Annotated in this window: 51 protein-coding genes (2 of these 51 cut by a window edge); 6 read left to right on the forward strand and 45 right to left on the reverse strand. The window is 38.6% G+C overall.

What is annotated here, in order from left to right; genetic code table 11:
- The 8 genes from R2Q66_RS04900 to R2Q66_RS04935 all read right to left on the reverse strand — a co-directional run.
- Positions 1-108 carry the start of a serine acetyltransferase gene (locus tag R2Q66_RS04900; protein ID WP_316746880.1) on the reverse strand. 474 nt of this gene lie to the left of the window's left edge, so the window shows 108 of its 582 coding nt (coding positions 1-108); the start codon lies at positions 106-108; its stop codon lies off the left edge, out of view.
- A gap of 95 nt (positions 109-203) precedes the next feature.
- Positions 204-3,605 carry an ATP-binding protein gene (locus R2Q66_RS04905; RefSeq protein ID WP_316746881.1) on the reverse strand — a complete coding sequence of 1,134 codons (3,402 nt, stop codon included), beginning with the start codon at positions 3,603-3,605 and terminating at the stop codon, positions 204-206.
- On the reverse strand, positions 3,598-4,170 hold the full coding sequence (locus tag R2Q66_RS04910; protein ID WP_316746882.1) for a DUF4194 domain-containing protein: 573 nt from the start codon (positions 4,168-4,170) through the stop codon (positions 3,598-3,600). Before R2Q66_RS04910 ends, R2Q66_RS04905 begins: the two co-directional genes overlap by 8 nt.
- Complete coding sequence (locus tag R2Q66_RS04915; protein ID WP_316746883.1) at positions 4,163-5,629, reverse strand: DUF3375 domain-containing protein; 1,467 nt, start codon at positions 5,627-5,629, stop codon at positions 4,163-4,165. Before R2Q66_RS04915 ends, R2Q66_RS04910 begins: the two co-directional genes overlap by 8 nt.
- Before the next feature lie 231 nt (positions 5,630-5,860).
- Entirely contained in the window at positions 5,861-6,982 is a 1,122-nt protein-coding gene (locus R2Q66_RS04920) for a cytochrome-c peroxidase (protein WP_316746884.1), read from the reverse strand.
- A 9-nt stretch (positions 6,983-6,991) separates the two neighbouring features.
- Positions 6,992-8,530, reverse strand: coding sequence for a DUF6850 family outer membrane beta-barrel protein (locus R2Q66_RS04925; RefSeq protein ID WP_316746885.1), 1,539 nt, complete (start codon positions 8,528-8,530; stop codon positions 6,992-6,994).
- A gap of 9 nt (positions 8,531-8,539) precedes the next feature.
- Positions 8,540-9,745 (reverse strand): DUF4876 domain-containing protein, encoded by a 1,206-nt coding sequence (locus tag R2Q66_RS04930; RefSeq protein WP_316746886.1) that lies wholly within the window; start codon positions 9,743-9,745, stop codon positions 8,540-8,542.
- A gap of 8 nt (positions 9,746-9,753) precedes the next feature.
- Entirely contained in the window at positions 9,754-12,327 is a 2,574-nt protein-coding gene (locus tag R2Q66_RS04935; RefSeq protein ID WP_316746887.1) for a TonB-dependent receptor plug domain-containing protein, read from the reverse strand.
- A gap of 548 nt (positions 12,328-12,875) precedes the next feature.
- Between R2Q66_RS04935 and R2Q66_RS04940 the strand changes: the two genes are divergently transcribed.
- Complete coding sequence (locus tag R2Q66_RS04940; RefSeq protein WP_316746888.1) at positions 12,876-13,064, forward strand: hypothetical protein; 189 nt, start codon at positions 12,876-12,878, stop codon at positions 13,062-13,064.
- Between the two features lie 122 nt (positions 13,065-13,186).
- Here R2Q66_RS04940 and R2Q66_RS04945 read toward each other — a convergent pair whose 3' ends face one another.
- The 33 genes from R2Q66_RS04945 to R2Q66_RS05105 form a co-directional block, all read right to left on the reverse strand.
- Positions 13,187-14,809 carry a gliding motility protein RemB gene (locus tag R2Q66_RS04945; RefSeq protein ID WP_316746889.1) on the reverse strand — a complete coding sequence of 541 codons (1,623 nt, stop codon included), beginning with the start codon at positions 14,807-14,809 and terminating at the stop codon, positions 13,187-13,189.
- Positions 14,810-14,819: 10 nt separating this feature from the next.
- Positions 14,820-16,781 (reverse strand): nucleoside-diphosphate sugar epimerase/dehydratase, encoded by a 1,962-nt coding sequence (locus R2Q66_RS04950; RefSeq protein ID WP_316746890.1) that lies wholly within the window; start codon positions 16,779-16,781, stop codon positions 14,820-14,822.
- A gap of 74 nt (positions 16,782-16,855) precedes the next feature.
- Entirely contained in the window at positions 16,856-17,764 is a 909-nt protein-coding gene (locus R2Q66_RS04955) for a glycosyltransferase family 4 protein (RefSeq protein WP_316746891.1), read from the reverse strand.
- A gap of 38 nt (positions 17,765-17,802) precedes the next feature.
- A complete protein-coding gene (gene rfbA, locus R2Q66_RS04960; RefSeq protein WP_316746892.1) occupies positions 17,803-18,663 on the reverse strand; it encodes a glucose-1-phosphate thymidylyltransferase RfbA in 861 nt (286 codons plus the stop codon).
- Positions 18,663-19,535: a dTDP-4-dehydrorhamnose reductase gene (rfbD, locus tag R2Q66_RS04965; protein ID WP_316746893.1), complete on the reverse strand. Its 873-nt coding sequence runs from the start codon at positions 19,533-19,535 to the stop codon at positions 18,663-18,665. Before rfbD ends, rfbA begins: the two co-directional genes overlap by 1 nt.
- A complete protein-coding gene (rfbC, locus tag R2Q66_RS04970; protein WP_316746894.1) occupies positions 19,532-20,077 on the reverse strand; it encodes a dTDP-4-dehydrorhamnose 3,5-epimerase in 546 nt (181 codons plus the stop codon). The genes rfbD and rfbC overlap by 4 nt, the downstream gene beginning before the upstream one ends.
- 2 nt (positions 20,078-20,079) lie before the next feature.
- Positions 20,080-21,141: a dTDP-glucose 4,6-dehydratase gene (rfbB, locus tag R2Q66_RS04975; protein ID WP_316746895.1), complete on the reverse strand. Its 1,062-nt coding sequence runs from the start codon at positions 21,139-21,141 to the stop codon at positions 20,080-20,082.
- Positions 21,142-21,162: 21 nt separating this feature from the next.
- Positions 21,163-22,056: an NAD-dependent epimerase/dehydratase family protein gene (locus R2Q66_RS04980; RefSeq protein WP_316746896.1), complete on the reverse strand. Its 894-nt coding sequence runs from the start codon at positions 22,054-22,056 to the stop codon at positions 21,163-21,165.
- Positions 22,057-22,070: 14 nt separating this feature from the next.
- Positions 22,071-23,276 (reverse strand): glycosyltransferase family 4 protein, encoded by a 1,206-nt coding sequence (locus R2Q66_RS04985; protein WP_316746897.1) that lies wholly within the window; start codon positions 23,274-23,276, stop codon positions 22,071-22,073.
- A 14-nt stretch (positions 23,277-23,290) separates the two neighbouring features.
- Positions 23,291-24,157 (reverse strand): SDR family oxidoreductase, encoded by an 867-nt coding sequence (locus tag R2Q66_RS04990; protein ID WP_316746899.1) that lies wholly within the window; start codon positions 24,155-24,157, stop codon positions 23,291-23,293.
- Positions 24,145-25,266: a non-hydrolyzing UDP-N-acetylglucosamine 2-epimerase gene (gene wecB / locus R2Q66_RS04995; protein ID WP_316746900.1), complete on the reverse strand. Its 1,122-nt coding sequence runs from the start codon at positions 25,264-25,266 to the stop codon at positions 24,145-24,147. The genes R2Q66_RS04990 and wecB overlap by 13 nt, the downstream gene beginning before the upstream one ends.
- Positions 25,267-25,523: 257 nt before the next feature.
- Positions 25,524-26,564: a polysaccharide biosynthesis protein gene (locus R2Q66_RS05000; RefSeq protein ID WP_316746901.1), complete on the reverse strand. Its 1,041-nt coding sequence runs from the start codon at positions 26,562-26,564 to the stop codon at positions 25,524-25,526.
- A gap of 1 nt (position 26,565) precedes the next feature.
- Positions 26,566-27,690: a glycosyltransferase gene (locus R2Q66_RS05005; protein WP_316746902.1), complete on the reverse strand. Its 1,125-nt coding sequence runs from the start codon at positions 27,688-27,690 to the stop codon at positions 26,566-26,568.
- 121 nt (positions 27,691-27,811) lie between these two features.
- Positions 27,812-28,762, reverse strand: coding sequence for a glycosyltransferase (locus tag R2Q66_RS05010; RefSeq protein WP_316746903.1), 951 nt, complete (start codon positions 28,760-28,762; stop codon positions 27,812-27,814).
- A 7-nt stretch (positions 28,763-28,769) separates the two neighbouring features.
- Positions 28,770-30,083 (reverse strand): O-antigen ligase family protein, encoded by a 1,314-nt coding sequence (locus tag R2Q66_RS05015; protein ID WP_316746904.1) that lies wholly within the window; start codon positions 30,081-30,083, stop codon positions 28,770-28,772.
- A gap of 18 nt (positions 30,084-30,101) precedes the next feature.
- Positions 30,102-31,607 (reverse strand): glycosyltransferase family 4 protein, encoded by a 1,506-nt coding sequence (locus R2Q66_RS05020; protein WP_316746905.1) that lies wholly within the window; start codon positions 31,605-31,607, stop codon positions 30,102-30,104.
- A gap of 25 nt (positions 31,608-31,632) precedes the next feature.
- Positions 31,633-33,126: an O-antigen translocase gene (locus R2Q66_RS05025; RefSeq protein WP_316746906.1), complete on the reverse strand. Its 1,494-nt coding sequence runs from the start codon at positions 33,124-33,126 to the stop codon at positions 31,633-31,635.
- A 4-nt stretch (positions 33,127-33,130) separates the two neighbouring features.
- Positions 33,131-34,147, reverse strand: coding sequence for a glycosyltransferase family 2 protein (locus R2Q66_RS05030; RefSeq protein ID WP_316746907.1), 1,017 nt, complete (start codon positions 34,145-34,147; stop codon positions 33,131-33,133).
- Positions 34,144-35,244, reverse strand: coding sequence for a DegT/DnrJ/EryC1/StrS family aminotransferase (locus R2Q66_RS05035; protein ID WP_316746908.1), 1,101 nt, complete (start codon positions 35,242-35,244; stop codon positions 34,144-34,146). Before R2Q66_RS05035 ends, R2Q66_RS05030 begins: the two co-directional genes overlap by 4 nt.
- A complete protein-coding gene (locus R2Q66_RS05040; RefSeq protein WP_316746909.1) occupies positions 35,241-35,789 on the reverse strand; it encodes an acyltransferase in 549 nt (182 codons plus the stop codon). The genes R2Q66_RS05035 and R2Q66_RS05040 overlap by 4 nt, the downstream gene beginning before the upstream one ends.
- Positions 35,779-36,198: an FdtA/QdtA family cupin domain-containing protein gene (locus R2Q66_RS05045; protein ID WP_316746910.1), complete on the reverse strand. Its 420-nt coding sequence runs from the start codon at positions 36,196-36,198 to the stop codon at positions 35,779-35,781. The genes R2Q66_RS05040 and R2Q66_RS05045 overlap by 11 nt, the downstream gene beginning before the upstream one ends.
- Positions 36,191-36,598, reverse strand: a complete 408-nt coding sequence (locus R2Q66_RS05050; RefSeq protein ID WP_316746911.1) for an FdtA/QdtA family cupin domain-containing protein — start codon at positions 36,596-36,598, stop codon at positions 36,191-36,193. The genes R2Q66_RS05045 and R2Q66_RS05050 overlap by 8 nt, the downstream gene beginning before the upstream one ends.
- Complete coding sequence (locus R2Q66_RS05055) at positions 36,595-37,698, reverse strand: lipopolysaccharide biosynthesis protein (protein WP_316746912.1); 1,104 nt, start codon at positions 37,696-37,698, stop codon at positions 36,595-36,597. Before R2Q66_RS05055 ends, R2Q66_RS05050 begins: the two co-directional genes overlap by 4 nt.
- A 94-nt stretch (positions 37,699-37,792) precedes the next feature.
- A complete protein-coding gene (locus R2Q66_RS05060) occupies positions 37,793-40,282 on the reverse strand; it encodes an SLBB domain-containing protein (protein ID WP_316746913.1) in 2,490 nt (829 codons plus the stop codon).
- A gap of 95 nt (positions 40,283-40,377) precedes the next feature.
- Positions 40,378-41,514 carry a GDP-mannose 4,6-dehydratase gene (gmd, locus tag R2Q66_RS05065; RefSeq protein ID WP_316746914.1) on the reverse strand — a complete coding sequence of 379 codons (1,137 nt, stop codon included), beginning with the start codon at positions 41,512-41,514 and terminating at the stop codon, positions 40,378-40,380.
- 420 nt (positions 41,515-41,934) lie between these two features.
- Positions 41,935-42,579, reverse strand: a complete 645-nt coding sequence (locus R2Q66_RS05070) for a DUF6266 family protein (RefSeq protein WP_316746915.1) — start codon at positions 42,577-42,579, stop codon at positions 41,935-41,937.
- Positions 42,567-42,956: a hypothetical protein gene (locus R2Q66_RS05075; RefSeq protein WP_316746916.1), complete on the reverse strand. Its 390-nt coding sequence runs from the start codon at positions 42,954-42,956 to the stop codon at positions 42,567-42,569. The genes R2Q66_RS05070 and R2Q66_RS05075 overlap by 13 nt, the downstream gene beginning before the upstream one ends.
- On the reverse strand, positions 42,953-43,525 hold the full coding sequence (locus R2Q66_RS05080) for a peptidoglycan-binding protein (RefSeq protein WP_316746917.1): 573 nt from the start codon (positions 43,523-43,525) through the stop codon (positions 42,953-42,955). The genes R2Q66_RS05075 and R2Q66_RS05080 overlap by 4 nt, the downstream gene beginning before the upstream one ends.
- On the reverse strand, positions 43,444-43,806 hold the full coding sequence (locus R2Q66_RS05085) for a hypothetical protein (RefSeq protein ID WP_316746918.1): 363 nt from the start codon (positions 43,804-43,806) through the stop codon (positions 43,444-43,446). Before R2Q66_RS05085 ends, R2Q66_RS05080 begins: the two co-directional genes overlap by 82 nt.
- A gap of 76 nt (positions 43,807-43,882) precedes the next feature.
- Positions 43,883-44,533, reverse strand: coding sequence for a DUF6266 family protein (locus R2Q66_RS05090; protein WP_316746919.1), 651 nt, complete (start codon positions 44,531-44,533; stop codon positions 43,883-43,885).
- 195 nt (positions 44,534-44,728) lie between these two features.
- On the reverse strand, positions 44,729-45,004 hold the full coding sequence (locus tag R2Q66_RS05095; RefSeq protein ID WP_316746920.1) for a helix-turn-helix domain-containing protein: 276 nt from the start codon (positions 45,002-45,004) through the stop codon (positions 44,729-44,731).
- Positions 45,004-45,633 carry a DUF6266 family protein gene (locus R2Q66_RS05100; protein WP_316746921.1) on the reverse strand — a complete coding sequence of 210 codons (630 nt, stop codon included), beginning with the start codon at positions 45,631-45,633 and terminating at the stop codon, positions 45,004-45,006. The genes R2Q66_RS05095 and R2Q66_RS05100 overlap by 1 nt, the downstream gene beginning before the upstream one ends.
- 215 nt (positions 45,634-45,848) lie before the next feature.
- Positions 45,849-47,282, reverse strand: a complete 1,434-nt coding sequence (locus R2Q66_RS05105; protein WP_316746923.1) for a hypothetical protein — start codon at positions 47,280-47,282, stop codon at positions 45,849-45,851.
- Positions 47,283-47,717: 435 nt separating this feature from the next.
- Between R2Q66_RS05105 and R2Q66_RS05110 the strand changes: the two genes are divergently transcribed.
- Both R2Q66_RS05110 and R2Q66_RS05115 read left to right on the forward strand, forming a co-directional pair.
- A complete protein-coding gene (locus R2Q66_RS05110) occupies positions 47,718-48,509 on the forward strand; it encodes a hypothetical protein (RefSeq protein WP_316746924.1) in 792 nt (263 codons plus the stop codon).
- Between the two features lie 50 nt (positions 48,510-48,559).
- Positions 48,560-48,757 (forward strand): hypothetical protein, encoded by a 198-nt coding sequence (locus R2Q66_RS05115; RefSeq protein WP_316746925.1) that lies wholly within the window; start codon positions 48,560-48,562, stop codon positions 48,755-48,757.
- Positions 48,758-48,762: 5 nt separating this feature from the next.
- On the opposite strand, the gene R2Q66_RS05120 is transcribed toward R2Q66_RS05115, so the two are convergent.
- From R2Q66_RS05120 to R2Q66_RS05135, 4 genes are all read right to left on the reverse strand, one after another.
- Entirely contained in the window at positions 48,763-49,908 is a 1,146-nt protein-coding gene (locus R2Q66_RS05120; protein ID WP_316746926.1) for a PepSY-associated TM helix domain-containing protein, read from the reverse strand.
- A complete protein-coding gene (locus R2Q66_RS05125; RefSeq protein WP_316746927.1) occupies positions 49,898-52,258 on the reverse strand; it encodes a TonB-dependent receptor in 2,361 nt (786 codons plus the stop codon). The genes R2Q66_RS05120 and R2Q66_RS05125 overlap by 11 nt, the downstream gene beginning before the upstream one ends.
- 58 nt (positions 52,259-52,316) lie before the next feature.
- Entirely contained in the window at positions 52,317-53,018 is a 702-nt protein-coding gene (locus R2Q66_RS05130) for a hypothetical protein (RefSeq protein WP_316746928.1), read from the reverse strand.
- A gap of 266 nt (positions 53,019-53,284) precedes the next feature.
- Complete coding sequence (locus R2Q66_RS05135; protein WP_316746929.1) at positions 53,285-54,583, reverse strand: nucleotide sugar dehydrogenase; 1,299 nt, start codon at positions 54,581-54,583, stop codon at positions 53,285-53,287.
- A 201-nt stretch (positions 54,584-54,784) separates the two neighbouring features.
- On the opposite strand from R2Q66_RS05135, the gene R2Q66_RS05140 reads away from it, so the two are divergent.
- The 3 genes from R2Q66_RS05140 to R2Q66_RS05150 all read left to right on the forward strand — a co-directional run.
- Positions 54,785-55,777 carry an LCP family protein gene (locus R2Q66_RS05140; RefSeq protein WP_316746930.1) on the forward strand — a complete coding sequence of 331 codons (993 nt, stop codon included), beginning with the start codon at positions 54,785-54,787 and terminating at the stop codon, positions 55,775-55,777.
- A gap of 390 nt (positions 55,778-56,167) precedes the next feature.
- Positions 56,168-56,731 carry a phage tail protein gene (locus R2Q66_RS05145; RefSeq protein ID WP_316746931.1) on the forward strand — a complete coding sequence of 188 codons (564 nt, stop codon included), beginning with the start codon at positions 56,168-56,170 and terminating at the stop codon, positions 56,729-56,731.
- 49 nt (positions 56,732-56,780) lie between these two features.
- Positions 56,781-57,671: the 5' portion of an MBG domain-containing protein gene (locus tag R2Q66_RS05150; protein WP_316746932.1), read on the forward strand. The gene runs 7,026 nt beyond the window's last position; the window shows 891 of its 7,917 coding nt (coding positions 1-891); the start codon lies at positions 56,781-56,783; its stop codon lies off the right edge, out of view.

Here is a 57,671-nt window from a genome sequence, read left to right on the forward strand (position 1 = left end):
GCGGAAGCCGGGGATTTTTAAACCTGCTACGAAGCCCCAAAAGCCGGACTTTCCACCATAGCGGTGCAGGTCTTTTGATAAGGTAGTTAGGATCGCGTCTGGTTTCATCTTATGATTGTAAGACCTACTGAAAAAACAGTAGTTTTTAGTTTGTAATTAACTATAATTTAGCCAATTACAAACTAAAAATAAGAACCCGAACCTTAGTCTTTCACAAAGTGTTCTCTTTCTGCTTTAAACTGTTCAATTGGCATGTCATACAACCAGGAATGTCTTTCGTCTTTACGCTCCACAAAGTGGACGAAAGAGATGTCATTTTCCACGATATGGATGTTATCACTAGGCGTTACCACCAGCAATTGTAAATGCAGCTGTCTGCATAAAGTGATCAGGTAACGTGCTTTATCCTCATCCTGAGCCTTAAAAGCCTCATCAATGGCGATAAAACGGAAAGAATTGTTTTGCAATCCTTCTTTAGTCAGGCCGAACTGGTAGGCAATTGCCGAACCTAAAATCGTATACGTTAACTGTGCCTTTTCTCCACCGGAAAGCTGGCCCATATTCTCATAAGTCTTGTATTTCTGACCGGTTTCCTTATAAAACTCTTCCGCTTTATAGCTGTACCAGGAACGCACGTCCATCACTTTTTTACGCCACTCTTCTTGCTCTAATTTCTCAATTAAAGGTTCGATATGCAGGTCAAAATGACGTCTCTTCCCTTCAATCAGGTCGTCGCCTTCCTGGCCGTTAGGAATTGCACTATTCAATAACGTTCTAAAAGTTTTCACATCTTCATAAATCCTGTCCGGTGCAACCAGCTGGATGTATGTTTTCGGTGTACTTTTGAAATCTATTTCAAATAGGGCTTCATTTAAGACCTTTACGTTCTCTTTAATCGATTCTGCCCAGTTCTCAAAGAACATCCTGAAATCACCGATTTTATTGATGATTGTTTCTTGTAGGTAGGCCTCAAACTTCTGCTCATATTTAGGAAGATTGTCCTCTCTTAGCTGTTGCAGGCGCTTTTGGTACTCGCTGATGAATTCCAGGTTGGTAGAATCCGGCAAGCCATTCACATCAGAACGCCAGTCTTTAAACTTCTGAATGAGCTGCTCATTAGGCTGTTTAAAGTTATTGATCTTGATTCTGGCGGCATTTTCTTTCTTATGCTTTTCTGCACGAAGGTCATTTCCAAGGTTCATATTCTGCTCCCTGAAACTGTCCTGCGTTGCCTTAAAGTTGACATGCTGAATGTTCAATAAATGTTCATGTGTCGCTTCAAATTCGGTAACGTCCAGTTCATGACCATCAAACACGGTTAAAGTGTCCTTGTTTAGCGCCAGTTCCTTCTCCAAACTCTGCTTCATCCATTCCGTATCGTGCTTCAGCTTCACGCTACGCTCTTTTTCTTTATCAATTGCGTCTAGTTGTCCCTTTACAATTTCCAGTTGCTTTTGCAGCTCCCTGACCTTGTCGTTGGTTTTCTCCAGACTTTCTTTTACCGTTTTCTTTTCTTCAATTTCCTGCGCATAAACTGCCCAGTTCAGGTCTTCAAACACGGCATAATCAGAATACAACTGGTAGAATTTCTCTTTCAGCTCCTCCATCTTTTTGATGGATTGGTTGATGAATTCCAATTGCTGCTGGTTGTCTTTTTGCTGATCCTGGAAAGCGGTCAACTCATTTTTCAGGAGCGTGATCTTATCCTTATTGTCCCATCCAAGTACAAAGTTCTCTCTTCTGGCGATGTGTGGACGATCGTCTTTTTCATGTTTTCCTTTGACCGCATTGATCAGCCCTTCTTTCGTCAGCGCTTTCTCTTCATAGCGGTTAAATTCTTCCAGACTTTCTGCACAACTGTAATTATACTGTCCGGCAATCGCATCTTCTAACCATTCCGAATAGGTACTGCCCTCTTTAAATTCGAGCTTGTTAACCAGTAAATCCCCCTCATTCGACTTCCTTCTGAGGTTTCCCATTGAAGTAAAACCTTTGTATCGCTGATAGGTAATCCGCCCTTTCAGGTTGGTCCGGTTCACATAAGCATTGACTTCATTGTAATATTTTTCCGGAACGATCAGTCTTAATGCGAAATTATGCAAGACCTTTTCAATTGCCGGCTCCCAATCCAGTTCTTCTTCCCTTACGCGAATCAGTTCCCCGATAAATGGCAGTTCGTCCTTCGTTGCGCCAACATGTGCCAGGATATCTTCCCTGATGTCTGCTTCTCTTCCGGAGATGTTATTTTTATTCTTTTGAAGAGATCCGACTACTGCCAACAAGTTATCCACTTCTACCTGTAGCCTGTCGATCTCATTCTTGATCTGTCTTTTCTTTTCTTCTTCCAGTTCGCGCTGTACGTCTACTTCCGAGCGTTTTTCCTGCGTTAAAGCTCTGGAATCTGCAAACACCCCGGCATCTGGATTTTGAGGAAGTTGCAGCTCATTCACCAAGCGGTTATAGCTTTCTAACTTATGCTGACGGTGATTCCTTAGTTTCTCCGCTTGCTTAATCTCCTCTTCAATCTTTTCAATCTGTTTCCAAACTTCTTCATTTTCAATGGACATGGAAAGCGCTCTCTCCTGTTTCCTTGCTGCTTCGTCTTTCTCCTTCAACAGGATCAGATCCAGTTTCAGCTGTTGCAGCGTCTCTTTATTTTTCTCCAGCTTGGCGCTGATCAGCTCGACTCCTTTTCCGGCGAACCAGAAAACAGCCGTGTCTTTATCTTTCTGCAATACCGAAAGCTTGCTTTCAATTTGCGAAAGCTGTGTAGCCAGGTCATCAATTGGCGAAAGCTGTGCGATCTGCTCTTTTGCCTTTTCGATATTTGTTTTAGCATCCATCAGGGTGATAAAACTCTCTTTCAGCTGGATAAACTCCGCTTCGGCATCCTGATGTTCCAGCATGTTCATGCGGATAAATTCATCCAGATCTTCCAGCACTTTTACCCCAACCACCTGATTAAACAGGCTCAAAGCATTTACCGAACGCATACCAAAGAGGTGTGCCATTCTTTCCGCGTACTTGGTTGGTCCGTCCAGAAACTCTACGCGCTTTTTAGAAACTGCATAGTTATAGATCTTATCCAGGCGTCTTTTCCAGATTCCTTTACCATCAAACTGGCCAAAGTCTTTTTCAATTTCCAGCGGCACATGCGCAATACCGAAGCTTCTTTTCAGCTCGCCATTGCTAAACCAACGCACCTGAAACAGGGTGATCACCTGTCCTTCTGTATTTTCGAAACAGGCTAGTAAAACCGAATAAGCGGTATGGTCTCTCAGCTTTTGGGTGGTTGCTTTTAGCTCCCCTTCATTCTGAATATTACCGTAATGGCCATATACATAAGTTTCTTCCGTTCTATCTCCCTTTTTTTCTACACCAGAACTCTGGTTATAAAAACGATCCCCTTTCACCGGAACCAACAAAGTGAGTAAAGCATCAATAAACGTACTTTTACCAGAGGCATTTGCACCTGTTAGCAGGGAATTGTTTCCTTTAGGTGAAATCTTGAAGATTTCCCCATCAAATGTTCCCCAGTTGTACACTTCCATGTATTGCAGTCGGTATCCTGCTTTATCGGAACTCGTGCTAAATAAACTATACATAATCCTCCAGTTTCAGTTTAAAATCTTTTAAAACATCCAGGGTTACTTTCTCCTTGATGATGCGTTGAATCCGATAAACCGGTTCTGCATCAGCTTCCTGTTGCTCTTTCAAATAACCCAGCTCCACAATCTTGCGGATATAGCTGTCTAGTTCTTTGAGGAATTTTACGCGGTTATATTTTTCAGGCAGGAACAATTCGATCTCTTCCCGAATCTCTTTATGGCTGATGAATTTCTCATTGCCATCAATTAAGGTTGGATTACTGTCAAAATCTTCGAGCATCTGGCGTAAGATCACCAGGACGATAGAGGTTTCGAAACCAATCTGGCGGCGGGAAATAAGTCCCATGGTATTGCCTTCATTGTTTTCGAACTGTTTGAAGAAAGCCAGGCCTTCTTCTTTTTTCAGAATCAGTTCCAGACCAATCACATTTAAATAGTGCTGAATCTCTCGCTGGTAATGAATAATATCTTCCCAAACGCTGGATTGGGAGTACACCGGGCCTTTCAACAGCCTGATGATTGCCTTGGAATAAGGCTTTGTTTTATCTTCAAAATTACTCATTCTTCAATAGGATTACTTCAGGTACGTTGATCGATTTCTGCCCTTGAGCATCGAATAAAATACGCTGTGTGTTTTCGGGGTTGATGGTATGTTTAAATTCTTTGGCAACGGATAAGTAGCCAAACAGCTCTGGAAGGCCGTCTGCGATGCCCCCATCTGCTTCAATAATTTCGAACAGGGAAACGCGGGCTCTCCCTGACAATACCGTTCTGATTTTTTTCCGCAGCACTTCTTTATCGATCTTTGTCTGACCGAATAATTTACCAAGATGGCGCGAGCTCAGGATATCCTTATCGGCCAGCTTAGGCCTTACTTTGTATAGCAGCTCTTCCGGTTGTTCGAGCATTAAACGCTGTTCAAAAAACGGGTAGATCTCCAGGTTAGACTCCAGAACCAATCCAATATCCGGACGGTTTTCCTGTTTGCCCACCTCAATCAACATCGTTTTAATCTCCTGGATGATGTTCTGCGTGACTTGAATTTTGGAACCCTCAGATTCTCTAATGATACGGCCGAGTTTCTCTGCCATCTTATCATTTGCTTTATACACTTTCTGACCGGATGCATGAAGGTATTTCTTCATCCCTTTCAAGAAGAAATCGCCAACTACAATACCTCTTTCGTCTAATCTTTCGAACAAAGTATTGCTCAGTGTAGTCCATTCCTCCTGTAAAACAGGATCTAATAAGAACGACCAAAAGGCGTAAAAACTTTTACCCTGCTGACTGTCCTTAATCTGATCTAAAGCATCGAAGGTAAATTCCAGGATATGATCTTTGGTTAAACTACCTTCGGCATGTTTTTGATAAATCCTTCTGGTGATGTCTTTAAAGTTATCTTCCACCTCTTTAAAGTCCGACAATAGTTCTTTTGCCCCTTGAGTGAGTTGGTTGTATCGTGGAATCACCTCATAATCCTGGTAGATCTTTACCTTTTTACCTGCTTTGAGTTGTTCGATCTGGTGTTCAATTTCCAGGCGTTTTTCCTCTAACATGGCCAGGCGATTGTCGCGGTCTCCATTGGTAAACTCTACCAATTCTTTCAATTGATTAAAAATATCTTTAAACCTGGATTCTGTACCTACAAATTCTTTCTTCTGGAGGCTCATTAACCAGTCGATGGTTTTGCTGGAATGCACGGAAATCTCGTAGAATATTTCCCCCTGGTCGTCCTGATAATTGGTTAAGAAACCACTATCCGTCCACTTCCTCACATATTTTCTAGCCTTTACCTCGTAAGAGTCAAAGCTTTCAATTTCATTCTCTTCATCTTTATCTACTTGCTTAAGGTCCAGAAAATCAGCCAGCAAGGAATGAACATGATCGGAGGAAACGGTTGCTTCCTCATTCATAAAAGTATTGATAAGAAATTCTATCACAATATCCCTGTTCCTCAGCTTCAGCAAATTCACACTTGGTGAGCTATTGAGTACGTCAAGAATTTTGGCACTGTCTATCATCGGCATAAGTTAAAAGACCGCAAAAGTACGCAAAATCCCTCCCAAAGGCCCATTTTGCCGCGATATTTTCAAAAATGACAAGGGGGGATTTCTGGCTTTCCGGGGCTCAGAAAAGCTCCGGACCAGGGTATGTAAACGAACTGTCTACCAGACAGATTGCAAGAAATCCGGGAGGATATATTTTCAAAGAACCGGAGCTGACATTTTTTATCAGCGATCTGAATCCGGGAATTATCTTGGCAATTCCGGTCTTGCCATATGATACTGTGTAGCTGAAATCGCATTCATAAAAGCAACAACAGCTTTAATCTCTCCATTGGTTAATTTCAATGGTTTTAACAAGGGATCTGTTTTCGGAAATAGCGGATCAGCTTTGGCCTGTGCTTCCGTTGGATCAATCATGTGCATGCCACTGTTGTAAATGTTGACAACGCCTGTAATATTATCGAACAGGCCATTGTGCATCCATGGACCGGTATGCATCACATCTCTTAGCGAAGGTGTTCTGAATTTTCCTGCATCTTCCGGTTTTCCGGTGATCAGATTTCTTCCTAAATCCTGGTGTTTACGTTTGTAATAAGTAAGTCCGATGTTGTGAAAATCTTCATCCGTCAGGTATTTTCCATTGTGACAGTTCATACACCGCGCTTTGGTGCGGAAAAGGTGTAGGCCATGCAGCTCCTGATCGTCTAAAGCTTTGCTTTCCCCATCTACAAAACGGTCAAAGCGACTCCTTTTACTTCTGATCGTTCTTTCAAATTCAGCTAAGGATTCCACAATTTGTGGATAAGTGATCTTTTCCTGTCCATAAGCTTTTTTAAACAGTTCTCTATAGCCTTTGATTTTCCCTAATTTCTTCGGCAAAGCCTGAGGTTTCATATTCATTTCATGGTGCGCAGTGATCGGGCCATCCACCTGAGCTTCCAAAGATGCCGCTCTGCCATCCCAGAACAAAGATTTACGTTCCGCCACATTGAGCAGAGAAGGCGTATTTCTATTGCCTTGTAAATGATCATTTCCAAGGGCTACAGCGCGTTTATCTCCCCAGGAAATTTCCGGATCATGGCAACTGCTACAAGAGACCTGGTTAGAACCGGAAAGCAATGGATCGAAGAACAGGATTTGTCCCAACATCACCTTTGGTTCAGCCATCAGGTCAAAATAAGTACTGTCAATTGCAGGAAGGGAACTCATTTCCGTCCATTTCACACCACTGTCAATCGTTGGTTTTGGCCATTGGCTAACTGGTTTACTGTACTGTGCTCTTAAAGTTTCCTGCTCATCTTCTGCATAAAAAGCGGAGCCGATCACGAAGATCAAAAGAAAAGAAAGGATGATCAATATTCTGTTCATTGTAATTTATTAAAAAGTGATCCCTCCGGTAAGGAGGAACTGATTTCCGGTATATTTTGAATCGAAAGCGGTATAACTGTAAACCGATTTCAGGGAGATGCCCATTCCGTTTTTAAGGGGGTAGTCCCATCTGGCGGACAAATTTAACTGTTGATAATCGGAAATATGGTAAGCATAGTTACTTTCCAACATGCGGTAAACTGCGCTTGAGGTGTTTAAATCTGACCATGAGCGTGTTGCATTGGCATTTTTAGAAAGTCTTCCTCCAAGAGCGGCCTGCAACATCGATTTCCCGATCAGACTGCTTAGGCCAACATTTAAACCACCGCTTATGGCGGAAAAATCCATGCTTCTGGCAGGCTCTACATATTCTGTTCTATCTGCTGTATAGCCGATATCGGCCAATACCTGCCAGGACAATCCTTGTTGCTTTTGCACATTGTAAATCCCTGTTAACCGGAATTCCGACTGCTCATTCAGGTAGTTCTTACTGGAAGCGATCTGCACAAAATTGTCTTGTCCACGGTTGTCAAATTTCGCTTCAATCCCAGATCTTTGTTCATTGGCCACAGCTAATTTTAAACCATACTGGCGTTCCTGATTTCCCAGTAAATAAGCCAGCTCGCCTTTCCAAAGTTTAGATTTCAGTTCCGACATTGGCAAGACCTGCAATACAATCTGTGTTGTTTTTTCCACAGAGAAATCGCGGTATTCCAGGGTAGAAAACAAACCGATCTTATCTTTTGGGGCTAACTGAAACTGGAATCCATACCCTGAACCAGTGTAGTAGTTTTCCAGTTTATTCCCGGCGATCAGCTTATTATCAGTCCCGAGGCCCGTCATGTGGTAAACCATCGGTGTACCCAGCGGACTATAAAACTTCATGATATTCTGCTGGCTATACTTTCTGGCGGAAAGGCCCATGGCCAGCTGGTATTTCTGATTTAATGCCCTGGAGGCACCAATTTCAAACCCCAGGTCTGACACTATATTTTTAGGCCTCGGATCGATATCTCTATATTCCAGTAAGGCCCTGTATTCCCCGGTGATCCCTAATGTCGTTTTACCGAGCAGCATCCCATATCCGCCACTAAATGAATATTCTTCATAAGACAGATCGCCACCTACCGTATCTGCCATTACATAAGGGGCCACAATGGCATAATCAGAACTTTCATTCCACTGCACATTCTTCCTTTTCCCATTAGAATAGGTCGCTGAACCCCATAGGGCATCCTTGCCTTTATGCTTCAAAAACGCTTCAGTATTAAAGCCAAAACGTTGTCCGCCGTTCCCCTGCTGCAATTCATACCTCCCTTGTTTACTTTCCTTATAGCCGGCATTCAACTCCGTTAGCGAGGAATTCCGGGCATAATATTTCAAGGCAGGATTGCTATAAAAGCCATCGGTAAACTGTGTGACCGGCGCCTGGTATTCCCTGACTCTTTTCAGCAGCGCAAGGCTATCCAGCCTGGTGGTATCACTGGCATGGGAAAAACCGACACCAGCGATCATGATCACTATAAAAACCTGTAATTGCTTCAACATTATCTTTTATTACATTAAGGAAGGCTTCGCTTCCGCATCAAAATCAAGGCTGGAGTTATTGGTATCTTTTAAGATCACCCTACCTTCAGGCGTAGTAGAAAGCACTTTACGTCTTACACTTTTACCGTATCTGGTTTTATCCGAGGCAATTTTACCGCAGAAAGTCCATCCCATATCTAAAGAAGGGTCTGTTACGATCCATTGAAATTCCGACTGTACGCTTAAGTTTACCGCATCGATGATCCAGCTGTTTGGAATTTTATATTCTTCCTGATCCATTGGATAAACCACACCGTTTACGAGCAGCGAATAGCTATAATCATATTTTTGATTGAGCAAAAAGTCGTCCGTGCCATCAGGGAAATGGGCCAATACATAACTGGAGAATCCTCTGTCATGGAAAACCATTCTACTGTATACATTTTCCATATTTTTAACCTGCGGATTGTCGACATCTTCTCTGTTAGGGGTGAAAATCTCAAAATCTGCTTTTGTCAGGTCTACAGAAACCGGGTTAAATTCTTTGTGGTTGATCCCATCATCAGCGATGACGATAGATTTACCTGGTAATACAGGGTGATCTTTTCCAGATCCCGGGATCCTGATGACAGCGCCTACTGCTACTGCCTGCGACATGACATCAGGCGTATAGGCTCTTTTCATTGTCGTTAGAAAGTCCGACTGCGCAATTACCAAACCATCCGCATATAGCGTTTCTGCGGAATTGTTAAAGATCACAAAGTACTTATCACCAGTATATGGCTTGTTCTGGGCAGTTTGTGTTCCGGTGAAAAAGATCTCCTGAATCACAAATCCTTTACCTTCCAGCACGGTAAACATGGCTAAATTTTCTACGTGTTGCGTTCCGGTAAGCACCAATCCTTGTTTAAGGCCGCCAACTTTTCTACGCTTCGTTTCTCCGTTAAGTTTATATTCGACCGTTCCTTCCAGACTCACATCATAAGAACCTTCGCTCAGAGAGATGTTCATTTTCTGATCCTTTACCTCCGTACTTACGGTTACCTTACCGCTGTTAATCTCTTTAAAAGTCACTTTTACTTCCGATAATTTCGCCTCTGTAAGCTCTGCCGGATTTTGAAGTGTCAGGGTTAAAGCCACAGCATTCAACTGCAAAGTGTTATCTTTTTTACAGGCATTGAGCAGTAATAATGCACAAAGCGGGATCCATAAATTACGTAGAGTCATCTTCATCATCTCTTTTATTATAAATTAAAATTCAATTCCATTCCAAAATAAGGGCTGTTTAATCCAGTCCTTCTCACTGTAAAACCATTCACCTTATAATCCGGTGCATAGTTAAATAACCTGTTCACGAACATGCCCATGCGGATTTTGTCTTTAAAGTTTTTGACCACCTTAAAATTGACGTCTATATCCATTGGGATGGTATTCTTCCGGAACAGCTCATCCGAAACATTCGTGTTTAGCCATTGCAGGTACTTATCGGATTTATCCGCTTCTGTATAGGGGTGACTGATCCCATCGATGCCTACATATGACATTGGGGTTCCGCTTCTACGGGCATTTTGTTTGCTGGAGAACCACCTGCTCTGAATAGAGGTAGAAAATTCCAATCCAATTTTCGGCAGGTAGGTATCGATCATCATATTGGTATTCAACTGTGACCTGATATAGCCATCATTTTCCGCATAGAGACCGGCGTAGGTGAAATCTTTGTCATCAATCACCAGGTCTTTCATTTTATAAACCGGTAAACTATTCTGATAAACCGACTTGAACCAGGCACCATCTATGGTCACGCGGGTATTGATTTTTTTCATCCTGGCGCTGGAGAAACGATATTCGATACCTTCCTTATATAAGGCACTTCCATTTTGCACCACACTTAGCAAGGTCATCCTTCTCCAGTCCTCATAAGGAAGGTCTTTAATATCCGGCGCCGAGGTAATCTTATCCGGATCCAGGCCGGAAGTATTGTATTTCTTATAGTCCATAATCCTCAAATCCGTGCCATTTCTAAAGGCGTTGGACATGGATTCTTTGAAATAAGTAATGCTCAATCTGTTGCGGTTCATGGAGAAATCTGCTTTCAGCTCCCACTTTTTATTTCTTGCAGGTTGCAGGTTGGGATTCTCTACCAGAAACTTATAGGTCATGACATTCGCCTTTCTATATTCCGGGTTATTGTGGTAATAGTTGAGCTGTTCCATATCCATATAAGTATAATCCGGATATAGCTGAGCAATGACCGGGAATTTACTTTGCCAGCCGATTCCAGCGCCCAGTTCTATTTGTAACTGTTGGGTACCGATGTTGATTTTCGGCAAAGTCCAGTGTGCGTTGGCACGCGGGTCTACTGCCGACAGGCCTGCCATCATCATAGCTCTGGCACCTGCTACCATTTCGAATTTATGCGCGCCTAGTTTAACATCAATACGATCTTCCGCAAAAAACGACAAGTCTTTCGTTGCAGGGATGTCACTATAGGCTCTAGGTCTGGTGGTCATGCCCTTTGAAGGTGGAAAATAAGGATCGAATACTTGTCCGCGGCCCATGTTCTTGCTGTAATTCGCTTCTGTTCCTACCAATATCGCATGGTTGACTTTTCCGGATTTAAAACCCATATTGGCCATCACTTTCAGGAAACCGTCGATAGGTTTACCATCTACCAACAGGTGTGCCGTATAATTTGCAGGAAGGAAACCGACATCATGGACGCCTGGTTCCGTATAAGGGTTTAAGATTGCCGCAGCATCTGTCTGCACCCATTTTGTCTGATTAATCTGATCGCGCTGCATACTCAATGAAGAGTTGACTACAATAGATTTCAGGAATTTTTGCTGGTGAAAATCAATGTTCAGGCTGTTGCTAAAAGCCAGTCGGTTATACTCAGATTTATATTTATCTATGCCCAACAGGTCGATATCAGGGTCGGTACGCTGGTTATCCATGGAAGTCCCATAATCCAGACTACTCTTCAGGTTAATGTCTCTGGTGTTATTTTCCCAAAGTTTATTCAGTCGGATGGAGGTATTTATTCTTTTATAGTTTTCGTAACGGTTGGTGGGATCCGATTTAGCATCGAGGAAGTCAAAATCTACATTCAGCAGTATTTTCTGTGCAGGAAAGGCGAAACCTTTCCCTACATAAGCGAGTTTGCTAAATCCATCGGCCTTAAACCTTGCTTCAACACCGCTTTCGCCTTGTTTACGGGTGATTTTTATGACACCACTGGTGATGTCGCCATATTCTACAGAAGGGATCCCTCTGATGACTTCCACCCGTTCAATCTGATCGGTGGAAAGGGTTCGCATGTCTAAACCTTTAGCCGTCACATCTCTTTTGGTGTTGAGATCGGTTTGTCCGGTTAAACCACCGGTATATTGCATATTTGCACGGGTGCTGATGGGCGCGCCATCAATCAGGAATGAAGTCCCTAAAGAAGAAATATCGTAGTCGCTGCTGGGTGTACCTGTCTGCCTTAAGCCAATTAAATTGGCAGTTTTCAGGTTAGGGTCTACTGATCTTCCTCCCGGTAGCAAGGCCAATAAATCGGTAAAACTAGAAGGTTGCAAATGCTGCATTGCCCGACGGTCAATGATCGACGAGGTGCTTAAACCTTTGGATTCTTTAGCCGTGATGACCACTTCCTCCAGTGAAACCTGTTTTGCCTTTAAACTGTCGACTTTACTGTTTACTGTATCCTTTTTAGAAGGATTGTTTTTTTTGTCTTTTTGTTGCGCCTGGGCCGGTAATATGAGTGTTACTGAAATCAGACAAATAAGTATAAAAAGAAAATAATCGCTACCCCGCATCCCTGTTATTAATTGAAAAATAACGAGTTAATCTACATTCGTTATTTAGAAGAAATCTAATTAAACGCAAAAGTAGGCTTTATTCTCTAAAAAAAAAGAGAAATTTCAAAAATTACACGAGGATGCTGACCTGTTGATTGATGGTGGAAAAAACACAGGAGATTTTATGCAATTTCAAAATAGAAGTTGCATTTTAAACACGAAATAGCTCATACATAAGTAAATAGCAGAAGAAACAGAGTAACAAAGAAGCAAGTGATTACGTTGAAGAATTAAGCCATGAACTAAAGGTGACAAAAACCTTGATCTATAATTTCCTACCTATATAAACCTTGATAAAAGGATTTTTTTTTAGATTGCAAGATTAAACATTAAGTTAACCAATAATTCAGATGCCTAATTTGTACGTTATCAGGATGCAATGGTTCGGGTAAAACCACTGCTAGTTATACGATACTACCCGAAATCTTGAAATGCCAGGAGTTTATAAATGCGGATAATAGCAATTTTTAATGCCGAACTTTGGAATAGAATAATGCAACAAAGCCATGAAAAACCTTGATCCAATAAATCAAAACGCTACATTCACTGAAAAGGTGATGATTGGGCTCAAAAAAGCTTTGCGAAAATTAGCCGAAGAAGCGGCTTCAAATAACGAAAGCTTAATTATTGGTGATAAAGATGGAAATGTAAAATCTATTCCTGCTAAAGAATTGCTAAAAGGCCTTTCTAAATAATCAATAATTAAGGTACATCAAGGATTAGCAGAATCGCCCAAGATCTTCCCTCAAGTAAAATATAAGAAAGGGCCAGCATTTTTTAAATGCTGGCCCTTTCCATGAATATTGTTTCAACAGGATTACATATCCTGATATAAGTTTCTGAACGTACTTCTTAATCCGAATGTGATTAGGCCGGTGTTTTTAGTTCCCAGATCATTGCTTTCTCTTCTATAAACCCCTCCTACTTCCAGGCGAAGGTTATACTTTGGATTTAAAAGGTAAGCTACGCGTCCTTCAGCGAAGTATAAGTTAGTTTTGATACCTTGCCCGATATAGTTGCCATACTGAGACACTCTGGTGTCATACGATTGAAAAATATCCTTACCATAGTTCTTTCCTTCCGGATCCAAACCATATCTCGCATACATCAACTGTCCCTGAAAATCGAAACGTTTATACGAGTAATTCATCAGTCCCAATACTTCTTTAAAGTTCGCCCCCATTGGATGTGCTAAAGGCTGATTCATGGCCGCATAGTTTGATACTCTATCAAAGTGTGCGTAAGTATAAGGTCTGGCTGTATTAAACTCGGCCAGGTAATTCAGTCCATCAACTTTGAATAAGTCAGAACCTCTGAACCCGATCTGTAAAGCCCATTTGTTTGCCCAATAACCTTTATTACCAAAAAACTCTTTAGCGGTAAACTCATCAATCATAAACTGACCATACACCGTTGTTTTATCTAAGATCTCATATTTTGTGTTGATCCCTAAACGCATCTTATCAGGAGAGGTCGTATTTGCACTTTCCACAGAACGAAGGAAGATAAAAGGATGGATGTAGTTAAAATCAAAGCCTCTTTTGCCTTCCGGTTCTGCATCTGCCCAGGTCACTGCCTGGAAAAATCCGATAGAGAAACGCTTCGTTGCGTTCCAGTCTATATAATGCATTGCTGCCCATTTCCCACGATCTCCTAAACGTCTATCTGTGGTTAGTTTCTCTGCACCAGGATCTAACATATAGCCAAAAATCGTTTGGTATTGTACATTTCCTAAACTCGCACGTAACCTTACAAATGAGTAGTTTGCGGCTACATCCGAAAGTAACATGGAACGGTATCCATCCCCAATAAAGTTTTTATCGTAACCAACCGCCAGATTCAAATGCTTATTAGGGGTGTAAGACAATAAAGCCGTTGCATAAGACCAGTCTTTAGTGGTTGCACCCAACTTACTACTAGCCATCTGACTTGGTATCACTTGGTTTTTATTGATAAAATCTGTCAGGTAATTGGCAAATACCCCCTGATTTTCATAGACATTGGTATAAAAAGAAAACTGCTTTCCAACTGTTCCACCCAACTGAACACCTCTGGTATTGATCCAGGTCGTTTTTCCCTCAGAAAATTCCCTTCCAATCTGAAAATCAGGCAGGAAATCGGCATAGACTTCATAGTCTTCCCCTTTAAAATTCAATAAGTGTTCTTCTGTGATTTTCCTTCTTAACCAGGAACGATGATTTAAAGAATCTGTACCCATTTTCATCAATTCATTATAGCGATGAACCAACAAAGAATCATCCGCATAATAGCCCTTGATGGAAGAGTGCATGCGGTTATTTACATCGTAAACAGATTTGTTTAGTTTCTGGTAGAATGGGTAAGAATATGGGATATTAACATTAGGCGTTTGTGCTTTAACGTTAAAGCTCGCAAAAATGAGGACTCCTATCCAGGAGATATGTTTGATTTTAAAATTCATGAGGGGTGTTCTAGTTCTGCGGTATTCCAGGAGCTTCCTGACGTGCCACATCCAACTCTTCAAAGATGGAGTTTTTACTTTTAAATTCTGGAACCATGACTTTCATCTGCTGTACTACTTTAGTGGTATGGTCGGTTACTGCATAACCTGCCAATTTCACCAATTGCAATTGCACTTCATTAAAATCATATTCTCTTACCTTACCAATCATGATTTTCTCATGGTGCGTAGGCATCGTATTTTCATTATCGTTCAATAATTCTTCGAATAGCTTCTCTCCAGGTCTTAAGCCTGAAAAGGTAATCTGAATGTCTTCATTAGGCACCAAACCAGCTAGACGAATCATCTTTTTAGCCAGTTCTACGATTTTCACCGATTTACCCATGTCAAAAACAAAGATCTCTCCGCCTTTACCCATACAACCGGCTTCCAATACCAGGCGACAAGCCTCAGGAATGGTCATAAAATAACGGGTAATTTCCGGATGCGTTACGGTAACCGGGCCACCTTTTTCAATCTGTTGTTTAAAACGAGGAATCACAGATCCGTTAGAACCTAACACATTTCCAAAACGAGTGGTGATGAATTTGGTGATCGGTTTTGTATTTAAGTCGTTGATATAACTTAATCCATTGCTAAAAATATGATTGGTATGGTGCAGCGAGTTATTTAAGGACTGTACATAAATCTCTGCAATTCTCTTAGAGGCGCCCATTACATTGGTCGGGTTTACCGCTTTATCCGTAGAAATCATCACAAACTTCTGAACCCCATGCTTCACTGATTTATCAGCAATCATCTTAGTCCCCATTACATTTGTTTTAATCGCTTCAGCAGGGTTATCCTCCATTAATGGCACATGCTTATAAGCTGCTGCATGGTATACGTAGTGTGGTTTGTATGTTTCAAAAAGAAACTCCATTCTCTTTTCGTCCCTTACATCTCCAATAAAAGCATGGAAATTGGTACTGGCATGAGTCTCTTCTAATTCTAAATAGATATTGTGTAATGCGGTCTCACTTTGATCACATAGAATGATTAAGCCGGTTTCAAATTTCAACAACTGTCTAACGACCTCAGATCCGATAGATCCGGCAGCACCGGTAATTAAAATCCGTTTATCTTTCAATTGATTTTGAATCCCATCGATATCAATCTCAATGGGTTTTCTGTTTAAAAGATCTTCGATGTTTAAGTTTTGAATCTGAGCAGTAGTCACTGGTCCTCTTGCCCATACATCAGGCGAAGGAATGTTCAATATTTTTACATTATTTTCTAAACACACATCTACTACCTGATTTTTTCTGTCTGGTGCAATCGTATAAGAAGCAAAAATGATTTCATCTACTTCATGCTTTACAATCAAATGTTCCAATTGGGAAGCATCCAGAATCTTGACCCCATCAATGGTTTTTCCTACTTTTCTCAAATCATCATCTACAAAGGCAATGATGGTCTTGTTTACTTTAGCATCGTGGTCAAAAGTCCGCTTAGTCGCTACCCCTGCTTCACCTGCTCCATAAATGATCACTCTGATCTTATCCAGTTTCGCATTTTTAAGGTACATAAAGAAGTATTTCACAATAATTCTATAGGTAATCAACATCAGGAAGCTAAACAGTGTATAGATCACAATGGCAACATTGCTCACCACAGAGTTACCTGTGCCTACAATGATCACGGCATTGGTAAAGAAAATAACTAAGGAACTTAGAATAACTGAGAACAAAATCCGGAAGGAATCTTGTGCCGAGGTATACCTTACAATACCTGCAAAAGTTTTCACACTATAGAACACCAAAGTGTTTACGGCGATCACCAACAGTACAGATTTGTAAAATCCTATAAAATTAATTTTATCAATGATAAAGTTGTGCTGTAAAATAACGGCAAACAGTAAAGCCAGGAGGCTCAGGCAGATATCAATGGTAAAGATAATCCAGCGGGATACAATTTCAAGTTTAGTGAACATAGAGCTTAATTAGTACATCTTGCCAAATTTAATAAAATATAAACCATAAAGTAATACTTAATCTCAGGTATAAATTACATTTCTGTTACTACAACTATTCGGGGTTTAATCAGACAATAGATCAAGACCAGTGGTATAGTGGTAACTAAAAAAACAGTTAAAAAATGCCAAGGCAAATACACCACAGCAACAATAATGCCCAATTGCAATACTGCATAGACCGTAGATACCAATAAATGCGGCCATTTTTGTTCATTGGCTAAAATCTGGTAAAAATGCAGACGATGTGCATCGAAAATATTATGCTTTAACTTTAGCCGGTGTATAATTGTCAAGACAGTATCTACTCCATAGACTGCTAAAAATAATACATAAGCATAGTTTTCAGACACCAATACCAGTTTCAATACCAGGAAAATAATCCAAAAAGCAATAGTTACACTTCCTACATCTCCGGCAAAACACTTTGCCCGCTTTCTGAAATTGAAAAACAAGAAAACCAAAGTGGCTAAAATCGGTAACCAGATTAGATCAGGCTGGATAAAGTTAATCACTTCGTAGTTTACATATTGTAATCCGCCGAGCACTACAATGCTATAGGCGCCTGTAATCCCATTAATCCCGTCCATAAAGTTATAGGCATTGATTACACCTATCACCAGAATGTAAAGCAGAATACTAGCCCAGAATGGTAACATTTGAAAAATCCCTATGGAAAGAAAAAGTAGTGTAACTGCGGCCAGGTGGAAAACAATCCTAACCTTGCCAGACAAGGTAATCCGATCATCCACAAAACTGATGATGCCTATAATGAATAAACCCAGGATTGGCATCCAGAATTCCGGATGCAGCACTAATGCGACCAAGGCTGCGAAAAGATAGATTATTCCACCTCCACGAATGGTAACCTCCGAATGAGAACTACGCTCATTCGGATGATCAATAATGTTAAAATGGTCTGCAATCTTGAAATACAAGAGCATTCCTATAAAAAAAACTGGAATTAATATCAAATAGAGCATTACTTAATTTGCTTCAATAAATAACTACCATACCCACTTTTCACTAATGGAGCTGCAATGATTTTCAAATCTTCGCCAGTAATGAATCCCATACGATAAGCTATTTCTTCTATACATCCAATTTTTAAGCCCTGACGCTCTTCGATTACCTGAACAAACTGTCCAGCCTGCATTAATGAAGCGAAAGTCCCTGTATCCAGCCATGCTGTTCCACGACTTAAAACACCTACTTTTAGTTTTCCTCTTCGTAAGTATTCTTTATTTACATCCGTAATCTCGTATTCACCCCGAGGTGAAGGTTGTATATTTTTAGCAATTTCAACAACATCATTGTCGTAGAAATACAAACCTGGCACTGCAAAATCTGATTTAGGCTGCTCTGGCTTTTCTTCTATTGAAATCACATTTTTGTTCTCGTCAAATTCAACCACACCATAACGTTCCGGATCAGCCACCTGGTAAGCAAACACCACACCACCCACTGGATCAGAACTAGCCTGTAATAACTTAGCCATCCCATCACCATAAAAAATATTATCCCCGAGTACTAAGGCAACTTTATCCTGACCAATAAACTCTTCCCCAATTACAAAGGCCTGAGCCAGTCCATTCGGAGTTTCCTGTACTGCATAAGTAAACTTACAACCTAGTTTCGAACCGTCTCCTAATAGTTTTTCAAAATTCGGTAAATCATGTGGCGTAGAAATAATCAAAATTTCATTGATCCCTGCCAACATTAAAATAGAAAGCGGGTAATAGATCATTGGTTTATCATAAACCGGCATCATCTGCTTGCTCATCACCAACGTTAAAGGATGCAATCTAGTGCCACTTCCTCCTGCTAAAATTATACCTTTCATTATGATTGTTTATCTAACTGTTCAATACATTTAATAAGGCTATCTCTCCAATAAGGGATAGCAATACCAAATGTGGTTTTAATTTTTGTTTTATCCATTACTGAGAAAGCAGGTCTTATCGCTTTAGTCGGATAAGCTGATCCAGGAATCGGATTTAATTTAACCTCAATATTACTTATATCAAAAATGCCTTTCGCAAAATCATACCAGGATGTTACTCCTTCATTACTATAATGATAAGTTCCATATTCTTTATTGTCAATTGCTACAATATCTAGAATAACACCAGCTAAATCAATTGCATAAGTTGGCGTACCAACCTGATCAACGATAACACCAAGTTCATCACGGTCAGTTCCTAGCATACGCATGGTTTTCACAAAGTTATTTGCATATTCTGAATACAACCAACTGGTTCTTATGATATAATGTGCTTCTAAAACCCTGGCAATTCCCAATTCACCATCCAATTTAGTTTTGCCATAAACATTTATTGGATTCGCAATATCTTGTTCATTTAAAAGCTTTGGCAGATTTCCTTCAAAAACGAAGTCTGTCGAAACATGGATAAGCGTAGCATTATATTCAGCGCAAAGACTAGCTAAGTTTTCAGCACCATCTTGATTTATCTTTTTACAAAGTTCAAAATCATCTTCAGCCTTATCTACAGCAGTATAAGCTGCGCAGTTAATGACAAATTGAGGAGATTCTTTCTGAAATAATGTATGTAATAAATTCAGGTCTAAGATATTCCCCTGAATTTCATCCAGATATACCAGTGAACTCAAGCCTCTTTCCCGGCTAACTTTCTCTAAACAGGTTCCCAATTGGCCAATACCACCAAATACCAGAGTTGTGTTATTTATGCTCATATGAATCTTTTTGAAAAGAATGGCAAAGAAAGATCTTTATCAGCAATAATCCTTTTATCTTCCTCTATTAACCAATCGATATTTAACTCCGGACACCCAAAATGAATACCTCGTTCGGATTCCTTATTATAAAAATTATCACATTTATAAAAAAACTCAGCTGTATCACTTAGTACAGCAAAACCATGCAAAAATCCTCTTGGAACATACAGCTGCAATTTGTTTTTTGCACTTAAACGAACAGCAAAGTGCTGTCCATATGTATCGGAGTCTGGCCTGGCATCAACAGCTACATCCAGAACTTCACCTTGTAATACGCGCACCAATTTGGCTTGAGCATAATCTCCGTCCTGAGCATGTAACCCCCTGATTACTCCAAATGAAGAAAAAGATTGATTATCTTGTACAAAATCACCAGACATACCCGTAAGACGTTCAAAACTCGCTGAGTTAAAGCCTTCAAAAAAATAGCCTCTACTATCTTCAATTACCTTGGGTTTGATAATCACGCACCCCTTTAATCCTGTTTCTTGTATTTCCATTATTATTTATTGCTGTATTGATTTTCATAGTATTCTTGATAATTACCCGAGGTAACATTATCAAGCCATAATTCATTTTCCAAATACCAGTCTACTGTCTTTTCAAGACCTTCTTCAAATTGTAACGATGGCACCCAACCAAGTTCAGTTTGCAATTTTATTGAATCAATTGCATAGCGTAAATCATGTCCTGCTCTATCAGTTACATAAGAGATCAGTTTAGCTGATTCACCTGAATTTCGGTTCAACTTGCGGTCCATAATATCGCAAAGTAAATGAATCAAATCAATGTTCTTCCATTCATTATGTCCACCAATATTATAAGTATCTCCAGTTTTGGCATTATGGAATATGGTATCAATAGCACGAGCATGATCCTCTACCCAAAGCCAATCTCTAACATTCTCTCCTTTTCCATAAACAGGAACTGGCTTATTGTTTTTTATATTATTTATAGCAAGTGGAATCAATTTCTCCGGAAAATGGTGTGATCCGTAATTATTGGAACAGTTTGAGATTACAATATCTAAACCATAAGTATCATGATATGCACGAACAAAGTGATCAGAGCTAGCTTTAGAAGCAGAATATGGACTATGTGGATCATAACTCGTTTCTTCTGTAAACATTCCTGTTTCGCCCAAGGCACCATAAACCTCATCTGTACTTACATGATAGAAGCGATGCTTATCATAATTACCTTCCCATGATTTACGAACCGCATTTAGCAAATTTACTGTGCCAATTACATTGGTCATCACAAACTCCATTGGATTGCTGATTGACCTATCCACGTGCGACTCTGCTGCTAAATGTATGACGGCATCTGGTTTTTCCACCAAAAACAATTCATTTATAAACTCGGCGTCCGTTATATCTCCTTTAATAAATTTATAATTAGAAAATCCTTCAACGTCTTTGAGATTCAGTAAGTTCCCAGCATAAGTCAATTTATCTAAATTAATAATATTGTAGCTCGGATAAGTTTTAACGAATAGGCGAACTACATGTGAACCGATAAACCCAGCACCTCCCGTTATTAAAATTGTTTTATTAGTTTCCATTGAAGTTAAAAATTTTAAAAATTATGATTTAAATGAAGTGGCCGTTATTTTTAATCCCTCTTTGATTGTCAACGGAAATTCCACTTCTAATGCAGCCTTAATTTTGGCATTGCTTACGATGTAATTCTCTGTTAATTTATTAAGTCGTTCTGTGTTAAATGGTAGTTTAAGTTTATCGCCAATCACCGCAATTGATCTAATTAAATTAGAAGAAACGTGCCAAAGTTTAGGTTTTTTCCCTAAGGAACTTGCAAGAATTTCAACTAACTCATTGGTAGACAAACTTCCATCATCTGCAACATTATAGATACCAGAAGGAATGTCTTTTTTTAACAATTCACATATTACAAAACAAAGATTCTCAATACTTAAAAAAGAACGGTTATTTTCAAATGCCGCTAGTGGGTAAGGGATACCACTTCGCACAAACCGATATAATAAATTTAAATTGCCTTTATTGCCTGGTCCATGAATCATACATGGTCGAAGAATATAATAGGATTTCCCAGCGGGAAGTCGACAAGATTGAATATACTCCTCAGCCATTAATTTTGATTTCCCATAAATTGTTAGAGGATTACATTCGGTGTTTTCCACAAGAATTCCTTCAACCAAATCTACTGCAGCCTTTACGGAACTAATAAATATAAAAACCTTAGCCTCAGACACCAAAAACGCGTCATAAAGTTGCCTCGTTAATTCGTAATTTGCCTCAAAATACTCATTTGGCAAAGACACACTTCTCAAATCATGTGCTTTTCCTGAAAGATGAATTATTGCGTTATTATTTAGTTCAAATGTTTGATTCGGTATAAACCTTGCAGACAAGGTCGTTATATTGTGTTTAGCTCTATTAAGGTAAGAAACCAAGTTCTTGCCGACAAAACCTGAGGCCCCTGTAACAGTTATTTTCATTATATGATTAATTTCTATTCATTTAGTATTACTTCCAGTTTATCAATTAATGTTTCACGCTCAAACTCCTTCTCAAAATATTCTCTAGCAGAGTTACCCATGGATAGTCGTTTATCATCTGATAAGAAATATAGAAATTCTATGGCTTTAGCTAAAGACTCAAAATCCTCTGATGGAGCAACTATACCAGCCTGTGCTTCTTTAATTATTCTTGCTCCTTCACCATCAAGTGAAGCTATTAATGGTTTTCCGCATGCAAGATAAGATTGAACTTTCGATGGAATAGTTAGGGAAAAAATATAGTTCTTCTTTAAGGACACAATCAATCCATCCACACAACTAAAAAAACGAGGCATATCTTCTGCAGGATAAGAACCCAATAAAATGAATACAGACTTCAATCCTAATTCTTGAATTTGATTCTCGACATGCTTTTTCATTCTACCATCGCCCAAAATGACCCACTTAACTGGGACATTCTTATCCTTTAATATTTTTGCAGCCAATAATAATGTTTCAAAATCCTGAGCTTCGCCAATATTACCTGCAAACATAATTTTAAAGCCCTCAGGAAGCAGTTTATCAAAAACCTCATCTTTTTTCATAACCTTATAGAAGGCCTCTGTAGAATTCGGATAGTAAACTATTTTGTCATTAATAACACCCTGATTATTTATGTATGTTCTAAAGGCCTCTGATTGTACAAGGATAACCTTAGAATGTTTATATATAAATTTTGTGATACTATTAAATACTCGAATTATTACTGTGTTATTTAAACCACCCCCAGCTATTAAACTTTCAGGCCATAAATCCTGAACCCAAAAATAAATAGGAGCATTGAATTTAAACTTAGCAACAATTGCAGGAATTCCGACAGTAATAGGTGATGGTTCATAAACAAATATTTTATCATATTTCCCTTTAATAAAAAGCACCTTTAATGATGCAAATAGAGCAAATGACAAATAATTAATAAAAAGTCTGATTCCACCACCATTGCCTCGCGGGATTAAAGGAGATCTATATATTTTAATACCATTCCACCTCTCTTGCCTTTTATTTAGAAAACTATAATCATCATAAAAATGGCCTTTAGGATAATTTGGCTTTCCCGTCAAAACAACCACTTCATGTCCTCGCTCATGAAGTCCAATACAAAGATCATTAATTCGAAAGCTTTCCGGCCAGAAGTATTGTGTTACAACAAGAATTTTCATTTATTTAACTTTTTCTACAGATTATAAGGATATAAATCCTGATGACTATCCACCCATTCTTTCATTTCCTTAATCATAACTTCATAAGTTGGAACTACATAATCAAAATCAAAATTTGTCTTAATTAAAGATTTATCAATTTCGTATTTGTCATCAATGTCAATCTCAACATCATCTTTCTTAAAAATTTCCTTAAATAAAATTAATAAGTCATGTTTGTTAATTTTCTCACCGTTAACCAAATGGTGTATACCGCTTATATTCTGATCTATAGCAGCTTTAATAGCCATTGACAATTCAATTGTTGTTACTCCAGTCCAAAAAGCCTTTGTATATCCCTTAATAATCCCTTTCTGATTCATGAACCAATGAAATAACCCAATTCCACCATCATTTAATTCAGGTCCAATAATTGAGGTTCTTAAAGTCAAATGGTTATGATAATCAACTTCTCCCAAAGCTTTTGATTTTGCATAAAAACCAGTCCCATCCTTTTCGCTATTTTCTCTATAATTTCCCTTTTTACCACTAAATACGCAGTCGGTACTTATATGAATAAGCTTAAACCCCATTTCGTCACCTTTTTTAGCTAAAAAGTGTGGTAAATAACTATTTAATAAAATCGCTTTATCAGGATTATCTTCCGCATTCTTATTTAGTAATCCTATACAGTTAATAACAAAAGCAGGTTTTTCAACTTGTAAAATCTCACTCAAATTACTAAAATCAGTAACATCCAATTGATACTTTGGCGTATGGAATTTAGCATCCCTAGCCAAATCGACAATTTCAAAACCAGTGTTTTCTCTAAAATAAGTATAAAGTATATGACCCGCCATACCTTTAGAACCCACAAGCACTATTTTTTTTACCTGTTCCATGTCGTCCTATTAACAATTGAAGTATAGCTTTGAATTATTTTCAAAACCCTATCTGAGGTATTTTCCACATTATACTCCCACGGCAGCTCTATAACATTAGATTGGGTACCCTTAGCTAAATCAATAGACTGGATCATTTGATCTGTACTTATTCCTCCTAAAATGATTGATCCTGCATCAATTGCTTCCGGACGTTCAGTACTGGTCCTAATACTTATTGCTGGAAACTGCATCATTGCAGATTCTTCGCTTATTGTGCCACTATCTGACAAAACAATAAATGCATTTTTCTGTAATTTCACATAATCAAAAAAGCCCAATGGCTGGATGTTCTTAATTAGAGGGTGAAATTGTATTTTAGATTCAATAATTCTCTTTTTTGTTCTAGGATGGGTAGAGAAAATTATTGGCAACTGATATTTTTCAGCAACAGCATTCAAGCTTTCAGACAAAATATTGAAATTATTACTCAAATCAATATTTTCTTCACGATGTGCACTAACAACCAAGTATCCTTGAGACTTTAAATTCAAATTTCTCAATACATCTGAACCATCTATCTGTGCGGTATATTTTGTCAACACTTCTCGAAGTGGAGAACCTGTTACAAAAACATGGTCTTTCCTGAAGCCTTCACTTAATAAATAACGACGACTATGTTCTGTGTAGGTTAAATTGATATCACTAATATGATCAGAGATTTTTCTATTAATCTCTTCTGGAACATTCTGGTCAAAGCACCGGTTACCAGCTTCCATATGAAATATTGGAATCTTTAACCTTTTTGCGGCAATCGTACAAAGAACACTATTAGTATCCCCTAAAACAAGCAAAGCGTCAGGCATTTCTTTTTGTAAAACTTCAAAGGACTTTGCAATTACATTTCCAATCGTTTCACCTAAATGAGCCCCCGCCACACTCAAAAAATAATCAGGTTTTCTTAATTCAAGATCTTCAAAAAAAACTTCATTTAATTCATAATCATAGTTCTGTCCAGTATGAATCAGAATATGATCAAAAAATAAATCACACTTTTTTATACATTCTGCGAGCCTGATGATCTCAGGTCTGGTACCAACAATCGTGGCTACCTTTAATTTTTTTGTCATTACTATTAATAATTATTTTATGTAATCACAGTTGGATTTATAATTTTAATTGTAGCCAACATATAATTATTATTCATTCTCTTTCTAAGCACTATTCATTTGCGAAGTATCCCTTAAATACACGCACTTAAATCTTCCAGATAATTAATTTTAGCTTCGTCGCTTTTGATACTCAGGCTGTATTTAGACACCCAAATCATTTTAAACTGTTTGTTATGATAAATAATCACCACACTTTCTTACAATCTAACGATAAACTATCCAGGATACTGAATTACATCCATTTCCCCAAAGACCTCTTTACGAATAAGAGGCAACTTAGAGAGTAATATCTTCATCCCTTCAACATCCTCTTGTTTAGTATTATGCGAATGATAATCCTCAATCTTAGAAATATCACGTTCTCCTTCAGAAAAATATTGATTATAATTTAAATCGCGGTTATCGGCAGGAATCCTATAGAAATCCCCCATATCTTCTGCTTTAAGCATTTCTTCTCTTGTGCAAAGCGTTTCATATAATTTTTCACCATGCCTCGTCCCAATTATTTTTATTTTACTATCTGTCTTACAAAGCTCCTTAAGAGCTTGGGCAAGATCTCCAATAGTGCCCGCTGGGGCTTTATTTACGAATAAATCACCTTGATTACCATGTTCAAATGCAAACAGAACTAAATCCACAGCCTCTTCTAGGGACATTAAGAACCTTGTCATGTTTGGATCTGTAATAGTAATATCTTCAGCATTCTTAATTTGCTGTAAAAATAAAGGAATAACGGAACCTCTAGATGCCATCACATTTCCATAACGAGTAAGGCAAATAGTGGTGCTATTGTCGGGAATATTACGTGATGCTGCAATCGCAACTTTCTCCATTAGAGCTTTAGAAATCCCCATGGCATTAATTGGATAAGCCGCTTTATCTGTACTCAGACAAATAACCTTTTTTACATTGTTGGCAACTGCAGCTTCAATTAAATTATGAGTCCCTAACACATTCGTTTTAGTTGCTTCTAAAGGAAAAAACTCACAAGAAGGTACTTGTTTCAAGGCTGCAGCATGAAACACATAATCTACGCCTTGAAGAGCTTGTTTAATGCTCGTAAAATCTCTTACATCTCCAATGTAAAATTTCAATTTTGGATGATTCAAAGAAACACGCATATCATGTTGTTTCTTCTCATCACGGGAAAAAATACGAATTTCCTTAAAATGATCAGTATTTAGAAAGCGATGCAATACTGCATTGCCAAAAGAGCCAGTACCCCCTGTAATCAATAACGTTTTATTTTTAAACATATTAGTTAATTATCTTAGTTATTTCATCAATAATTTGACCCCAAGAGTCTTTCTTACCTGAATCTTCATCTGAACGCTGATCTCTCACAGGCCCATAAGGTAAAATTTCCGCACATTTTTCAGCCCATAGATCTGGGCTATGACTGTTAATAAAGTCAACATTCCCGTAATTTGCTAATGTTTCATAAGCATATTTTTCATTAGCACAAATGATTCTTTTATTTAAAGATGCAGCCTCAATCAATGGCAATCCAAAAGTCTCTATTAGGCTAGGAAATACCACAATATCAGCATTTATATATTGTTCAACCATTTGTTCTTTATTTATGTATCCAAGAAGAAGAACTCTTTCACTCACCTTCTTATATTCTGAAAGTAATCCCAAATCTATAATATTATCTTCTGAAAGGGTGAATACTAAAAGTATCTTTTCATAGATTTTAAAATGGTTATTTTTTAAACTAGACAACATTTTAAAAAGTAGTCCATGGTTCTTGTAAACAAATGAGGTCGCTGGAAAAAATAAACGATACTGACCATCATCAATTAAATGATTGTTACCTAATTCTAAAGATTTTACTGTCGGTGGAATTACTGTGATTTTTTCAGGTTCAACAGAGAAATTACGGGCAAAATCCTTTTTTATCCAATTAGCCTGAACAATAAATTTTGTGTTTTTATTAATAAGCGCTCTAATAAATAACGGATACACCCAGGTGTAAAACCACAATGTCCTCTCTGACTTTTTAAACAGATTCCATTTATAGGGTAATAAACAAAAAGTATTATGAAAATAAATCAATTGGGTACAATTAGATGGATATCTTACCCCCGTATTTTGAAAGGAAATAATTAAATCAGGTTTCAAATTATTTCTTTTTAAAAAGCTCTTAAAACCAACATAATCCCATTGAATCCTTTGGAGATTACTTTTCTTTCCTAAGTTGATAAACTTAATATTGGCAGAAGAGCTAACTTTAAAATCCACGGAGGTAAAGAAAATGAAATCATACTCATTGCAAATACTGGTATCAATTATGGCACCAATAAATTCATTAATTATAGTTAAAGCACCTCCACTAGAAGCGGCGGTTGAATTAATTATAATGCATTTTTTTTTAGACATAGTAGTTGAAAACTGTTATTAAAAGACTTGAATCTTAATAAAGATATTATTCGGCCAAACTTCATTAAAAAACTCATCCATGACATTGATTATATACACTATTATTTAATCATTAAATAAATTAGCTTCGAGTGAACCTTAATAGATAAAAGTAAAATAGTATTGTTTGAATCCTACCGCGCCTACTTATTCTATTTTTTGCACAAAAAATTAAAGATTTCAATCCGCCCTTATTAACATTATCAATATATCCCTTCAATAAATTTTGATTTTCATAAGACATCTCTAACTTGAACCTTTCGTAAAGAGACGTAAACATACGCAATCTGTTTTTTATAGAATTAATTTCCGTCTGGCTAAAAAGTCGCTTAATTCTATTACTAAGGAAAGCATCCACATATGATCCTGAAACGTTATGCTTATGTTGTCTATATAGTATTAATGGCTCATCGATATACAAAAATCGAGCCTCATTCAGTATTGCCGTTAAAGTTATCCAATAGTCATGATTTTCAGCTGTTAACGGAATAGGTAAAGAATTACGTAATAGATGTTTGTTAATCATAACCGTACATCCGTAAACATAATTTTGGCTTAAAAGAAGTTTTAAATTCGGTTCACTAGAATAATCCGGCACATCAAGAGACAATGGCATGTTTTCATCATCAATCATTTTATAAGTCCCATAGACCATTAGGTTTACATTTGACCCATATTGCACTTCCAGGCTTTTAATAGCTGCAAGTGATTTTTCGATTTTATTTGGCTCCCAGATATCATCCTGGTCACAAAACATTACATAATTAGCTGTGAATCTAACACTTTCCATAAGCTTACCAAAGCTTTGGCAACTTCTTAAATTACCATAACAATCTTTTTCAAGAAAAATACGATCATCTAACTGCTGGTAATGATTAATTAGTTGTTCAGTTTCATCAATTGATCCATCATCCCTTATGATCAATATCCAATTCTCATGTGTCTGTCTCAACAGGCTGTCTAACTGATCAATAATGAATTTTGACCCATTATAGGTACTCAATAAGATGTGAACCTTTAAGTTATTTTCCATATACATATTACGTTAAAGAATTCTTCTTATAGCAACAAAAATTGATAAACCCAATTGGAATAAAAATCGTCCACATGTGATCAAAGGCAATTATGTAAGGATTCGATGCATTTCCCAATAAGAAACAGAAGCACCCAATCAAAGAAGGTATAATAAAAATAAATTTGGAATTTTCCCTGATTAGCATTATACCTTTGTAAAAGATCCAAAATAAAAGCCCAAAGTAAAATAGCAACCCAACTATTCCTGTCTGAAAAAGCAATGTGAGATAGCTTAATTCATAAACCCAAGGAGTCGCCTCGCTTCGGTTTACATATTCAGAAGCAGAACCCAATCCGGAACCAAGAATAGGGTAGTCTTTCCAACTCTGGATTAATCCTACAGATTGTTCTGCTCTTGCTATAGATCCTTCATCTTGCGATTTTTCACTAAAATCAAATCCATTTATGAATAAATCAACAAGAGGATCCAAGTTTAAAATCTCATACTTGATAAGGATTATTCCTGCTACAAAACATATTATAATAAAGCCAACAAAAAGCTTAATTAATTTGGCTTTAACAGTTTTTGAAAGGTTGACTCTTGCCAGATAAAGAAAAATATAAATAAGAACTGGTGTTATCAATAAGTTGAGTATTAGCGCCCTTCTCGCAGTAATAATAATTGCTGGGATACCCAACACTAATGCCAAAACAATGAAAGTAGGATTTATCCGATGCTTCTTAAATATTTGCAATAAAAGATACGACACTAAGAATGGTATTAAAAATAATAAGGAGGTCGTTGAAGGAAGAAATAACTGAATAGAAGCATCATACTTACCCACCACAGGTTTGACTAATGAAAAAAAACTTGATGGAATAGGTAAAACGCCCAAATAGCTTAATGCACCTCCGACAAGATACAGGCTAATCAATAAGGCCCCTAGAATCATAGTTTTGTGAAGTAATTCAATAACTTCCTCAGAATTAATAAAGGGCATTACTAAAAAATATAATATTGGCCACAATATATTAACTGGCATAGACCTAATAATCAGATCAATTCTATTATAGGGCATAAACATCGCCCAAATTGAAAAAAAAATCCCAAATCCAATAAAACTCAAAAACCAAATTAAGACTGGTTTTGCTAACTGTATCCGTTTTATGATTAAAATATTAATAATAGATATAGTTACTAATAAACTAATTATAGAGATCTTAATTACATTAAGTTCAAAAGGCGCCGCCAGCATTAATAAAAATAGCAGCGCACCAGAATACTGTAAAAGCTTTCTGGAAATCTTATTAGTCGTCTGATTATTTACAATTTCACTCATTAATCTATTTAACTAATATTAGTTTTTTATATAGTCTTTTATATTCCTTTTAACGGTTTTAAAATCATTAAATACAATTAGAGCCGCACACTTCAAAGCAGAAAAAGGAAAGTGTCTAAAATACAAAGACTTTAAGTTGACTAACTTCAACTTTTGATATAGCTTTAAAAAATCATTATCAACTTCCAAGTATAATTCTAGAATAGCATCATAATTTATAACTATAGACGGAATTTTTAGCGTACATGAATTATGAGGTTGATTACAATTTTCCCAAAGTGTATTATTAAATTCCTGAATTGAAGGAATGCTCCCTGAATATAATTCAATATTCTCATCTCTATATGTACTAGACTTAATGAGTTGATCTACTTCATCTAGAAATGCACATTCATCCATTATTGAGCCGGCCCTATCTCGGTCTATTGATAAAAAATCTTCAATTAGATTAAAAGTAAGGTCTTCACTTGTGTAACTTACAATTGCTTTCTTGTTAACTACAGCTAATTGAGTCATCAATCCTCCAATAAAAGGATAGGTATTAATAAATATATCTATATGCTTAAAAACTTGATCTATATCATTTCGTTCTCCCAATAAAATAAAACGGTCTTTAAAGTTATTGTCTTCTATAAATTTACGAATAGGCTCATCAATCCCCCAACCAGCTAGAAGAAAAATGAAATTTTCATTCCTATCAAGAATACTCTTTATGAGATCCAAAAATTTACCGTTTCTTCCATAGATTTTATAAAAAGACGACCCAGAGAAACCTATAATCTTATCCTTAAGATCTATTGGAAATCCCTTAAATGGCACATCGTTCTGAATAGGATAGTAGGCTTGCAATAACAGCTTATCTTTTGGGATATTTCTGGCATCGTGCGATAGGTTGTATCCATATGATCGAAACTCCAAGATAAAATCAGAGCATGATTTCCCTAGCCAGAAAGCATGATCTGTTAAGTTTATTAGGAATCTGTCAACGTTGGTGAAACTGTTCCAAACACAAATACCTATCAGGTCCCAAGGAGCGATGTGTAACAATGCTTTGCTTGGTCTAAATTCAGCGATTTCTAACTGAGCCTGCCGCATTTTGTTAAAAACATCATCCTCAGTTAACACGACAACCTTAGCTTTAGGATAAGAAGCAAGTTCATCTCTTATTTCCTTACTAAAGTTTGTGCCGTCTTGTAAAAGGTAAAGAAATTCAACATCCCAACTAATCAACGCTCTAATATACTGTTGAGTTAATACCTTCGTATTTCCAAAATAATCATAAAAGACGTATCTATCTTTAATCGGAATAAATTCAGGCTTAGATAGTGTCTTCTCACTTATCTGCATCAATAAAGATTCCAATTTATCATCTGTATATATAAAATTAAAATTATACGCAATCTTTACGCAAGTTTCTATATAGACCAATGCATTTTTTAAATCATTATTTCTCACTAAAACTGCCGCTTTCTCAGCAAATTTATTGTAATCGTTTAATAAAACTGCTTTGTTGATTTTTTTCATTAATAATGATTGAATTAGAACAACTCTAACTTAATATTTTAGCTTTTATTTTTGATAAAATGAAGGCTTTTATTCCTATTCTTTTGTTTAGTTCTGAATAAGAATAGTACAGGGAAATCGCTAAAACTAATGATCCTGCCAAATATCCAAATAAATTCGAAAAGAACATTGTGATTAAAAATACAGATCCTAGTAAAAGGATTGAAATTAGAAATATGTATTTGAATTTTTTTTCAAGATTAAAGCCATATAAGCGCGAAGCTAAAATATTGACGGCAATCAAGTAAATAATATAGCTAATTAGAATTGATATTGCTATTCCGGTTAATCCACCGAGTTTGTATCCTGAAATATTACAAATAAGAATAAGTAAACTACCAGTAATTCCTTCAAAAAGGAAGAATGTTTTCTTGTCTCCTTTTGCAAAGGAAATATATCCCAAGGCGAAGGAAGCCGCCTTAAATAGCAACGCGAAAGCAACCCAAGTCACGAATCCTGTAATCACTAAAAATTCTTTAGATAAAAGAACTTTGATCAGAATCGGCGCAGTTAGAATCATGATAATTAGTAGTGGTGCTATTATTAATACAACTATTTCTGCCTGTTGATTTACTATTTCATTTACCTTTTTACGATCATTGCATACTGCAGAGAGCCTTGGAAAATAATCAACGGCCATTGCAGTAAATATTACACTTACATATTGATTAGTGATACTAATCCCTGCACCATACAGTCCAACTTCTGCAATAGAACCATATTTCCCAATATAGGCGTTCACTAGATATGTGACTGCAGACCCAATTAATGTAGAAAGCATCATAGCAATTCCAAGTTTAGCCATTTCGGATCCTTGCTTAAAAGTATCCTGCCGATTTAAAGCTAAAACATCAAATTTGAGCTTACTAGAAAAATATTGACTTACCGAAAATGTAATCAATGCTGCAACTACCAACGCAGGAATGATACCGTTTTCGCCATAAAAATAATAAAAGGGAACGGAAAAGATCAACCCAGCTACTGAACCTATAAGTGATGCTTTGGCCATATCTTTTAAGCGCTGCATTCCTTGTAAAACAGTAATATTTGAGCTATTTAAAATATTTAAAACAACTACTATAGATAACCAAACGAACCCCCAAGTATAACTATTATTTCCAAAAGTGAACTCACTAATCCAATATGAGCTCCCAATAATAATTACGGCACCCAAAATAGCACAATAATACATTAAATGTCTAAATACCTTAACAGTTCTATTAAGCTCATCCTTATCCCCACTGATGTTAGCTTGGGATATATCACGTACAGCACTAAAATTAAGTCCTAAACTTGCGAATTGCACTATAACTGTAATGACGGAATTAATCAAAGTATTAATTCCCATACCTGCTGTCCCAAGTAAAACAGCGACGAGCTTCCCCCTTATAATTGAGGTTAATATCTGAATTACCTGGACCCCTCCAAATAGAGTTGTAGTTTTTACGATTTGTCTATAGGAGGTTTTTGCTTCTTCCATATTTTTACCTCTTTAAAAGAAACTGATGCACCTGTATCAGTTTACAGTAACTTTTGAACGATATATAGCTTTTGCTTTGCAACTTTAATTTAAAGAGACTTAACTGATCATTACATTCTATTGAATTAAATTCAGTTCTATGCGCATTAAAAACTTCTTTTATCTTTTGTTGTGCTTCTATTGCAACTGATCGAGTTAATAATTTTCTGTTTTTATTAAGGATGAGTTGTATACGGATTAAATCATGTAAGATAGATTTATAGACTTTTAATACTTCAACTTTTGGAAAACCGTTACCGTTTAAAAAGTCCACCAGTTTTTTATTTGTATCGATATAATCCAATAATTTAATGCTCCATTTTTGAGTTATAGCATTTGGATTGTTTTGCCTATAAAAGAAAATACCGTTACTAAAGACTACCTTCTTGCTGTTAAAGAAAAGCATACGTGTTGTATATTCATCACTGTTCAATCCATAATCAAAGAAACCCAAATTACGAACTGTTTGCATGCTCCAAAGTACAAACCCATGTATTTTCCAATCAAGGGAAAGTATAAAGGCTTCTTTTCCAGTTAAAATGTTCTGACTTTCAGATATTATCTCATTTGTTTTGTTCTTCAGATCCAGATCCACATAATAATAAACCAAGTTCGGAATAACTGCATCAGCATTGAGTTCACAAGCCTTGTTATAACTTTTCTCTAGCAAATCTTTACTATAAAGATCATCTTGTGAAGAGTACATAAAGTAGCGCCCTGAAGCAAACTTCAGTCCATAGTTTATAGCTTTGGCTGCGTTACCTCCATTTGGTTTAGTATAGACTTTTATCCTGGAATCAATTGTAGCGAAATGTTCTAATATTGATAAACTATCATCTGTTGAACTATCATTAACACATACGACTTCAAAATCTAAAAATTCTTGAGCTAAAAGAGACATCAATGTCTGTTCTAAATATCCAGCTCCATTAAATACTGGTATAACAACTGAAATTGCGACAGATTTGGGACTCGTTATCAAAACCCGTTGATTATTTGTATAATTTTATCTATATCATTCTCATTCATCACTGAACTGATAGGTAAGCTCAAGACTTCTTTATGTATTTTTTCTGAAATTGGAAGCTCTAATGAACTATACTCAGCATACGCCTCTTGTTTGTGAGGAGGGATAGGATAATGAATAACGGTATGTATTCCATTATCATGAAGATATTTTTGGAGGCCTTCACGGTCATTAGTTCTTATTACGAATAAATGCCAGACATGTGCATCTTGATGATTAATAATTGGAAGAGTTAATTTGGAGTTTTTGATTTCGGAGATGTAACGGTTTGCGACCCCTCTTCTTTTCTCTGTTTCCTGATCTAAAGTTAGTAGTTTCACCCCTAATAAAGCCGCTTGCAATTCATCCAGACGACTGTTAATCCCTTTAAATTTATTCTCATATTTAACATGTGATCCATAATTAAGCAAAGCCCTTATTATCTGTGCCAATTCGTCGTCATTCGTTGTTATTGCTCCTCCATCGCCTAATGCACCTAAATTCTTACCTGGATAGAAACTAAAACCACCTGCATCGCCAAGATTACCAGCCTTATTCCCACTTTCAGACATCGCCCCATGAGCCTGAGCACAGTCTTCTATAACCTTCAAATTATATTTATTGGCAATTCTGGTTATCTCTTTCATATCACACAATTGACCATAAAGATGAACCGGTAAAATTGCGACCGTTTTAGAGGTAATATGACCTTCAATTAAACTAGGGTTAATATTATAGGTATCCAAATTAGGTTCAACCAGTACAGGAACTAAGTTATTAGCTGAAATAGCCAAAACACTTGCGATATATGTATTAGCAGGGACCAATATTTCATCCCCATCTTTAAATAAACCAAGTTCTTTGTATGCACGAATAATAAGAATCAATGCATCTAGACCATTAGCAACTCCTATAGCATGCTTAGTACCGCAATAAGAAGCAAAATTTGCTTCAAACTCATTTAGCTCGTTCCCCATAATATACCAGCCAGAATCAAGAACTCTAGCGAAAGCTTCTTTCAATGCCTCCTTATATTGTTGGTTAACGGCATATAAATCTAAAAATTTAATCATTCGTGAATTTCATTATTTGTATAAAAATATTTTTTTCCCGACTTAGGATCTAAAAGATCTAAGTTTAAAAGTATGCCTTTCCTGGTTATAAAACCGGTATGTTTTGCTGGGTTTCCATACCAAATTGTGTAAGGAGGGACATTTTTTGTCAATACACTTCCAGCACCTAAAAAGGCATATTCTCCTACAACAATACCTGCTAATAATGTTGAATTTGCTCCTATTGTCGCCCCAGTTTTGACAGTGATTTTTTTAAGTTCCCAACTTTCAGACTTCGAACGAGGTACAAGATCATTAGTAAATGTAACATTTGGCCCAATAAAGACATTATCTTCAATTGTAACACCATCCCAAATTTGTACTCCTGGTTTGATTGTCACGTTGTTCCCAATTAAAACATCATTTTCTATAAAGACATTACAATTTATATTGCAATTATTACCAATTCTTGCCTCTTTTAGGACAACACAAAATTGCCAAATATTCGTTCCTTCTCCTATTCTAGAGGATTGCACATCGGCTAAATGATGAATTCTATTCTCCATTTGAATAATTTAAAAAAGTTTGGTAATCTCTTATATAATCCATTTCCGAGTATGTCTCAGAGGCAAGCACTAAAAGAACAGCACCAGAAGAGAAATTGATCAATTCTCTCCAAATTCCAGGGGTAATTAGTAGTCCAAAATTTGGTCTATTCAATGTCACTGTCTTTTTATTTTTACCATCTTCTATAACCACGTCAAAACTGCCACTGGCTGCAACAATTAGTTGACGTAATTCATAATGGGCATGTCCTCCTCTTGTTTCTCCCCCAGGAACATCATATAAATAATATACCCTCTTTATCTCAAAAGGTATTTCGATATTATTATGAATTGGGGTAATATTACCTGCCCGATTATGAATTTTCGGAAGTTCAATAACATTACAGTTATATACAGAGTTTTTAATCATGACATATCTCCAAAAATTCGTTATAATCTCTTACATAATCAGTATCGGTATAATCCTCAGAGGCTACTGTAAAAGCAAAAGCATTAGTGGAAAAATTCTCCATGCTTCTCCAAATTCCATTAGGAATATATAAGCCATAGTACGAGCGATTTAAAGAAAATGTCTTTTTCAAGTAACCATCATCGACCACAACATCAAAACTACCTGACAACGCTATGATAAACTCTCGGTTTATCTTATAGCTATGCCCCCCACGTATCTCGCCACCAGGCACATCATAAATCCAATAACTTCGACGTATTTTAAAAGGCACGTGGCTATGCTCCTCCAGGAACGAAAGATTCCCCCTATCGTCTAATATTTTAGGTAATTCAATAACCTCAACATCTTCTATTTTCATTGCAAAATCTCCTTGAAATTTTTTCTTATCAACAATACAAGCGCAACCAAAAATCCAGCGCCTATTCCTCCTAAAATCATCCCCTTCAGTTTTCCTAGTTTATCTTGTTCTAATGGTAGAATAGGTGTGTCAATGATTTGAATTAATGGGGTTTCCTTTCTTAAGGAAACCTTAGATATCTCAAGATTTTTAACCAATTCGGTTAAGATACTTTGATTTGCTTGTACATCGACCTGTTTACGCTGGGAAGGTACCCGCAAAATCTGTCTTGAAGGATTCGCATTTGGGTTAGCATCCATAGATATGGCAACACCAGAGATCGCTCCATTTAACGCTCTCCTTACTGAATCTGTTTGATGCTGCAGAATTAACACATTCTGAGCAGACTTTTTAGTCTTTGTAATAACATAAAAATCGGACACTTCTTTAACCAAAATTTCAGTAAAAAACTTCGAAAACTTCTCGTTTTCAGACTTTACATTTACAAGTATAATACTTAAGTCTTTATCCTTTTTAGAAACAGTTAAATTATTCTTTAGGATCGCGCTACTAAAAACTCCAAGAAGACTATCTTGCTTTAATGAAAATTTTGTTCTATCAGAATGCGGTAAAAATTGAACATCCTTTAACCAGGGCTTGGAGCTCCATTCATCTCGAAATCCATTAAATGAAATATATAATTCAGCTAATGTTTGTACTTTATCATTGACGTTTATTGCAGTTAATAGTGTCTTTTCTACCATTGATCTTGATTTCATCAATTCTAGTAAATTACCGCCCGAAAATGCCCCACCACCGCTACCAACATCAAAACCAAACTGGCTTGCCAAGCCTAATGCCCCTCCTAAACCACCACCACTTTTCTCATCTTCTAAAGCAAAACTCAATCCGGCTTTATAAACTGTTTTCTTAAAATAAGCATTAGCAAAACCAAGTATTCCGCCTATTATCCCTGCAAACACAATTATTCTCCATTTAGAGAGTAAATACTTCCACCATTCTTTTACCTTCAAAATTAATTCACGAAGAGTAAGCTCTTCATCTTCTCCACCTTTAGAAGAAGAGGTGCTCGTATTTTTGATGTTAGTATCAGTATTCAATTTTATAATTCTTTAAGGTTCATTCATTCTCTACTAAAAGAGAAATTATAATCTGGTTAAATATTAATCTTATGTTCCAAAACTTCAGTTCTTACTATCTAAGTAATGATACGATAATTGCTCCCATAGAAGCAATAGCAGTTCCTAAACCAATCCAGCTCTGTGCTGTCATTCTTTCTCTCTCTGCCTTCTTAGGTACCATAATTTCTGCTCCGGGCTTCACCTTCGGATAGTTATTAAAAAACAAGAACTTCCTTGCTGCCTCAACAGATCCATTGGCATATTTAATATAAGCACCTTTCTTGTGAGCATAAGCCGTATATCCACCCGCACCATTGATATATTGCTTAAAGTTTTTACTTGGCAAATACACAATCCCATTCGGGTTAAGCACTTCCCCGGTCACTTTAACAATTTGCAATTGTCTTGGTACCCGTACAATATCTCCATCCTCAACAATCAAATCATATCTGGATTGGGGTTTTTTCAAAATTTGAGTTAAATCAATTCCCACCAAATCCGATTGAATCAGTTTTTCCTCCACCTCAGCTTTAGCTGTATCTTTTGTACCGACTTCCTGCGCACGTTTCAAGCTTAAAAACTTCTTATCGTCTTCTTCCTTATTGTTAATGGCGTTCTTGTCATTAGGATTCGCCTTTTCTGCACCTGGTCTTTTTAAGGAAGCACCATCAGGATAAGCAGTTTGCGTTAAACCACCAGCTCTTTTGATCACATCAGAAATCCTTTCATTTTTCTGCATGATGGTATAAGTTCCAGGATACAGCACTTCACCTTCTACCTTTACTTGTTTTTGAATCTGATAGCCTTCTGCACTACGAATTGAAACCACATCAAATGGTTTCAAGACAAAATCTGTATCTACAATCTTAAGATTTGGATCAACGCTCACGTTAAAGACCTCAGCCGTTAAAGCGGAGGCTGACATGGCATCACTATTTTTTATTCTTCTGGAAATTTCAATACGATTAGGAGTTGCTCCTTCTTTAAAACCACCAGCCATTTGAATCACATCTTCTAACCTCATGTTATCCGCATAATCAAATATCCCCGGCGCTCTTACTTCACCCTGAATACTCACTTTATACTCATCACGAAGGTCAAAAATCGAAGAAATTGTTACTTTGTCTTCACGGAACAAAAGCACATCAGCTTCCGTACCATTTAGCACCTTATTCAAATCAAAAGAGATTAAGGCCAGACTATTATCCGGATTTAACCTTGAAATATATCCTCTATTTAAAAAGGCATCTTCTCTGATTCCATCCGCTTTAGAGATCAAACCTTTTAAGGTTAAACCTTTATCCAATTCATATTGTCCAGGACGAAATATCGCACCTGCAATCTCCACTCTGTTCTCAAAACGATCCAGAATACTTTCTACAATGTATTTATCGCCATTTAACGGGCCATAAGTAGCAAATTTCTCAGCAGACACATCAGAAATTTTGCGTTCTTTATTTGTATTTTGTAATACTTTGACCTGAGCAGTATATGCTTTATCAGAGAAACCACCGGCAAACCTGATTACGTCTTCCAGGCTTTCATTGCTCAACACCTCAAAAAGAGCCGGACGTTTCACTTCTCCTGACATCTCCACGCGACTTTGATACACCGGAATGTTAATCACATCCTGATCTTGTAATCGGATATTGTTTTTCTGAATGCCGTTTAACAGGAAATCATAAACATCAATCGTAGAAACCACTTTGTTTCCTCTGATCACCTGAATTTTACGGAAGGAACCATTTGCGTTTGGGCCACCAGATGCATTTAATGCATTGAATACCGTTGATAAAGAAGATAGTGTATAAGATCCTGGCTTAACGATCTCACCTAGAATGGTGATTTTAATGCTTCGGATATTTCCAAGGTTAATCGAAAGGGCTGTTCTACCGCTTTTTAAAGCTGGGTAAGTGCCCGACATTTTTGCTTTTACCTTGGAGATTGCCTGCTCGATAGAAAGACCTCCAACTGCAACAGGGCCTACAAATTGTAGGGTAATAATTCCTTCCGGATTTACTTTCAGCTTATAACTAGCTTCATTATCACCACTTAAATCGATTAGTAATTCATCATCAGGACCGATCACATAACTTTTTGGGGTAGCCATTCTTAGATTTGGCTCAAAAGAAATGTTGCTGTTTGCAAACAACTCTGCCCCAAATATTTTTGGTTTAAATTCTGAAAATATATCGGCTTGTTTTTTACTGGTTGGCGTTTTAGTATTCTTGGTGATTTTATTGGTTGTAGTATCCGACTGTCTATCCGTTGAGACATCCATTCCTGGTTTAACCGCCACATCACCTGTAGTTTTTCTGATCTTGTCTACGCGATCGCGAAGCTTTTGAACTTCCCCGGGCTTCATCCCCTGAGCTGCTGCCATTTGCTCTAGCTGCGCATCGCTGTAACCAACAGATTCAGCGCGTTGAATCATTTGTTTAATCTGCGCATCCGTCAGGTCATCGACCTTAGTATCTGCATAATTAGCTTGTGAATAAGCACTTTGTGCAATCAGCACTGCAACAAAAAAAAGAACAGCTGTAATGGTATTTTTAAAGTTCATATAGTAAAATTTGTGGCCCCCGTTCTGATCAATCAGAACTTTTACTAAGGAGCGGAAGCCGCCCCCTTTTATAATCTATTGTACTATTTTATATATTATTCAAAATAATTTAAAGTCTTATAACCGCCTTGTTTCAGGTACTCATCTTTCTTCATCAAATGAAGGTCCGAATGTACCATATCCTTAACCAAGGCCGGTAAATCATATTTTGGTATCCAACCCAACTGCGTATTTGCCTTTGTAGGATCTCCCAGTAACAAATCAACTTCTGTTGGTCTGAAGTATTTTTCGTCCACCTGAACAACAACCGTACCCGGTTTTAAGAACTCTTCATTTAATCCTAATTTTTGTATAAGTTCCTGGTCAACATCGATAATCACACCGCGTTCATATTGATCTTTTCCGCTAAACTCAACCTCAATTCCCAATTCTGCGAAACTCATTCTCACGAAGTCACGAACAGTAGTAGTTACCCCGGTTGCGATCACATAATCTTCCGGTTTTTCCTGTTGAAGGATCAACCACATGGCCTCTACATAATCTTTAGCATGACCCCAGTCTCTCTGCGCAGATAAATTACCCAGATATAAACAGGTCTGTAAGCCTAAACCGATCTTACAAGCGGCACGTGTGATTTTACGCGTTACGAAAGTTTCCCCTCTTACCGGACTCTCATGGTTAAACAAGATCCCATTACAAGCGTACATATTATAAGCCTCTCTGTAGTTCACTGTGATCCAGTAACCGTACATTTTAGCCACAGCATACGGAGAACGCGGGTAGAATGGCGTAGTTTCACTTTGTGGAACCGCCTGTACCAATCCGTATAATTCTGAGGTCGAAGCCTGATAAATTTTAGTTTTTTCTACAAGACCCAGAATTCTGATGGCCTCCAATAATCTCAGTGGACCAATCCCATCGGCATTAGCAGTATATTCTGGTGTTTCAAAGCTCACTTTAACATGGCTCATTGCCGCAAGATTGTAAATTTCGTCCGGCTGCGTTTCCTGAATAATCCTGATCAGGTTGGTAGAATCTGTTAAATCGCCATAGTGCAATTTGAAGTTCAGATTTTTTTCATGCTGATCCTGATACAAATGATCTATACGCTCTGTATTAAACGAAGAAGAACGTCTTTTCAACCCATGCACAAAATATCCCTTTTTCAGTAAAAACTCGGCAAGATATGCTCCATCTTGTCCTGTGACGCCTGTTATTAATGCAACTTTCATTTATTATTCTATCGTATAGGTGTAAGAAGCAAATATATAGGATTTTATTTGAATTGTTGGAAATTCATGACAATTGGAATTGCAAAAAACACGGTCTAAACCACACTTCATTCGATATCAGAATTTTGTTGTCGGATAAAAAATGAAGAATTCGGAGAAAACAGCAAAAAGTTTTGAAAACACAGGCAAAATTTTTGTGTTTTTAGAGAGAGAGGGTGTTTTTAAGAACGGGAAGGCTGGAGAAAAGCGTGGTTTCTAGCCTGGTTTAGAAAGCGCTTTGACAACAAGAGCTGATTCACAAGATTAGGAACACTCTGCACTGACGTATTGTTAAATGAAGATTCAACTACTCGAAAAATTCCGAATAGTAAACTTTCTATACCCATGGCGCCCCCCCAAGCGCCATGGGTACAAAATCAATTAAGACACCATCCCTAAATACTGGCTATTAGAGTTCGAATTTTTAACACCCTTTACCTTAACACCTACGGTAAATACATATACATGCACCCAATGCCCGACCAAATCGCCCAGCAGAAACTCAGCCTCCTGACGATTAACAGGAGTAAGGTTAGGTGTATAAAAAACTTTATGCTGATTATCGTCATAAAGAACCAATGAGATCACATTGTACTTCCCAAGAATGTTATCACACTTATCCCAGGTTAAGCGAAAAAGACCGCCGCCTTTATCTTCCATTTGTAAATTACCCAATCGGGCTGCATACCCTTCACTCAACTTAAGATCAACCACATTTAGCAAAATCTCTTTATTGTATCCGATAATCATTCTAGGAAGATTGACCGCGAGCGCTTTCGTTTTAGGGGTCAAACCAGACGCCTGGTTTTTAAACCCTACATCCAACACTTTCGAAAAGGGCTTTAAAAAAGTCTTTAAGACTTCAAATTTTTCCCGTTGAATTCGTTGACCTTCCGTTAAAGGCTTCTTCGGAGCCAAAGGATCCGGTACGTCCCTGACCAGGGATTTATCATTTTTACCCTGATCTACAGTTGAGCCAACATCTCCTGATAGATGACCACAAATTGATTTAATTACAATTGCCATATTTTATAAAATTTAAAAGATAAATAAATACCCAACCCACAAACCAACACCCATAACATCCAATCCAACTTTGACTCCCTAACCAGCAACTTTTCCTCCGCTGCGTACTTCTCACTACTCATTTCCGCGCCCAGCTTTGCACGATATCCCGTCCCTTTTACCTGAACCTTTTCTGCCTCCCCAAAAAAACCTGTCCCCGGCGAATAACTAAACTCCCCTTTCGGCCAGATCAGCACTTCCTCCTGATAACTACTGGAATCACTATAAAAGCGAAGCACCGTAGCTTCCGACGCTACCTCTTTCGAACTTTTTGCCGTATTTTTAAAAAGACCGCAACCGGTTATACCCGCTAAAAGCAGCAACCATAAACGCTTCACAGTGTCCTCCTCCCATTGCTAACCCAATCTGCGATCTTATAAACCGTTTTCCGGTGCCTCCGCTTCCGGTATACCCCATCACCTTCCCTACTCCCCGTAATATTGGTATTGCCTTCTAACGACACCAACCAATCGCCATCTTGTTTTTCAATCATGCCGACATGCGCGATCCGTTTTTTCTCCCGAAAGTAAATCCCGATCAGGTTTCCAGGTAAGGCAACGCTAACCAACCGGGAAACAGGAAATAAATCCGGCGACCAGCCTGATCTGGGTTTTACAAAACCTGCTTCGGCAAAAACCCAGCTGATATAGGCGGCACACCAGGGCTCCGCCGTCTTTAAGCCAACACTGGCTAAAAATTCAGCAACCCGTTTACCGTCATTCCGACCGGTTTTCTCCCTCAATCCCAACTCGCCCTGCGCAATTTTGACCAGCAACAATCGATATTTGACAACCTCAGCTTTGGACAAAGCCTCTACTGCTGGTTTTAGCACAATGCGATCAGGCAACCCGTAGCTGCCAACAAGAGCAATCCAAAGGAGGCCAGAAATAAACGAACTTGCTGCCATAATAAAAGGGTGTTAAACTGTAAAACCATCAATGAAATAGCGGGTAGCCCTATGGCCATCCAGGCCTGATTTAAAATCCACCAGGCTAAGCCCGTGAGTAGTAAAAAGCTGATGATACTGAGTAAAACCAGCAGCCAAATGCTTTGATCTATAGTTCCGGTCGTGTCGTCCATCCCCCGAAGCACGATTGGACCGAAAGTCCATAAGAACATTAACAGCATAAAAATCCCCGCAGGCTCTTCCCATCGGAAGGCCGGTAGCTTTAATTTTTTCGTATTCATGATTTCTATTTAGATAAATTAAGAGATGAAAGAACCCCGGCAGGGCCTCATAAACACTGCCGGGAGATCTTTGTGATTAAATCAAAATGGTGACTACACCGAGGTAAGCCGTAGGAGAAACCTCCTTATTCTTTACCGAAGAGAAAAACAGCCAGCAATGCACCTGATCGCCAACAAAAGAACCCGGAACATATAGGGTCACAGGGCTATCTCCCCTGGTTAATCCATCTGCCGATTTTACGGACTTATGTTTGTCCGAATTGTAAAGCAGTATATGCACCTTATCTGTGGCATCTGTCACCTTTCCAGGCTTCGTATCCATTACCCAGGTTAACTCAAGCGTTTGCTCCGGAAGCACCTGAACACTTAATTTCGTACCCAGACCCAGATTTCCGTCTCTGCTGAAACTGATATTGGGATAATCCAATACGTAATCCGGATAGGCACCAGTGATATAATTATTCAACACTTGTTTCGTGAAGATATTGGCTGGCGTCACATTCCCAGGCATCCCCCTGAATCCGACATTAATCATGTCAGCAGCATGTCCTGCTAAAGTGGTTCCCAGTCCAAATCTTGACCGCTGATCCTTCTGCAGGATGGAGGCCGGTTTACTTGATTTCGCCGGACGATTTTTTACAACATTAACATCTTTCCATCTTGCGGCAACTACATCGCCAACTCTACCATTGAATGGTCCAAAAACTCCAGGTTTATACGTTCCCATAACTTTAAATTTTAAAAGGTTTAATTATTCTGTTTATTCAAATCAATTGTATACCGGTACTTTGGATTTGTTGAACGAATGTAAAGCGGCAAAAAGTAACGTCCTAATTTACAAGGCAAAACTGCCGGAGATTGCCGGAACTTGCCGCTCAACTGCCGGAATCTGCCGCTCAACGATTCGCCCTCATGCTGGAACTCAGCGTTCTTTATTCACCCGGTTAAACACATCCGACTTCAAATAGTAACAGGTTCGTCCCTTTATTTTAAAGCGTAGATCCCCACCTTTACGCCAGCTATAAAGGGTACGTTCGCTCCTTTTAAAAATCTTCATGACATCATGCGTACTTAGCCAAACCTCTTCCTCCACAACCGGCAATGCAGCGGGTTCCAGTTTCAATAAAACATCCAGCTGCTTCTCCTGTACTTTTAACAGCTCCCTGATTAGATGTAACAGCGAATTAAACGCCTTCATTACCAGGTTACCCTTCCGGTATACACGCTATTGGAAATGGTCTTTCTATCGTTAGAAATGAAGGCGATATACGTTTCTGCAACTACGCCATGCAGGATATCGAAAATGGGCAGCAGATCGGTTCCCTGATCTCTGGTTGCACCGGCAGTCTTATAGGCCGCCCTTTTTAAAGTCGGGAAATAAGCCACCAGCATCACCTGATCCGACCAATGTGTGCCCGTCAGGCCCTTTTGCGAGCCCCAGCTAAAATTAAAACCCTTTTCCACTACCGATATCACTACTTTTTTAGGCAGGGGCATGGAGCCATAACTGAGCAATACCTTTGGGAAATCTATTTTGATCTTCGGATAATTACCTGTTGAAGCATGCTTCCAATGATAACGGAAGGCCTGATTAATCGGATGCTGCTTAATTCGACGGGCATCTGCTTCATACCCGACGAGGATGAATTCCTTAAGTGTCAGTAAAAATTTAGAAGTCACTTTAGTCCGCAGACGAATCGCTTTCTGGAGATCCGTAGCTGGTTTATCCGATTTTCCAATCGAACGGGTGACCAGCTTTCCATTCAACATATAAGTCACTGTTTTGCCAACCTTACCGTGGTGACGGCCATTTTTGATAGTTCCCATAATTAAAAAGTATTTAGTTTATAAATGATAATTCGTTTGGTAATAGGCATGGATACTAGTCGGGAAGCGCGTTTATTCTAGTTACGGTTGCCTAAACTATAGGAAAGGGTCTGGATAATTAAACCCACATCAAACTATGAACAACCTATGATGAACCCTTTCCATACTCTATCTGAAGATGCCACTCTTCCCGACCACAACCCGACTACTTCCCCTTATCTTCCGTCCAACATGGCCCGGATCATTTTCATGAAAAATTCTATAGCAGTCCAGTCCCTGATAAACAAGCTAAATCTAAAGCCGTCAATTGGCTCATCTGGTTCAAAAGCGAAATTTTCTTCTTCCAAAAACAACCGGTTTTCCATGAAATTGGCGACCAGGGAGCCACTGATTGGCGTTTTAAATTTTAAAAACCCAAAAGTTCCGGAATCGGCAAAGGTCAGTGTCGCTAGTCCAGACAGGTAATTAACAACCATCATGTTCCATTTATAGGCCGCTGAAACACAGCATTGATTTCCTTTTTTCACCTGAATCCTCAATTTTGAACTCGATAAAGCGAGCAAAGCCGCTTTTTCTGCCGACTGATTCCAGGTGTTGATCACCATTTTTGCCCTTTCCTTAAGCGCCACTATAAAATCTTCGGGACCTGCCACCATACAGACCCGGTGTGAAACAGGGGTTACTTTGCTGTAAGGAGCGATGTAAATCACCTTTCCACTTTCCAGAGAAATGGGTAGCGGCGCATTTTTTTTATGGAGAAACTCGTAATCCTCATCCAATACCAGGATACAAAATCCATATTTTTCGGCTAATTCGACCATCTTCCTCCACCTTAAACGAGTCATGCTGACCGGAATAGGAAAATCAGGAGCCGGCCTCAGGAATACCACTTTCACCTTTCCGGACAGACAAATATCTTCCAGCTTTTCTGCCGACATCCCCTGTTCATCTGTCCCGGTAAAGGCCAGATTTAAGCCCAGTTGTGCCGCAGTCTCTACCAGCTCAAAATCATCTATAGAGGTCATCACCATCAAATCTTCCGGCTCCGTGATCATTTTTAATACTTTATGAACGGCCCTCCCATTTGGAATGGCGCAAAACTGCCGCTCATGGTTAACGAGCTTTCTGTTTCGGAGGATCCCCAACATATCTTTAGCAAAACAAGCGCGCCTGAAAGCCATTGCTGAAGGGAAATTCCCGGGCATTTTATTCTGATTGGAATTAAAGCCCGTCGATGGCCCTGTGGGATAGGTGCTGCCCAGCGTCAGAATATTCAGTCCCTGATGTTCCCCGGCCCCTGAACGTCGGACTGGCTTCTCCTGAAATGAAAACTGCGCAGAAGCGGCGACCTTAATGGCCGGATTTTTTTCCTGGCGTGAATACATAAATGTACCCTGCCGACCCCTTGAATAAAGGATCTCTTCCCGTGTAATCCAATACCGGTAAGCACCTGCTACCAGGTGTCGCTGAACGCCCAGATCCTTAGCCAGGATCCTCACTGAGGGCATCATATAGTGATCCGGATGATTACCGCGGTTATACGCTTCAGCAATCAACTCAATCAATTGTTGTTCAGTGTCTTTACCAACAGCAGAAGATTTTAAATTACGGCTTGAATTCCAACTGATAAGAAAATGATATCTTTTCATAAAAATTAATATTCCTCAAACGACATATCTGAGTAATACAAATAGTCACCTATAATTATCAAATTCCTAATTAAAAATACTGTCTGTAGAAATGAGGCGCAACTGTCTGTAAAAAACACCAATTTATTAGATTAAATATTATTTAAACACAAGAAAAACAACACCTTAACACTAATAAGTAATATTCAAACATTTAAAGGAAATAAAACTGGTTTTTCTAAATTAAAATGTAGAGTTTAGTCCAGATCATAGCAGATTGAATTTTAAAACATGCGCATTAGGCATAAAGATGATGCGGTAACCTACTGGTTTTCTGGAATTCATCGCAAATCATCAGATCTATTTACTAAAATCATTAAACGAAATATTTTGACCTTTAATTATTGTTTTAATTAATTATTTGAGCGATATTCGATAGACAAGATTGAAGAAGATATGGAGCTCAATGATCCCAGGCAAAGCAATAAGTATGATAAGATATTTAAGGAAAATATGGATGCGAATCTGGAGGGAATAGTCGCACAGGTATTGAGTATGAAAATCACCCGCAGCGAGGAAATCGCTGATGATTTACAACAGACCAAAGAAAGAAAACCAGACCTGTTAAAAAAGGTGCAGGATGAAAATGGTCAGGTGTTTATTTTACACATCGAGTATCAGCGGCAAAATGATCAGAATATGGCATACCGGATGGCGGATTACTGTATTATGCTGCATAAGAAATATAAGCTGCCGGTGAGTCAGCATATGATTTACCTGGGGAAAGAGAAACTAAACATGCCTACGCATATTGATACGGCAAACCTGAAGTTCTCTTATGATGCAAAAGCGATTAGTACGATTGATTATAAGCTGTTCCTGTATGATGAAGGGATTGAAATGAAGCTCTTGACGATCCTGGCCGATTTATCGGCAGTAGAGCCGAAAGTGGTGTTAACGGAGCTGGTTATGGAGATTAAAAGAATAGCAGTAGAAGAACTTGCCTATGGCAAATATATTAACCAATTAAAAGTCTTTGCCCAATTAAGGGACTTAGAACAAACACTAAAAGAAGTTATGGACGAAGTAGAGAATTTTTATGTGAAAGAAAAAGATCCCTTTTTTATGGGAGGAAAAAGGGAAAATAACCTGGAAAATGCACGTAAAATGAAAGAGTTAGGTATATCTATTCATTTAATCATTCAAACAACTGGTTTAACGAAGAAAGAAATCCAGCGTTTAAAATAATAGCGTAAACACATCAATTAAGGGACCTGGGACCAATAATAGAAGAAGTTATGGACGAAATAGAGAATTTTTTTACAAAAGAAAAAGATCCCTTTTATATGGGAGGAAAAAGGGAAGGCAAAAGGGAAGAAAAGTTAGAAACAGCGTTAAACATGAAAAAATTGGGTATATCAATTCTTTTAATAGCTAAAGCAACCGGTTTAACCAAAGAACAAATCATGAACATCGATCTCGCAAAAAAACCTTAACCACTTTAACCCTTTTTTTTCCGCTTCCGAAGCCAGATTAAGAATCCGCTAACCGGTAAAGTCGCACATATAAAGCTGGCAAAAAACGCAAGCGCTTGCGTTGGCCAGCCATATATCCGTCCGGTATGAATCGCCTCATTAGAATTACGCCATTTCATGGCCGTTTTTTTATCCTGGTGAAGCATCTTGTCGAATATTGCGCCCGAATTATGGTCAATAGAAAAGTAGCTCATACCCAACCAGGCATCGCCGCTATCGCGCATCACCACATAGCCGGAAGCAGATTTTTCTGTTTCTGTGGGAATACTGATGCCAATGGTTTCAAAATTCCCTTTCGCCTGATCGCGAAGGGCAAGCAATGCCTCATCCAATGCAATACCATGTAATGGTGATATCGCAGGTACAGGCTGGACATTCGCCAGGAGTACCCTCGTGTTTCCACCCAATACTTTCAGCATTCCGGATTCCCACCATTTGAAGGACCAGCTGAGTCCGGTGATCACGATCAGTAAAGCAAAAGGCCATACATATATCCCCAGAACAGTATGTAACTGGTGATTTACCTTTTTAAACTTACCGGCAAAGTCGATTTTCAGTTTCTTACCGAAGTTCCTGAACTTCTTAGGCAGCCAGATGATCAATCCGGTGATCAACATCAGCAAAAACAGCAATACGGTGATACCGGTGACCAGGCTACCGATTGCCTTTTTCAGCAACAGATATCTGTGCAGTTGCAACACGACATTGAAAAACTCATATTTCATGTTGACTTGTCCCAGCACCGCTCCGGTATATGGATTTACATATACCTTGCTGAAATACTTGACCTGATCAAAATACGTGATCCCTTTAGCCTTTTTATTGGCTTCCTGCGCGATGAACACATAACTTTTATCCGCCGCAGCTGCGATCTCAATTTTAGTAATTCTATTTCCTTCGGGCAAAACCTGTGCTGCTTTTTCAGCGAGTACCGATAAAGGCAAAGGAATCCTGGTTTCTGCTTTTACCTCGACCAGGTCTTTATGAAAAAGATCAAACAGCTCCTCATTGAACACATTGATACAACCGGTAATCGAAATCACAACAATCAGGGAACCGATCAGCAGACCGCCCCATAAATGTAAAAAAGCAGCGAAAGGTTTAAAACGCATACGCCATGCTCAGGTTAAAACGTGCGCCATTCGCTTTGATATAAGAATCTGTGCGTACTTTTCCTTGCGACAACACCGGGTAATAGTCTGCATTCAGCAAATTATCGATACCCAATTTTACCGTCACTTTAGGGGTAAAATGGTAGGCAGTATATAAATTGAAGAAATTAAAGGAGTTCACCGGACCTTCGCCTAAGGCATAGTTCCCTTTAGCATCTGGCTTAAACTCTTTTCTCGAACCCGAATAGATCCAGAATAAACTCAGATCCCAGGCCTTCACAGGAGAATAGCTCAGGCTACTGGTAAACTTATCAGGGCCAATTCTGGTGGTTGGCAAAGCCAGTTTCTTACCATTCACTTCCTTTGTACCCGTCATATGTGAAAATCCGAAAGACATAGAAAGGTTAGGCAGGAACGTATAGTTTGCGGTCGCCTCGAAACCAGATACACGCTCTGGTGCTCTTTCTGGAACTGCCACTCCATTTACATCTTTTAAGCTCGATCCCAAATCCGACGTACTCACATAATAAGCACCCGTCACATTTAAACGCTCCCAGGTACTGCTAAAACCGACTTCATAATTGTTGGTGATAATGGCTTTCGTTTCGATTTTGCTCACATCATCTACCGCACTCAGACGTAGCGTTCTACCCAGATCGTACAGAGAAAAACTTTGAGAAAAGCTCACAAAAGGATTAAACAAACTCCATTTACTATATCTTAATCCAGCATTGTACACCAAAGTATGGTAACTTAAATCGGCACCTTTAACCGCTACCCCACCGGCATAATTTCCAAAAGGGATGGTGGTATAATCGGGAACACCGAGTTGAATGTTTTCATAACGGGCACCGGCTTTAAAGACCAGATTCTCGAATAAGAAAGTCCGCAGTTGCGCGTATGGCGCATAATTTTTCATATTCATTTCCGGAACAAACTCCCTACCGTCGGTCAGGTTTTGTTTGGTCACATCGTTTAACATATCTAAACCGTAGGTTACGTCCCCTTTTAGCTGATCCAGCAGATGGTATTGCGTATTAAAATTAAACCTTAATCCCTTTTTCTTAGAGGCGATTGCAGAGTTCCCTGCTGGTTTATAGAAATCAGAATACTCGAAGATAGAGTAGAAATCCTGCATATACAGGTTCACATTCAGGGAAGTCCCCTTAAAAATCTCCTGATTGGTATACTGAATATAGGCGTTATGGTTGTATGGGGTGCCTTGTTTGTCGCCGATTGGAGTACCTGGTTTTCCGGTAATCGGGCGAACACCATAAATCCCCGCAGAATCCACATAACTGCTGTTTTGCAGGGTATGGTAGTAATTATACATCACTTCGATGCGGCTCTTTTGGTTGAGGCTATACCCTAATTTGGCATATAAATTCTTGCTGCTGGTCTCACTTAGCGACTGAAAAGGGGAAACGACTTTTCCATCTGCATCTTTATTGACACCTGTTTTTTCATAAGTACCGCTCAATACGTAATCCAGCTGATTTACTTTTCCGGTAAACAACTGCGAGAAACGCGAGCCTAAGGAATGCTTCGGACTAACCAGGGAACCCATTGCAGATACTTCCGTCAGGGAGCTGATTTTTTTGCTGGTATCGGCCTTTTTGGTAATGTAATTGATGATCCCACCATCGGCACCATTGCCATAAATAGCGGTAGAACCTTCGATTACCTCAATTTTATCGATCACAAAAGGGTCGATACTTCTGAAATCACGCTCGCCATTTCTCAGGGGCGTAGATTGTGGAATCCCGTCAATCATCACCAATGCATTTCTGCCACGCAAGGTTTGCCCTTTGTTCACCACCGTATTGGTTCCAAGAGTTAATGCCGGGATGTTATAGGTTAAAATCTGGTTCAGGTCGGTAGAAATACCCCTTTGCATCTCGATCTGTTTCGAGTTTAAAATGCGTACCGAGGAAGGCACATCTTTTAGCGTTTCCGCATTTCTGGAAGCGGTAACGGTCACCTCATTCAGGTCGCCAGCCGCAGTTAACAGCCTGAAATTAACGGTTAGTGCTGCTGTTCCTTTTAATAACACCGTTTTAGAAACCGGTTGATAGCCGACAGCGGAGGCTGTTAACACATAATTTCCGCTATCTAAATCCTTAAACGTATAAAAACCAGTCAGGTTTGTCTGACTGGTTTTATTATAATTTTCTGATAAGGCTCCGGGCGCAGCTTTTTTGGCTGTCTCCAGGGTATTCCCTTTCAGGCTGATTACGATATTAGCAAGTGGACTTCCTTTTTTGTCCGTCACCTGACCTGTAATTACACTTTGAGCAAAAACACCCATTGGCAAAACCAATAAGCTTAGTAGCAAAAATCTTTTTATCATCCCCTGCACCCTATTTGAATTTAATCTAAATAAAGCGCAAAAGTAGTAAAATTAATTTTTATTTATTGCTCCCCAGGTGAAAGCTTAATCCTATAGAGATCGGATTTAGTAGAAACTCTGATTTATTGGTCCTGGTAAAGGTTCTGTAATTGCTCGCATCTTCAGTAACTCCTTCTTGTCGTTCATAAGAATAGAAGAAATCAAGGCTACTTTCCACAAAGAGTGTGAACTGCGGCGTCGGATGAACTTTAATACCAATTACCGGAGAAAGAATAAATCCATTTTTTGAAGTTTCCATTTTCACAGGAGGTAAACCCATCCCGGCAGCCAGTTGCGCTTTTAAGACATTGGCATTTTCAGAAATTCCTACAAAACGATTGGAGCGGTATCCCAGATCGGCACCTATATAAGGTTGCACTCTTGCGAAGTTCATGTTTTTCTCAAAACCTACTTTAAACGTATAATCTGTCACATTGCCTTTCACAATATCACAAGTATTACAATTGTTATAAAAAGTTTTCGATTGTTTGACGTAACTTCCACCTAAGCGGTAATTGATCTGGTTGTCATTAAACTTCACCATAATTCCGGAAAAGTAGGTATTGATATACCGAACCGGCTCTGTTTCATTAAACAGCTTCGGCATTTGCATTGATCCATAGCCCCTCAGGGTAATGGAATAGTTGTAATCTGAGTTCATCTGAGAGAAAGCAGTCCCCCCGGACAATAACAGCATAAGAACGAGTAATTGTTTTTTCATTAATTTTCCCCCACGGATTTTAATTGAGCCATAAAAATACAGCAATAATTGATACAAGCAACACTTAAATATTTGATTTTGATATCATTGATACCGGAAAAGAATTTTCTAATTAATAGTGTCATTTGAGACAGACCATTAGGTTAAAAAGGACATTTTTCTTTTGAAAAACCTCATTTACGGAGTTAGAGCGCATCGGTTATTGTAGTTTTTCCTGATGCTAACCAAAAACGTGCCATAATACTAAAATAGCAATATTGCGTGTATTAAAGTCGGGCATCCGTGAATTTACGGTCAATAAAGGATTTCGTATCGAAGATAATCGTCCCCTCCCGCTGGTATTTTCCATAATCAATACTTAAAAATTCCTGATGAGAAACGGCTATAATAATCGCCTTATAGCTTTTATCTATAAGGATGTTATCGGTCTGAAAACCATATTCCTGTTGCACCAGCTCAGGATTTGCCCAGGGATCATAAACGGTAACCTCCATCCCAAATTGTTGCAGTTCATGGTAAATATCGATCACCCTGGTGTTCCTGATGTCAGGACAATTCTCCTTAAATGCGAAACCGAGGATCAATACCTTCTCCCCTTTCACTGGAAAGCCTTTGGCAATCATCAATTTGACTACTTTATTGGCCACAAACATGCCCATATTGTCATTTACTCTTCTGCCTGACAAAATTACCTGTGGATGGTAACCTAAGGACTCCGCTTTATGCGCCAGGTAATAGGGGTCTACGCCAATACAATGGCCACCTACCAATCCCGGTTTATATTTCAGGAAGTTCCATTTTGTTCCCGCAGCCTCAATCACATCTGTAGTATCGATACCAATACGGTCGAAAATCAGGGCCAGTTCATTCACAAAAGAGATATTGACATCCCTTTGTGCATTTTCTATGGCTTTTGAAGCTTCGGCAACTTTGATACTAGGTGCTTTATGGGTGCCGGCAGTAATGATCTGACCATATAACTGGTCTATGTATTCGGCAATTTCAGGCGTTGAACCGGAAGTCACCTTTTTGATTTTCGTTAAGGTATTGATGCGGTCCCCGGGATTAATCCTTTCCGGAGAATAGCCACAGAAGAAATCTATATTGAATTTTAAACCAGAATACTGCTCCAACACCGGTACGCAATCTTCTTCCGTACACCCGGGATAAACAGTGGATTCGTAAATCACAATATCGCCCTTTTTTAGAACACCGCCAATCATGGCAGAAGCTTTCAGTAAGGGTTGTAAGTCCGGTGCTTTAAAGCGGTTAATCGGGGTAGGAACGGTCACGATATAAATCTGGCAGGATTCCAGGTCTGTGGTAGTACAAGAAAACTGTAAGCCGGTGCTTGTTTCCTGGCTGTTCTTTAACTGCAATACCTGCTGCAATTCTTCCAGGTCTGCTTCTCTGGTTCGGTCTTCTCCATTGGAAAGTTCCTGAATCCTGAGTTCATCGATATCAAATCCGAGTACTTTATACTTTTTCGCGAATTCAATAGCAAGCGGCAATCCCACATAACCTAAACCTATAATTGCAATTTTATACGCTTTATCCATATTCATTTTTTTCCTTTAGCAACGGATTCCAGATCCTTTGATTAAAATTTCCAGATCAGCTGATCAAATCTCAAGCCAGCTGCTCAAAATTCTAAGACCCGGTTACCCGAATTTCCAGAACGTTTTAAAGGTAGAAAGAATTTTAATTGTTCAGAGGTACGGTTATTGAAATACTTGATACAGGTTTTCAACTAATCCAACTGAAAAATGAAAACATTCCTTTTATCGATCCTATGTTTAAGCTTCGGAATATCCGGACTAAAAGCACAAGACAGTACCACTGTAAAAGTAGATTTTATGGTTCCTCCTGTGGCAAAAACTGTGGTCCATTTGAACCGCTCTGATGCGGCTCTGGGAATTTCTGCAGCGACCCTTGCTAAACAAAAAACCAGACAAAATCCACCAGTCAATATTGCCCTGTTTGCGGTCGACAGGCGTACCGAAGCGGAGGCCGGAAACTCCGATGTAGTGATCGTGATTTCCATTGATCAGCTCAGTGGAAAAATAAAAATGTCTTCGATTATGAGGGATACTTATGTCAATATTGAGGGCTCAGGCATGAATAAGCTCAATGCAGCCTTCGCAATTGGCGGACCGCAGCTCGCGATAAAAACCATCAATCAGAATTTCGATCTGGACATCAGAGATTATATCAACGTTGATTTTTATGGCGCGGCAAAGATTGTGGATGCCTTGGGTGGCGTGCAGATTCCGCTAAAACCGGAAGAGCTTTCCTACCTCAATAACTACCTGAAAGAGCTGTCCATTTATGATAAAATTCCTATGGTTCCGGTAACAGAACCGGGCTTGCAAAAACTCAGCGGAAAACAGGCGGTTGCCTATACCCGGATCAGAGCCGTTGGCCATGGTGACGCCCAAAGAACAGAGCGTCAAAGGCTTGTACTCATTGCTATTTTCGACAAGCTGAAAGCAAAAGGTAAGGAAATATTTCCCGTTTTTGCCACAGAAATCCTCCCTAATCTCGAAACCAGCATGAACAATATGACCCTTTTCGGCTTTGCCGGAAGTATTTTAAATTCAAAAAACAAAACGATTGATCAGGCCAGATTCCCATTAGATAAAGAGAGTGTTGGGAAAAGAATTGACAACATCTGGTACCTGACTACCGATTTAAAAACGACCAGTAATTCCTTACACCAATTTATATACAATAACAATCCCTTAACCACGAAACGCTAATTGTAAACAACACATACCTTCCATATCTAATCGCCATGTAAACCAGCAGGTTTAATCAGGTTAACGAACCTTCCCAAAAGTTCGCCATAAACTTCTATTATCAAAATTTTATAGTATTTATAAAAAATATTATAAAACAATCATTAATTATCAGAATTAAATTCAACTTAACAACTATAGCTATAAGTTCTAAGAATTAGCAATCTCTTGATTTATTTTACATAATTTTACATTAAGTAATTGATAATTAACCTCTCAACCTAATTGTCCCATGGACATATCATATTTCCAAATTTTCCTTTCAGAGCGGATCCATCTCTTTGGACCAGGACTGGAAAATTCTTTTCGCTTCTCAAATCAACTCAACAATTATATTAAACACAACTTATTATGGAACCTTTCTTAGGCGAGATCAGATTATTCGGTTTTTATTACCCACCTCGTGGCTGGGCATTATGCGATGGACAAATGCTTCCAATACAACAAAACTCGGCACTATTTGCCCTTTTAGGAACGCAATTCGGTGGTAATGGTACACAAAATTTTGGTGTGCCAGATCTTAGAGGCAGAGCGCCAATTGGTCAGGGCCAGGGGACAGATTTAAGCCCTCGAACAATGGGAAAAACCACTGGAACAGAGAGTATTACCATCTCAACAACACAAATGCCCTCGCATACACATGTGGCCACTGTAACTAACGCACTGAACGCAAATGCTAAAGAAGGAACGCTAACGGCTCCGGTTTCAGGAAGTTCATTAGCCGCAATGGTAGATACCAGTGTAAATAAGATTCTTAGCTACAATAGTGAGGCACCTACGATTTCAACAGCTGGCGCTAGTCCCACCATTACCAATGCCCCTACCGGTAATGGTCTACCAATATCAGTCATGCAGCCAACACTTGTAATTAATTACTGCATTGCCCTGGAAGGCATATTCCCTTCCAGAAACTAACTATAAAGCTTAAAATTAACGCCCTCCTTTTAAAATTAACGCTCTCCCTATGAAGACATCATACCTACAAAAACTCACCCTGGTTATTACTTTTTGCTTATTTTTCTTTTCTGCAAAAACCAGCAGGGCACAACTGCTTGCCGGTGATCTGGCCATCATTGGGGTAAATGCAAAAACACTGCTTAATCCCGTACCAACGGCAACAATATCTTTTGTTGCCTTAGCCGAAATCCCTTCGGGAACCATAGTAAACCTTACAGATATTGGCTATACAGGCAGTGGTTTTGTCACCACACCTATTCCTCCCGGCATCACTAGTCCCGACGGAACTGCCACCTGGACCGTAACCACTAAGGTTCCTGCTGGTACTGTATTTACCATCACCATACTTGCAGGTATAAGTCCCTCTGTATCCATCCTGCCCAATGCTTATGGGAATGTAGCATTAGCTACAGACAGCTGGACACATGCTATCGCAGAACCAATTCCGATTAATGCCGGAGATACCTGGCTCCTCTATACCGGCACTAAAGCCAGTCCGAACTTCATGTACGGTTTCAGCAATGCAAAAAACCCGGATCTTGACCAAATTGACGAGACTACCGGCTGGACAAAGGATGGTCAACCACCTAAAAACCAAAGCTCTACACTTCCAGCAACCTTAAAGGCTGCAAATGCCTATACCTCTTTAATCTCTTTTAAAACCGTTGATAATCAACGGGATTTCAATGCCTATTCCGGTACTTTTTTCGGGTCAAAATCAACTTTACTCGCCCAGATTAAAAATACCACAAGCTGGACAGCAACAGACAATACTGCTGACGCTAAAGTACTGACTCCGGGTACCACCGGCGGTGCTTTTCCAGGCACTCAACCCATATACAAGCTGGGCTCCAGCGTACTTAGTGTAACTGCGACTCCGTCAACGGGAATTCAGGGG

Source organism: Pedobacter gandavensis, assembly GCF_032677645.1.
Classification (GTDB): Bacteria; Bacteroidota; Bacteroidia; order Sphingobacteriales; family Sphingobacteriaceae; genus Pedobacter; species Pedobacter gandavensis_A.

Excerpts from the sequence above, each read along its gene's own strand:
- R2Q66_RS04905 (WP_316746881.1), bottom strand. The coding sequence starts at position 3,605 with ATGTATAGTTTATTTAGCACGAGTTCCGATAAAGCAGGATACCGACTG.
- R2Q66_RS04910 (WP_316746882.1), bottom strand. The coding sequence starts at position 4,170 with ATGAGTAATTTTGAAGATAAAACAAAGCCTTATTCCAAGGCAATCATC.
- R2Q66_RS04915 (WP_316746883.1), bottom strand. The coding sequence starts at position 5,629 with ATGATAGACAGTGCCAAAATTCTTGACGTACTCAATAGCTCACCAAGT.
- R2Q66_RS04920 (WP_316746884.1), bottom strand. The coding sequence starts at position 6,982 with ATGAACAGAATATTGATCATCCTTTCTTTTCTTTTGATCTTCGTGATC.
- R2Q66_RS04925 (WP_316746885.1), bottom strand. The coding sequence starts at position 8,530 with ATGTTGAAGCAATTACAGGTTTTTATAGTGATCATGATCGCTGGTGTC.
- R2Q66_RS04930 (WP_316746886.1), bottom strand. The coding sequence starts at position 9,745 with ATGATGAAGATGACTCTACGTAATTTATGGATCCCGCTTTGTGCATTA.
- R2Q66_RS04935 (WP_316746887.1), bottom strand. The coding sequence starts at position 12,327 with ATGCGGGGTAGCGATTATTTTCTTTTTATACTTATTTGTCTGATTTCA.
- R2Q66_RS04940 (WP_316746888.1), top strand. The coding sequence starts at position 12,876 with ATGAAAAACCTTGATCCAATAAATCAAAACGCTACATTCACTGAAAAG.
- R2Q66_RS04945 (WP_316746889.1), bottom strand. The coding sequence starts at position 14,809 with ATGAATTTTAAAATCAAACATATCTCCTGGATAGGAGTCCTCATTTTT.
- R2Q66_RS04950 (WP_316746890.1), bottom strand. The coding sequence starts at position 16,781 with ATGTTCACTAAACTTGAAATTGTATCCCGCTGGATTATCTTTACCATT.
- R2Q66_RS04955 (WP_316746891.1), bottom strand. The coding sequence starts at position 17,764 with ATGCTCTTGTATTTCAAGATTGCAGACCATTTTAACATTATTGATCAT.
- rfbA (WP_316746892.1), bottom strand. The coding sequence starts at position 18,663 with ATGAAAGGTATAATTTTAGCAGGAGGAAGTGGCACTAGATTGCATCCT.
- rfbD (WP_316746893.1), bottom strand. The coding sequence starts at position 19,535 with ATGAGCATAAATAACACAACTCTGGTATTTGGTGGTATTGGCCAATTG.
- rfbC (WP_316746894.1), bottom strand. The coding sequence starts at position 20,077 with ATGGAAATACAAGAAACAGGATTAAAGGGGTGCGTGATTATCAAACCC.
- rfbB (WP_316746895.1), bottom strand. The coding sequence starts at position 21,141 with ATGGAAACTAATAAAACAATTTTAATAACGGGAGGTGCTGGGTTTATC.
- R2Q66_RS04980 (WP_316746896.1), bottom strand. The coding sequence starts at position 22,056 with ATGAAAATAACTGTTACAGGGGCCTCAGGTTTTGTCGGCAAGAACTTG.
- R2Q66_RS04985 (WP_316746897.1), bottom strand. The coding sequence starts at position 23,276 with ATGAAAATTCTTGTTGTAACACAATACTTCTGGCCGGAAAGCTTTCGA.
- R2Q66_RS04990 (WP_316746899.1), bottom strand. The coding sequence starts at position 24,157 with ATGGAACAGGTAAAAAAAATAGTGCTTGTGGGTTCTAAAGGTATGGCG.
- wecB (WP_316746900.1), bottom strand. The coding sequence starts at position 25,266 with ATGACAAAAAAATTAAAGGTAGCCACGATTGTTGGTACCAGACCTGAG.
- R2Q66_RS05000 (WP_316746901.1), bottom strand. The coding sequence starts at position 26,564 with ATGTTTAAAAATAAAACGTTATTGATTACAGGGGGTACTGGCTCTTTT.
- R2Q66_RS05005 (WP_316746902.1), bottom strand. The coding sequence starts at position 27,690 with ATGTCTAAAAAAAAATGCATTATAATTAATTCAACCGCCGCTTCTAGT.
- R2Q66_RS05010 (WP_316746903.1), bottom strand. The coding sequence starts at position 28,762 with ATGGAAAATAACTTAAAGGTTCACATCTTATTGAGTACCTATAATGGG.
- R2Q66_RS05015 (WP_316746904.1), bottom strand. The coding sequence starts at position 30,083 with ATGAGTGAAATTGTAAATAATCAGACGACTAATAAGATTTCCAGAAAG.
- R2Q66_RS05020 (WP_316746905.1), bottom strand. The coding sequence starts at position 31,607 with ATGAAAAAAATCAACAAAGCAGTTTTATTAAACGATTACAATAAATTT.
- R2Q66_RS05025 (WP_316746906.1), bottom strand. The coding sequence starts at position 33,126 with ATGGAAGAAGCAAAAACCTCCTATAGACAAATCGTAAAAACTACAACT.
- R2Q66_RS05035 (WP_316746908.1), bottom strand. The coding sequence starts at position 35,244 with ATGATTAAATTTTTAGATTTATATGCCGTTAACCAACAATATAAGGAG.
- R2Q66_RS05040 (WP_316746909.1), bottom strand. The coding sequence starts at position 35,789 with ATGGAGAATAGAATTCATCATTTAGCCGATGTGCAATCCTCTAGAATA.
- R2Q66_RS05045 (WP_316746910.1), bottom strand. The coding sequence starts at position 36,198 with ATGATTAAAAACTCTGTATATAACTGTAATGTTATTGAACTTCCGAAA.
- R2Q66_RS05050 (WP_316746911.1), bottom strand. The coding sequence starts at position 36,598 with ATGAAAATAGAAGATGTTGAGGTTATTGAATTACCTAAAATATTAGAC.
- R2Q66_RS05060 (WP_316746913.1), bottom strand. The coding sequence starts at position 40,282 with ATGAACTTTAAAAATACCATTACAGCTGTTCTTTTTTTTGTTGCAGTG.
- gmd (WP_316746914.1), bottom strand. The coding sequence starts at position 41,514 with ATGAAAGTTGCATTAATAACAGGCGTCACAGGACAAGATGGAGCATAT.
- R2Q66_RS05070 (WP_316746915.1), bottom strand. The coding sequence starts at position 42,579 with ATGGCAATTGTAATTAAATCAATTTGTGGTCATCTATCAGGAGATGTT.
- R2Q66_RS05080 (WP_316746917.1), bottom strand. The coding sequence starts at position 43,525 with ATGGCAGCAAGTTCGTTTATTTCTGGCCTCCTTTGGATTGCTCTTGTT.
- R2Q66_RS05085 (WP_316746918.1), bottom strand. The coding sequence starts at position 43,806 with ATGAATACGAAAAAATTAAAGCTACCGGCCTTCCGATGGGAAGAGCCT.
- R2Q66_RS05090 (WP_316746919.1), bottom strand. The coding sequence starts at position 44,533 with ATGGGAACGTATAAACCTGGAGTTTTTGGACCATTCAATGGTAGAGTT.
- R2Q66_RS05095 (WP_316746920.1), bottom strand. The coding sequence starts at position 45,004 with ATGAAGGCGTTTAATTCGCTGTTACATCTAATCAGGGAGCTGTTAAAA.
- R2Q66_RS05100 (WP_316746921.1), bottom strand. The coding sequence starts at position 45,633 with ATGGGAACTATCAAAAATGGCCGTCACCACGGTAAGGTTGGCAAAACA.
- R2Q66_RS05105 (WP_316746923.1), bottom strand. The coding sequence starts at position 47,282 with ATGAAAAGATATCATTTTCTTATCAGTTGGAATTCAAGCCGTAATTTA.
- R2Q66_RS05110 (WP_316746924.1), top strand. The coding sequence starts at position 47,718 with ATGGAGCTCAATGATCCCAGGCAAAGCAATAAGTATGATAAGATATTT.
- R2Q66_RS05115 (WP_316746925.1), top strand. The coding sequence starts at position 48,560 with ATGGACGAAATAGAGAATTTTTTTACAAAAGAAAAAGATCCCTTTTAT.
- R2Q66_RS05120 (WP_316746926.1), bottom strand. The coding sequence starts at position 49,908 with ATGCGTTTTAAACCTTTCGCTGCTTTTTTACATTTATGGGGCGGTCTG.
- R2Q66_RS05125 (WP_316746927.1), bottom strand. The coding sequence starts at position 52,258 with ATGATAAAAAGATTTTTGCTACTAAGCTTATTGGTTTTGCCAATGGGT.
- R2Q66_RS05130 (WP_316746928.1), bottom strand. The coding sequence starts at position 53,018 with ATGAAAAAACAATTACTCGTTCTTATGCTGTTATTGTCCGGGGGGACT.
- R2Q66_RS05135 (WP_316746929.1), bottom strand. The coding sequence starts at position 54,583 with ATGAATATGGATAAAGCGTATAAAATTGCAATTATAGGTTTAGGTTAT.
- R2Q66_RS05140 (WP_316746930.1), top strand. The coding sequence starts at position 54,785 with ATGAAAACATTCCTTTTATCGATCCTATGTTTAAGCTTCGGAATATCC.
- R2Q66_RS05145 (WP_316746931.1), top strand. The coding sequence starts at position 56,168 with ATGGAACCTTTCTTAGGCGAGATCAGATTATTCGGTTTTTATTACCCA.